The organism is Nocardia sp. NBC_01327 (assembly GCF_035958815.1).
GTDB lineage: Bacteria > Actinomycetota > Actinomycetes > Mycobacteriales > Mycobacteriaceae > Nocardia.
Genome location: NZ_CP108383.1, coordinates 3,795,129 through 3,852,085 on the forward strand (window position 1 = coordinate 3,795,129; position 56,957 = coordinate 3,852,085).

General features: G+C 67.4%; 53 protein-coding genes and 1 pseudogene (1 of these 54 only partly in view). 32 read left to right on the top strand and 22 right to left on the bottom strand.

Features of this window, described 5'->3' with window-relative positions; all coding sequences use genetic code 11:
• Positions 1–78 precede the first annotated feature (78 nt).
• The 4 genes from OG326_RS17075 to OG326_RS17090 all read left to right on the top strand — a co-directional run bounded on the left by OG326_RS17075 (position 79) and on the right by OG326_RS17090 (position 5,279).
• Positions 79–1,068 carry an NAD-dependent epimerase/dehydratase family protein gene (locus OG326_RS17075; protein ID WP_327145627.1) on the top strand — a complete coding sequence of 330 codons (990 nt, stop codon included), beginning with the start codon at positions 79–81 and terminating at the stop codon, positions 1,066–1,068.
• A gap of 31 nt (positions 1,069–1,099) precedes the next feature.
• A complete protein-coding gene (locus OG326_RS17080; protein WP_327145628.1) occupies positions 1,100–2,116 on the top strand; it encodes an Rv2578c family radical SAM protein in 1,017 nt (338 codons plus the stop codon).
• A 131-nt stretch (positions 2,117–2,247) separates the two neighbouring features.
• Positions 2,248–4,200 carry a 2-oxoacid:acceptor oxidoreductase subunit alpha gene (locus OG326_RS17085; RefSeq protein WP_327145629.1) on the top strand — a complete coding sequence of 651 codons (1,953 nt, stop codon included), beginning with the start codon at positions 2,248–2,250 and terminating at the stop codon, positions 4,198–4,200.
• A complete protein-coding gene (locus tag OG326_RS17090; protein ID WP_327145630.1) occupies positions 4,200–5,279 on the top strand; it encodes a 2-oxoacid:ferredoxin oxidoreductase subunit beta in 1,080 nt (359 codons plus the stop codon). Before OG326_RS17085 ends, OG326_RS17090 begins: the two co-directional genes overlap by 1 nt.
• Positions 5,280–5,302: 23 nt before the next feature.
• On the opposite strand, the gene OG326_RS17095 is transcribed toward OG326_RS17090, so the two are convergent.
• A complete protein-coding gene (locus tag OG326_RS17095) occupies positions 5,303–5,974 on the bottom strand; it encodes a hypothetical protein (RefSeq protein WP_327145631.1) in 672 nt (223 codons plus the stop codon).
• Between the two features lie 250 nt (positions 5,975–6,224).
• The gene (gene ypfJ / locus OG326_RS17100; RefSeq protein ID WP_327145632.1) at positions 6,225–7,145 is read right to left on the bottom strand and encodes a KPN_02809 family neutral zinc metallopeptidase; all 921 of its coding nucleotides are present in this window, start codon (positions 7,143–7,145) and stop codon (positions 6,225–6,227) included.
• Positions 7,146–7,264: 119 nt separating this feature from the next.
• On the opposite strand from ypfJ, the gene aspS reads away from it, so the two are divergent.
• A complete protein-coding gene (aspS, locus tag OG326_RS17105; RefSeq protein ID WP_327145633.1) occupies positions 7,265–9,052 on the top strand; it encodes an aspartate--tRNA ligase in 1,788 nt (595 codons plus the stop codon).
• A 64-nt stretch (positions 9,053–9,116) separates the two neighbouring features.
• On the opposite strand, the gene OG326_RS17110 is transcribed toward aspS, so the two are convergent.
• Positions 9,117–10,340 (bottom strand): hypothetical protein, encoded by a 1,224-nt coding sequence (locus tag OG326_RS17110; RefSeq protein ID WP_327145634.1) that lies wholly within the window; start codon positions 10,338–10,340, stop codon positions 9,117–9,119.
• Positions 10,341–10,535: 195 nt separating this feature from the next.
• On the opposite strand from OG326_RS17110, the gene OG326_RS17115 reads away from it, so the two are divergent.
• From OG326_RS17115 to OG326_RS17125, 3 genes are all read left to right on the top strand, one after another.
• The gene (locus OG326_RS17115; protein ID WP_327145635.1) at positions 10,536–11,705 is read left to right on the top strand and encodes a phosphotransferase family protein; all 1,170 of its coding nucleotides are present in this window, start codon (positions 10,536–10,538) and stop codon (positions 11,703–11,705) included.
• 114 nt (positions 11,706–11,819) lie between these two features.
• On the top strand, positions 11,820–13,139 hold the full coding sequence (locus tag OG326_RS17120; RefSeq protein ID WP_327146507.1) for a replication-associated recombination protein A: 1,320 nt from the start codon (positions 11,820–11,822) through the stop codon (positions 13,137–13,139).
• Positions 13,140–13,266: 127 nt separating this feature from the next.
• On the top strand, positions 13,267–13,842 hold the full coding sequence (locus OG326_RS17125; protein WP_327146508.1) for a Uma2 family endonuclease: 576 nt from the start codon (positions 13,267–13,269) through the stop codon (positions 13,840–13,842).
• Between the two features lie 10 nt (positions 13,843–13,852).
• On the opposite strand, the gene OG326_RS17130 is transcribed toward OG326_RS17125, so the two are convergent.
• Positions 13,853–14,632: a VOC family protein gene (locus tag OG326_RS17130; protein WP_327145636.1), complete on the bottom strand. Its 780-nt coding sequence runs from the start codon at positions 14,630–14,632 to the stop codon at positions 13,853–13,855.
• A 127-nt stretch (positions 14,633–14,759) separates the two neighbouring features.
• Positions 14,760–15,422: a CatB-related O-acetyltransferase gene (locus OG326_RS17135; protein WP_327145637.1), complete on the bottom strand. Its 663-nt coding sequence runs from the start codon at positions 15,420–15,422 to the stop codon at positions 14,760–14,762.
• Positions 15,423–15,490: 68 nt separating this feature from the next.
• Here OG326_RS17135 and alaS point away from each other — a divergent pair, with 68 nt between their 5' ends.
• The 4 genes from alaS to OG326_RS17155 are packed head-to-tail and all read left to right on the top strand — an operon-like array spanning position 15,491 to position 20,997.
• Positions 15,491–18,157, top strand: coding sequence for an alanine--tRNA ligase (gene alaS / locus OG326_RS17140; RefSeq protein ID WP_327145638.1), 2,667 nt, complete (start codon positions 15,491–15,493; stop codon positions 18,155–18,157).
• On the top strand, positions 18,157–18,732 hold the full coding sequence (ruvX, locus tag OG326_RS17145) for a Holliday junction resolvase RuvX (RefSeq protein WP_327145639.1): 576 nt from the start codon (positions 18,157–18,159) through the stop codon (positions 18,730–18,732). Before alaS ends, ruvX begins: the two co-directional genes overlap by 1 nt.
• On the top strand, positions 18,729–20,198 hold the full coding sequence (locus OG326_RS17150; protein ID WP_327145640.1) for an endolytic transglycosylase MltG: 1,470 nt from the start codon (positions 18,729–18,731) through the stop codon (positions 20,196–20,198). The genes ruvX and OG326_RS17150 overlap by 4 nt, the downstream gene beginning before the upstream one ends.
• Positions 20,173–20,997 (top strand): shikimate dehydrogenase, encoded by an 825-nt coding sequence (locus OG326_RS17155; protein WP_327145641.1) that lies wholly within the window; start codon positions 20,173–20,175, stop codon positions 20,995–20,997. The genes OG326_RS17150 and OG326_RS17155 overlap by 26 nt, the downstream gene beginning before the upstream one ends.
• A gap of 2 nt (positions 20,998–20,999) precedes the next feature.
• Here the strand turns inward: OG326_RS17155 and OG326_RS17160 are convergent, their stop codons facing one another.
• Together OG326_RS17160 and OG326_RS17165 are read right to left on the bottom strand one after the other, a co-directional pair.
• Positions 21,000–21,452, bottom strand: a complete 453-nt coding sequence (locus OG326_RS17160) for a DUF3291 domain-containing protein (protein ID WP_327145642.1) — start codon at positions 21,450–21,452, stop codon at positions 21,000–21,002.
• 13 nt (positions 21,453–21,465) lie between these two features.
• Positions 21,466–22,104, bottom strand: coding sequence for a helix-turn-helix transcriptional regulator (locus OG326_RS17165; protein WP_327145643.1), 639 nt, complete (start codon positions 22,102–22,104; stop codon positions 21,466–21,468).
• A 136-nt stretch (positions 22,105–22,240) separates the two neighbouring features.
• Here OG326_RS17165 and OG326_RS17170 point away from each other — a divergent pair, with 136 nt between their 5' ends.
• Positions 22,241–22,726: a B-4DMT family transporter gene (locus OG326_RS17170; protein WP_327145644.1), complete on the top strand. Its 486-nt coding sequence runs from the start codon at positions 22,241–22,243 to the stop codon at positions 22,724–22,726.
• Between the two features lie 97 nt (positions 22,727–22,823).
• On the opposite strand, the gene aroB is transcribed toward OG326_RS17170, so the two are convergent.
• The 4 genes and pseudogenes from aroB to OG326_RS17190 form a co-directional block, all read right to left on the bottom strand.
• On the bottom strand, positions 22,824–23,939 hold the full coding sequence (gene aroB / locus OG326_RS17175; RefSeq protein WP_327145645.1) for a 3-dehydroquinate synthase: 1,116 nt from the start codon (positions 23,937–23,939) through the stop codon (positions 22,824–22,826).
• A 740-nt stretch (positions 23,940–24,679) separates the two neighbouring features.
• Positions 24,680–25,198: pseudogene (locus OG326_RS17180) on the bottom strand (shikimate kinase); the annotation flags it as partial.
• Entirely contained in the window at positions 25,195–26,403 is a 1,209-nt protein-coding gene (gene aroC, locus OG326_RS17185) for a chorismate synthase (RefSeq protein ID WP_327145646.1), read from the bottom strand. The gene aroC and the pseudogene OG326_RS17180, both read right to left, overlap by 4 nt.
• Before the next feature lie 82 nt (positions 26,404–26,485).
• Positions 26,486–26,947 carry an A24 family peptidase gene (locus OG326_RS17190; protein ID WP_327145647.1) on the bottom strand — a complete coding sequence of 154 codons (462 nt, stop codon included), beginning with the start codon at positions 26,945–26,947 and terminating at the stop codon, positions 26,486–26,488.
• A 152-nt stretch (positions 26,948–27,099) separates the two neighbouring features.
• On the opposite strand from OG326_RS17190, the gene OG326_RS17195 reads away from it, so the two are divergent.
• From OG326_RS17195 to OG326_RS17210, 4 genes are read left to right on the top strand one after another with little or no spacing between them, the layout of a single operon-like run.
• The gene (locus OG326_RS17195; RefSeq protein WP_327145648.1) at positions 27,100–28,224 is read left to right on the top strand and encodes a M24 family metallopeptidase; all 1,125 of its coding nucleotides are present in this window, start codon (positions 27,100–27,102) and stop codon (positions 28,222–28,224) included.
• 58 nt (positions 28,225–28,282) lie between these two features.
• Positions 28,283–28,846, top strand: coding sequence for an elongation factor P (gene efp / locus OG326_RS17200; protein ID WP_327145649.1), 564 nt, complete (start codon positions 28,283–28,285; stop codon positions 28,844–28,846).
• 19 nt (positions 28,847–28,865) lie between these two features.
• Positions 28,866–29,384, top strand: a complete 519-nt coding sequence (nusB, locus tag OG326_RS17205) for a transcription antitermination factor NusB (RefSeq protein ID WP_297628906.1) — start codon at positions 28,866–28,868, stop codon at positions 29,382–29,384.
• Between the two features lie 17 nt (positions 29,385–29,401).
• Positions 29,402–29,659: a YciI family protein gene (locus OG326_RS17210; protein ID WP_327145650.1), complete on the top strand. Its 258-nt coding sequence runs from the start codon at positions 29,402–29,404 to the stop codon at positions 29,657–29,659.
• Positions 29,660–29,755: 96 nt separating this feature from the next.
• Here the strand turns inward: OG326_RS17210 and OG326_RS17215 are convergent, their stop codons facing one another.
• Both OG326_RS17215 and OG326_RS17220 read right to left on the bottom strand, forming a co-directional pair.
• Positions 29,756–30,613: an SDR family oxidoreductase gene (locus OG326_RS17215; RefSeq protein ID WP_327145651.1), complete on the bottom strand. Its 858-nt coding sequence runs from the start codon at positions 30,611–30,613 to the stop codon at positions 29,756–29,758.
• Positions 30,614–30,763: 150 nt separating this feature from the next.
• A complete protein-coding gene (locus tag OG326_RS17220) occupies positions 30,764–31,738 on the bottom strand; it encodes a quinone oxidoreductase family protein (protein ID WP_327145652.1) in 975 nt (324 codons plus the stop codon).
• Between the two features lie 87 nt (positions 31,739–31,825).
• On the opposite strand from OG326_RS17220, the gene OG326_RS17225 reads away from it, so the two are divergent.
• The 3 genes from OG326_RS17225 to OG326_RS17235 all read left to right on the top strand — a co-directional run bounded on the left by OG326_RS17225 (position 31,826) and on the right by OG326_RS17235 (position 34,340).
• Positions 31,826–32,410, top strand: a complete 585-nt coding sequence (locus OG326_RS17225) for a TetR/AcrR family transcriptional regulator (RefSeq protein ID WP_327145653.1) — start codon at positions 31,826–31,828, stop codon at positions 32,408–32,410.
• A 231-nt stretch (positions 32,411–32,641) separates the two neighbouring features.
• The gene (locus tag OG326_RS17230; protein ID WP_327145654.1) at positions 32,642–33,538 is read left to right on the top strand and encodes an alpha/beta fold hydrolase; all 897 of its coding nucleotides are present in this window, start codon (positions 32,642–32,644) and stop codon (positions 33,536–33,538) included.
• 40 nt (positions 33,539–33,578) lie between these two features.
• On the top strand, positions 33,579–34,340 hold the full coding sequence (locus OG326_RS17235; RefSeq protein WP_327145655.1) for a MerR family transcriptional regulator: 762 nt from the start codon (positions 33,579–33,581) through the stop codon (positions 34,338–34,340).
• Positions 34,341–34,463: 123 nt separating this feature from the next.
• On the opposite strand, the gene OG326_RS17240 is transcribed toward OG326_RS17235, so the two are convergent.
• The 5 genes from OG326_RS17240 to OG326_RS17260 all read right to left on the bottom strand — a co-directional run bounded on the left by OG326_RS17240 (position 34,464) and on the right by OG326_RS17260 (position 38,713).
• The gene (locus tag OG326_RS17240; protein ID WP_327145656.1) at positions 34,464–35,093 is read right to left on the bottom strand and encodes an NUDIX domain-containing protein; all 630 of its coding nucleotides are present in this window, start codon (positions 35,091–35,093) and stop codon (positions 34,464–34,466) included.
• 10 nt (positions 35,094–35,103) lie between these two features.
• The gene (locus tag OG326_RS17245; RefSeq protein ID WP_327145657.1) at positions 35,104–36,402 is read right to left on the bottom strand and encodes an adenylosuccinate synthetase; all 1,299 of its coding nucleotides are present in this window, start codon (positions 36,400–36,402) and stop codon (positions 35,104–35,106) included.
• 13 nt (positions 36,403–36,415) lie between these two features.
• Positions 36,416–37,402: a hypothetical protein gene (locus OG326_RS17250; protein WP_327145658.1), complete on the bottom strand. Its 987-nt coding sequence runs from the start codon at positions 37,400–37,402 to the stop codon at positions 36,416–36,418.
• Positions 37,403–37,407: 5 nt separating this feature from the next.
• On the bottom strand, positions 37,408–38,421 hold the full coding sequence (locus tag OG326_RS17255; RefSeq protein ID WP_327145659.1) for a hypothetical protein: 1,014 nt from the start codon (positions 38,419–38,421) through the stop codon (positions 37,408–37,410).
• Between the two features lie 100 nt (positions 38,422–38,521).
• Complete coding sequence (locus OG326_RS17260; protein ID WP_327145660.1) at positions 38,522–38,713, bottom strand: hypothetical protein; 192 nt, start codon at positions 38,711–38,713, stop codon at positions 38,522–38,524.
• Positions 38,714–38,800: 87 nt separating this feature from the next.
• Here OG326_RS17260 and OG326_RS17265 point away from each other — a divergent pair, with 87 nt between their 5' ends.
• A complete protein-coding gene (locus OG326_RS17265; protein WP_327145661.1) occupies positions 38,801–39,364 on the top strand; it encodes a DUF4334 domain-containing protein in 564 nt (187 codons plus the stop codon).
• Positions 39,365–39,448: 84 nt separating this feature from the next.
• Positions 39,449–40,690: an FAD-dependent oxidoreductase gene (locus OG326_RS17270; protein ID WP_327145662.1), complete on the top strand. Its 1,242-nt coding sequence runs from the start codon at positions 39,449–39,451 to the stop codon at positions 40,688–40,690.
• 211 nt (positions 40,691–40,901) lie between these two features.
• Here the strand turns inward: OG326_RS17270 and OG326_RS17275 are convergent, their stop codons facing one another.
• From OG326_RS17275 to OG326_RS17290, 4 genes are read right to left on the bottom strand one after another with little or no spacing between them, the layout of a single operon-like run.
• Positions 40,902–41,528, bottom strand: coding sequence for an alpha-ketoglutarate-dependent dioxygenase AlkB (locus OG326_RS17275; RefSeq protein ID WP_327145663.1), 627 nt, complete (start codon positions 41,526–41,528; stop codon positions 40,902–40,904).
• 32 nt (positions 41,529–41,560) lie between these two features.
• Positions 41,561–42,967: an MFS transporter gene (locus OG326_RS17280; protein WP_327145664.1), complete on the bottom strand. Its 1,407-nt coding sequence runs from the start codon at positions 42,965–42,967 to the stop codon at positions 41,561–41,563.
• On the bottom strand, positions 42,964–43,410 hold the full coding sequence (locus OG326_RS17285; RefSeq protein ID WP_327145665.1) for a MarR family winged helix-turn-helix transcriptional regulator: 447 nt from the start codon (positions 43,408–43,410) through the stop codon (positions 42,964–42,966). Before OG326_RS17285 ends, OG326_RS17280 begins: the two co-directional genes overlap by 4 nt.
• Before the next feature lie 59 nt (positions 43,411–43,469).
• Positions 43,470–44,342 carry an alpha/beta fold hydrolase gene (locus OG326_RS17290; RefSeq protein ID WP_327145666.1) on the bottom strand — a complete coding sequence of 291 codons (873 nt, stop codon included), beginning with the start codon at positions 44,340–44,342 and terminating at the stop codon, positions 43,470–43,472.
• Positions 44,343–44,496: 154 nt separating this feature from the next.
• Here OG326_RS17290 and OG326_RS17295 point away from each other — a divergent pair, with 154 nt between their 5' ends.
• From OG326_RS17295 to OG326_RS17340, 10 genes are all read left to right on the top strand, one after another.
• Positions 44,497–46,293, top strand: coding sequence for an ABC transporter substrate-binding protein/permease (locus tag OG326_RS17295; RefSeq protein ID WP_442790968.1), 1,797 nt, complete (start codon positions 44,497–44,499; stop codon positions 46,291–46,293).
• On the top strand, positions 46,290–47,069 hold the full coding sequence (locus OG326_RS17300) for an amino acid ABC transporter ATP-binding protein (protein WP_327145668.1): 780 nt from the start codon (positions 46,290–46,292) through the stop codon (positions 47,067–47,069). The genes OG326_RS17295 and OG326_RS17300 overlap by 4 nt, the downstream gene beginning before the upstream one ends.
• Positions 47,070–47,409: 340 nt before the next feature.
• Positions 47,410–48,045, top strand: coding sequence for a bifunctional pyr operon transcriptional regulator/uracil phosphoribosyltransferase PyrR (pyrR, locus tag OG326_RS17305; RefSeq protein WP_297628930.1), 636 nt, complete (start codon positions 47,410–47,412; stop codon positions 48,043–48,045).
• The gene (locus OG326_RS17310; RefSeq protein WP_327145669.1) at positions 48,042–49,007 is read left to right on the top strand and encodes an aspartate carbamoyltransferase catalytic subunit; all 966 of its coding nucleotides are present in this window, start codon (positions 48,042–48,044) and stop codon (positions 49,005–49,007) included. Before pyrR ends, OG326_RS17310 begins: the two co-directional genes overlap by 4 nt.
• Positions 49,004–50,359: a dihydroorotase gene (locus OG326_RS17315; RefSeq protein WP_327145670.1), complete on the top strand. Its 1,356-nt coding sequence runs from the start codon at positions 49,004–49,006 to the stop codon at positions 50,357–50,359. The genes OG326_RS17310 and OG326_RS17315 overlap by 4 nt, the downstream gene beginning before the upstream one ends.
• Entirely contained in the window at positions 50,359–50,874 is a 516-nt protein-coding gene (locus OG326_RS17320; protein ID WP_327145671.1) for a PH-like domain-containing protein, read from the top strand. Before OG326_RS17315 ends, OG326_RS17320 begins: the two co-directional genes overlap by 1 nt.
• Complete coding sequence (gene carA, locus OG326_RS17325) at positions 50,871–51,986, top strand: glutamine-hydrolyzing carbamoyl-phosphate synthase small subunit (RefSeq protein ID WP_327145672.1); 1,116 nt, start codon at positions 50,871–50,873, stop codon at positions 51,984–51,986. The genes OG326_RS17320 and carA overlap by 4 nt, the downstream gene beginning before the upstream one ends.
• Entirely contained in the window at positions 51,986–55,291 is a 3,306-nt protein-coding gene (gene carB, locus OG326_RS17330; RefSeq protein ID WP_327145673.1) for a carbamoyl-phosphate synthase large subunit, read from the top strand. The genes carA and carB overlap by 1 nt, the downstream gene beginning before the upstream one ends.
• 4 nt (positions 55,292–55,295) lie before the next feature.
• Positions 55,296–56,120, top strand: a complete 825-nt coding sequence (gene pyrF, locus OG326_RS17335) for an orotidine-5'-phosphate decarboxylase (protein WP_327145674.1) — start codon at positions 55,296–55,298, stop codon at positions 56,118–56,120.
• A gap of 71 nt (positions 56,121–56,191) precedes the next feature.
• On the top strand, positions 56,192–56,957 hold the 5' portion of the coding sequence (locus OG326_RS17340) for a patatin-like phospholipase family protein (RefSeq protein WP_327145675.1). It continues 77 nt past the right edge of the window; only the first 766 of its 843 coding nucleotides appear in the window; the start codon lies at positions 56,192–56,194; its stop codon lies off the right edge, out of view.

Here is a 56,957-nt window from a genome sequence, read left to right on the forward strand (position 1 = left end):
ACGCCGCAGGTGGGAGCGCTCCCGGTTCGCGGCCCGGCCGTTCTTGCAAATTAGAACAAGTTCTATATTCTTCAACTCATGAAGGTCGCAGTCACCGGCGCTGCCGGGTTCCTTGGCACCAACTTGCTTCGCCAGCTTACGGATCGCGGTCACGAGGTGACTGCCATCGATCGCGTCCGGCCCACCACGGACACCCCCGGTGTCACCTGGGTCAGCGGCGATGTGCTCGATCCCGCCTCGATGCGCAGCACGCTCGACGGCGCCGAGGTCGTGTATCACCTGGTCGCACTCATCACCCTCGCGCACAAGAACGATGTGGCGTGGCGGATCAACACCGAGGGTGTGCGCACCGTCGCCGAGGCCGCGCTCGCGGTCGGCGCGCGCCGCATGGTGCACACCAGTTCGATTCACGCGTTCAACCAGTACACCTGTGGCGGTCACATCAACGAGCGTTCGCCGCGCTCCATCGATCCCGAGCTGCCCGTCTACGACCGGTCCAAGTGGCAGGGCGAGATCGAGCTGCGCAAGGTCATCGACAAGGGCCTGGATGCCGTGGTGTGCAACCCGACCGGTGTGTACGGTCCGGTCGACAACACCGGCTCCCGTATCAACGTCACCCTGTGGGACGCCGCGCGCGGGCGGGTGCCCGTCATGATCAGCGGCGGTTTCGACCTCGTCGACGTGCGCGATGTCGCCAGCGGCCTGATCCTGGCCGGCGAGCGCGGCAAGACCGGTGAGAACTACCTGCTCGGCGGCCACTTCACCAATATGCTCCACGCCACCCGGCTCGCCGCGGAGATCAATGGGCGGATGAAGCCTGCCTTCGCCATTCCGGCCAAGTTCATCAACTCGCTCATGCCGGTCATGGAACCGGTCGCGAAGGCGCTCGGCAGCGACCGCATCTCGAAGGCTTCCATGGGCGCGCTGCTGGCGGCGCCGATCGTCGAACACGACAAGGCCACAGCCGAACTCGGCTACCGGCCGCGGCCCGCCGCGGAGACCGTGCGCGACCTGATCGCCTTCTACAACGGGCAGAGCATCAAGGTCGACACGCAGAAGATCGCTTGACACCTGGTAGAACAAGTGTTCGACTTGGGTGGTGCGGTGGCAAAGCCAGACCCTCGGTGCCGATGACGGCGCGCTGCCCGGACTCGAACGCGCGGGATTCGTACGGAGCGTACAGACTCCGGAGTTCGAGGGCATCACGTTCCACGAGGTGCTCTGCAAGAGCGCTCTGAACAAGGTGCCCGACGGCGGCGCCCTGCCGTTCGGCTGGACCATCAACCCGATGCGCGGATGCTCGCATGCGTGCCGCTACTGCTTCGCGCGCGGCACGCACGAGTATCTGGATCTGGACGCCGGCGACGACTTCGACAATCAGATCGTGGTTAAGACCAATGTCGCCGCGGTGCTGCGCCGTGAGGTGCACAAACGCTCCTGGCATCGGGAACCCGTTGCGCTGGGCACGAATACGGACCCGTATCAGCGCGCCGAGGGTCGCTACCGGCTCATGCCGGGCATCATCGGCGCGCTCACCGAATCGGGCACCGGGTTCTCCATTCTCACCAAAGGCACTCTCATGCGCCGGGATCTGCCGCTGCTGACTCAGGCAGCGCGGCAGGTGCCGGTGCATCTTGCCGTCTCCATCGCCATTCTGGATCCGGAGCTGCATCGCAGTCTCGAGCCCGGCACACCGTCGCCGCGGGCGCGGCTGGAATTGGTGCGCGCCTTCACCGATGCCGGCTTCGACGTGAATGTCATGGTGGCGCCGATCATTCCGTATCTCACCGACAGTCGCGCCCACCTCGAAGAGATCTTCCAGGCCATTGCCGACGCCGGAGCGGCGAGCGCCGTCGCTTTCCCGATGCATCTGCGCGGCAGCACCCGTGGCTGGTTCCTGACCTGGCTCGCCGAACAGCACCCGGCGCTGCTGCGGCGCTATCGCACGCTGTATGGTCGCGGAACCTCGGTGACTCCGGAGTACTCCGCGTGGCTACGCGGCCGGATCGATCCGCTGTTGGAAAAACATGGTTTGAATCGCGAACAGCCGGCCGAGCCCGAGGCGCCTGCCGTGCTGTCGCAGACGCCCGACCCGCAGCTGGCACTGTTCGCCTGACGCTCGCTGCGACTCTCTCCGATCTCTGCAATCTCCGCATATCTCACTGCTCACTTCGCGGGCGTGCCGCGAATAGAGCGGAGTACTTTGGCGTTGGTACCTCTCACGGGACGAGGAAGTGATGCAGGCGCATGGTTTCGCAGCGTGATGAATCGGTGGCGACAACCGGAAACGGTGGCGCCGCAGAGAAATTGGAAAAGGTTGTAATTCGCTTCGCGGGTGACTCCGGTGATGGTATGCAACTCACCGGTGATCGATTCACGCACGAGGCCGCCGCATTCGGCAATGACCTCGCCACCCAGCCCAACTTTCCCGCCGAGATCCGCGCACCACAGGGCACGCTGCCCGGTGTCTCCTCGTTCCAGATCCAGATCGCCGACTACGATATCCTCACCGCCGGTGACCAGCCCGATGTGCTGGTGGCGATGAATCCCGCGGCCCTGAAGGCGAATCTGGAGGATCTGGCGCGCGGTGCGACCCTGATCCTCAATACCGACGAATTCACCAAACGCAATCTCGCCAAGGTCGGGTACGCCGCCGATCCGCTCGGCGATGAGAGTTTGTCCGATTTTGTGGTGCACCGGGTGCCCATGACTTCGCTGACGCTGGCCGCCACCGAACCGACCGGTGTGGGCAAAAAGGATGGGCAGCGCGCGAAGAATATGTTCGCGCTGGGATTGCTGTCCTGGATGTACGGGCGGCCGCTGGGCGGCACCGAAACGTTCATGCGGGAGAAATTCGCGTCCACGCCGGATGTCGCCGAAGCGAATATCCTCGCATTCCGGGCAGGTTGGAATTATGGCGAGACGACCGAATCCTTCGCCACCACCTACGAGATTGCGCCCGCGACGCTGCCCGCCGGCACCTACCGGCAGATCACCGGCAATACCGCGCTCGCCTACGGCCTGGTCACCGCCGGACAACTCGCCGGAATGCCGGTCTTCCTGGGCACCTACCCGATCACCCCGGCCTCGGACATCCTGCACGAACTGAGCAAACACAAGAACTTCGGCGTCACCACCTTCCAGGCCGAGGACGAGATCGCTGGAATCGGTGCGGCACTGGGTGCTTCACTCGGCGGGGCGCTCGGCGTCACCAGCACCTCCGGGCCCGGACTCGCACTCAAGAGCGAGACCATCGGACTCGCGGTCATGACCGAATTGCCGCTGCTGATCATCGATGTGCAGCGCGGTGGGCCCTCGACCGGTCTGCCGACCAAGACCGAGCAGGCCGATCTGCTGCAGGCGCTGTTCGGGCGCAATGGCGAATCGCCGGTGGCCGTGCTGGCCCCGCGCTCGCCCGCCGACTGTTTCGACACCACGGTCGAGGCGGCGCGCATCGCGCTCACCTACCGCACCCCGGTGCTGGTGCTCTCCGACGGCGCCATTGCCAATGGGTCCGAGCCCTGGTCGATTCCGCAGGTTTCCGACCTGCCGCCCATCGATCCCGGCTTCGAACCCGCTGGTGCGGAGGACGATTCGTTCGAGCCCTACGCTCGCGATCCGGAGACCCTGGCCCGGCCGCTCGCGGTACCGGGCACGGTCGGCCGCGCACATCGCATCGGTGGGCTCGAAAAGGCCGATGGCAGTGGCAATATCTCCTATGAGCCGGCCAATCACGAACTCATGGTCCGGCTGCGGCAGGCCAAGATCGACGGCATCACCGTGCCCGACCTCGAGGTCGACGATCCGGACGGCAAGGCCGAACTGCTGCTGCTGGGCTGGGGCAGCTCCTACGGGCCGATCGGCGAGGCGTGCCGGCGGGCCCGCCGCCGCGGCGTACCGGTGGCGCAGGCGCATCTGCGGCATCTGAATCCGTTCCCCGCCAACCTCGGTGACGTACTGAAGCGCTATCGCACCGTGGTCGCGCCGGAGATGAACGGCGGTCAGCTGGCCATGCTGCTGCGCGCCCGCTACCTGGTGGACGTCCAGCCGTGGACCAAGATCGCCGGTCTCGCCTTCTCGGCCCAGGAGCTCGTCGGCGTCATCGACGCGGCCCTGGACGGCTCCATTACCGAGATGGAGCAGAACAAGGCCTTCACCGCCCGGGCACGGGCGACCTACCGCACAACTGGGGGTAAGTGATGACCATCCTTGAAAACCCGCTTGTCGGCGCCGATCTCGGGCTCACCGGACTGTCGGGTGTGCCCCGCGCCGACGGGCCGCAGAAGGCCAAGGAGTACACCACCGATCAGGAGGTGCGCTGGTGCCCCGGGTGTGGTGACTACGTCATTCTCGCCACGGTGCGCGGATTCCTCGCCGATCTGGGGCTCAAGCGCGAGAACCTGATGTTCGTCTCCGGCATCGGCTGCTCCAGCCGGTTCCCGTATTACCTGGAGGCGTACGGGATTCACTCGATCCACGGTCGTGCGCCCGCGATCGCCACCGGACTGGCCGTGACCCGGCCGGATCTGTCGGTGTGGGTGGTGACCGGTGACGGTGATGCGCTGTCCATCGGCGGCAATCACCTCATTCACGCGCTGCGGCGCAATGTGAATATGACGATCCTATTGTTCAACAACCGGATCTACGGCCTCACCAAGGGGCAGTACTCGCCGACCTCCGAGACCGGGAAGGTCACCAAGTCGACGCCGATGGGGTCGGTGGACCACCCGTTCAATACGCTTTCGATCGCGCTCGGCGCCGAAGCCACCTTCGCCGCACGGGCTTTGGACTCCGACCGGACCGGTCTCAACGAGGTGCTGCGCGCCGCCGCCGCGCATCGCGGGACCTCGTTCGTGGAGATCCTGCAGGACTGCCCGATCTTCAATGACGGCTCCTTCGACGCCCTGCGCCGTGACAATGCCGAATCGCATCTCATCCGGCTGCGGCACGGTGAGCCCATCCGCTTCGGGGCCGAGAGTGAATTCGCGGTGGTGCGCAATGGTTTCGGACTGCGAGTCGCGCCCACCGCCACCGTCGCCGAGGCCGACATCGTGGTGCACGACGCCTACACCGACAATCCCGAATACGCCTACGCCCTCTCCCGGCTCTCGGATCAGGACCTGTCACACGTGGTGACCGGCGTCTTCCGCAGCGTGAATCGATCCACCTACGACGACGGCGTTCGCGCCCAGCTCGCGACAGCGGTGGAACATAAACCAGTGCACGAGAATTCGCTGCAGCAGCTGCTCACCGGTCGTGAAACCTGGACGGTCGGCTGACCTTTCGCATCGGACCATCGCGATCAGGAGGCGACGAAGGCATTCAGCAGGCGCTGGAACACCTCGGTGAAGCGCTGGCGGCACGCCTTCTGATCGTCGGTGAGCCCGTCGACCGCCCCCGGGCTGTACACGACCAGATGCACATCCTCATCAGGCGGCGCCGGCATGAAATCGATGATCGCCGCCCCCTGATCGGTCAGATTCGCCGTGCCCATATCCGCCAGCGCCAAGGACCGCACCTCGGTCGCGGCCGCCGTCGTCGCCTCCGCCGCCACCCTGCCGTAGATCTCCTGGCCATTGCGCCGCTCGATCGCCCGGCCATCGGCCCAGATCTCCAGCGCCGGTTGCGGATTGCCGATGTTCTCCCAGCTGTTCGGCATGGACGTCAGCAGGAAGACCGTGGACCAGGGCTTCTGGGTGTTGGGCGCGGTAGACGGTGCGGGCGAAACCGGCGCCGGCGGAGCGGGTTCGGCGCCGGGCGTAGTGGTCACGGGCGCGGGCTGGTCCGGGGCCACCGGCGTGACGGGCGCAACGGGCGGTGCGGACGAAGGCGCCGCCGGGGCCGGGCCGGGCGCGCCGGTGAGCGGCGGCGCGGCGACAGCGGGTTCGGCGGGTGGCGGGGGAGCGGGATCGTCGGCCTGCGCGAAACCTATGGTGCCGGTGAGTAATACGGCTGTCGCCAACGCGGTCACCATGCCACGCAGTCCTGTGCCGAACGCTGTTCGACCGAATCTGCGTGTCTCGCCGAGTCTTTGCATCAGCACCCCTCCGAGCTCCCGCGCGGGGCGAACGCCCGCCGTCCGTGATTCTGCCCTGTGCGGGCATCGGTCACCGACAGCATGTCAAGAGCGGGGCCGATGTGTCACGGCGGAGGCGGGCCGAAACGTGTTGGGGTGCTTCGGGTGTGGATCCCGGCCGAAAACATGCCGGGATGACGAGGATCGATCAGCGGAGGCCGGGCGGGTTGCCGAGGTCGCGGGCGGAGTAGGTGTCGCACATATTGACCTGTCCGGTCTTGTAGCCGGAGAGGAACCACTTCTGCCGCTCGTCGGAGGAGCCGTGGGTCCAGGCTTCGGGGTTGACCTTACCGGTCGACGCCTTCTGGATGCGGTCGTCACCGACAGCCGAGGCCGCCGAGAGGCCGTCACGGATATCATTGTCCGTCAACGGATTCAGGAACGTCTGGTTGGTGCCGGGCATGGGTAGCTTATCGGCGTAGTACGCCCAGACGCCCGCGTAGCAGTCGGCCTGCAGTTCGGTGCGGACCGCGCCGGACTCCGGACCTCGCGGATCACGCTGCGCGCGGCCGATATCGCCGAGCAGGTTCTGAATGTGGTGCCCGAACTCGTGTGCCACCACGTACTCCTGCGCCAGCGGGCCGCCGCTCGCGCCGAAGCGATCCTTCAGCTCCTGGAAGAAGCTGACATCGAAGTAGGCGGTCTGGTCGGCGGGGCAGTAGAACGGGCCGACCGCCGAGGACGCCTGCCCGCAGCCGGTGTTCACCGCGCCGGAGAACAGTCGCACCCTCGGTTCGGTGTACTGCTTATTGGTCTGCTTGGCCAGCTCGGTGCCCCACACCGCGTCCAGACTCTGGACCGTCGCGATCACGCGGCAGTCCGCGTACTTGTTCGCGTCCGCGCCGGTCTTGCAGTGCTCGGGCGTTTGCGCCGCGCCCTGCGATTGACTCTGGGCGCCGGTGAACTGTCCGAGGACACTGCCGGGATCGCCCCCCAGCAGCAGTGTGGCGATGAGCACCACGATGCCCAGGGCGCCGCCCCCGAGGGCTATTCCGCCGCCCATACCCGGTCCGCCGCTGCCGCCCGAGACCCGGTTCGGGTCGATCTGCAGGCCCTCGTTGAAGGTCATGGGCACTAGCTTGGCACGGCCGCGCGGATATCGGTTTCCTCTCGGAATACGTGTCTCACTACGATGGGAGCGCACCCGGCCCACCCCGCCGGTGCTTCGAGCCCGTCGAAAGGAATCCAGTGCTGCGCACCCACTTGGCTGGTTCGCTGCGAAGCGAGCACGCCGGTCAGACTGTCACCCTCACCGGATGGGTGGCCCGACGGCGAGACCACGGTGGCGTGATCTTCATCGATCTGCGTGATGCTTCGGGCGTGTCGCAGGCCGTCTTCCGTGAGGGCGTCCCCGCCGAACAGGCCCATAAGCTGCGCAACGAGTTCTGCGTGAAGGTCACCGGTGTGGTCGAGAATCGACCGGCCGGCAGCGAGAACCCGAATCTGCCGACCGGCGCCATCGAGGTCAATGTCACCGAACTCGAGGTCCTCAACGAGGCCGCGCCGCTGCCGTTCCAGCTCGATGACGAGCCCGGCGAAGAGGCCCGCCTCAAGTACCGCTACCTGGATCTGCGCCGCGAAGGCCCGGCGCATGCGCTGCGGCTGCGGTCCAAGGTCAGTGCCGCCGCCCGCGAGGTGCTCGGCAATCACGCCTTCGTCGAGGTCGAGACCCCGACCATGACCCGGTCCACCCCGGAGGGCGCACGCGACTTCCTGGTTCCGGCGCGCCTGCAGCCCGGTAAGTTCTACGCGCTGCCGCAGTCCCCGCAGCTGTTCAAGCAGCTGCTCATGGTCGCCGGCATCGAGCGGTACTACCAGATCGCGCGCTGCTACCGCGATGAGGACTTCCGCGCCGACCGCCAGCCGGAGTTCACCCAGCTCGATATCGAGATGAGCTTCGTGACCCAGGAGGATGTCATCCTCCTGGCCGAGGACATCCTGGTCGCGCTGTGGAAGCTCATCGGCCACGAGATCACCACGCCGATTCCGCACATGACCTACGCGGAAGCCATGCGCCGCTACGGTTCCGACAAGCCCGATCTGCGCTTCGGCATCGAGATCACCGAGATGGCGGAGTACTTCAAGGACACCCCGTTCCGGGTGTTCCAGGCGCCCTACGTCGGTGCGGTCGTCATGCCGGGCGGTGCGTCGCAGCCGCGGCGTCAGCTCGATGCCTGGCAGGAGTGGGCCAAGCAGCGCGGCGCCAAGGGTCTGGCGTACATCCTCATTCAGGAGGACGGCACCCTCGGTGGTCCGGTCGCCAAGAACCTGACCGACGCCGAGCGTGAGGGTCTGGCCAAGTACGTCGGCGCCAACCCCGGTGACTGCGTGTTCTTCGGTGCCGGTGACGCCAAGTCGCAGCGCGCCCTGCTCGGTGCCGCGCGCGGTGAGATCGCCCGCAAGTGCGAGCTCATCGACGAGAACGAGTGGGCCTTCGTCTGGATCGTCGACGCCCCCATGTTCGAGCCCGCCGCCGACGCCACCGCGAGTGGCGATGTGGCACTCGGCCATTCGGCCTGGACCGCGGTGCACCACGCGTTCACCTCGCCCAAGCCCGATTCGCTCGCCACCTTCGACACCGATCCGGGTTCGGCGCTGGCCTACGCCTACGACATCGTCTGCAACGGCAATGAGATCGGCGGCGGTTCCATCCGTATCCATCGCCGCGATGTGCAGGAGCGGGTGTTCAAGGTGATGGGCATCAGCGAGGAGGAGGCGCAGGACAAGTTCGGCTTCCTGCTCGACGCCTTCTCCTACGGCGCGCCCCCGCACGGCGGCATCGCCTTCGGCTGGGACCGCATCACCGCGCTGCTGGCCGGTGTGGACTCCATCCGCGACGTCATCGCCTTCCCGAAGTCGGGCGGCGGCGTGGATCCGCTCACCGACGCGCCCACCCCGATCACGCCCGTGCAGCGCCGCGACGCGGGACTGGACGTGAAGCTGGACGCCGACGGTAACCCGGTGAAGGACAAGTAGTCTCGGCGCCAACCAGAAGCACCGGCCGGTATCTCGATACCGGCCGGTGCTTTTCTGTCGGTACCTAGTACTGCACGACCAGGCGGCCGGTGAGCGTGCGGTAGGCGTAGGTGATCGCGATGGCCGTGACCGGGCCGGCGACGAGCAGGCCCAGGCCGCACAGCAGCGCGCCGACGAAGGTGATCACCAGTACGGCCAGGGCCAGCAGGATCACCTGCAGGGCATTCGAGATCACCAGCTGGGCACTGGATTTGATGGCGGTGAGCGGATCCATCTCCTGATCGATCACGAAATGCAGTGCGAACATGCACAGCACGCCGACGATGACCACCGGGAACACGCACAGCATCGAGGCGATCAGACAGGCCACGAAGACGATGAGCGCCGTGATCAGCACACTGCCGGCATTCACGAATCCGAAGAAGCCCGAGAAATCCGGTGGGGTGCCGTCGGTTTCGTAGAGTGCACCGCGGATCATCGCCGCCTGCAGCAGCCACATCACCAGGGCCGCCACGATGAACAGCAGCAGCACGCCCGTGAGCGATTGCACGTCAACGATATTCACCAGCAGGGTGACCACCAGCCAGGCGATCAATCCGACCAGCACCATGCCGATCCACGGAACCGGATTGGCGCGGAAGCGATCCCAGCCGTAGGAGATGGCGCGACCCACATTGAGACTGATCGGGGGATGCTCGTAGTTCGAGGACTGCGGCTCGGAAGGCTGCTGTCCACCTGGCGGCACCGCGCCCGGCGCCTGTCCGTAACCACTCGGCGGCTGGCCGTAATCGCCTTGCTGCGCACCCTGTTGCGGTGCGTAACCACCTTGCTGCGGTGCGTAACCGCCCTGCTGGGGTCCGCCCTGGGGTGCGTAACCACCCTGTTGAGGTCCGCCCTGCCCAGGTGCGTAAGCGCCCTGCTGAGGTGAACCCTGTTGCGGCGCGTACCCGCCGGGCTGCGGTGTGTACCCGCCCTGCTGCGGTATACCGCCGGACGGGGCGTATCCCGATTGCGATCCCGGCGCGCCCGACTGCGGGGGCAGCGGAGGCGGTGGTTCCACGGCCTCGCTGCCGTACTGCGCGGCGCCCGGCCCGCTGAATTGCGGATATCCGGCGAGCCCGGGCAACTCGTGGCGACCGTGTCCCGGACCCTGTTCGGGCGCACCGGAATGCGGTGGTGGCTCGGGGTTTTGATGGGCTCCGGGCCGGGCCGTGTACTGCCCGCCGCCCTCCTCGCCCGGATTATCGCCGGAGGGTGCGTTCGGTGCGGAGGGCGGCGTGCCGGTCATGGTCGCGAGCCTTTCACATTTCCCGGTTTACGGTGTGACACACAGCAGTTGAACATGAGACAACTCGACGGTCCTGGTTGTGTCAAGCAACCAGCGCCGTGTGGGCAAACCCGGCACCCAGACACGCCGGACGACGCGCGAAAGGTTGCGCAACCGCTCGCTGAAAGTGACCTGGTGCGAGTAACTTGGGAACCGATGACCGCACTATTGGCCGAACGCGCCGCCGAAGTCGTGTACGCGGCACAACAGTTGCTCACAAAGCGAATGGGTGCTGCGGTAAAGCTGAGCGATCCCATTGAACTCAGCGGCAGTGGTAGAACGACGGTGCTACGCGTGCGTGTAGCGGAGAACGCTTTCTCACTTCCGCGCACTCTCATAGTGAAGCAGGTACGCGGCAGCGCGCAGGAACGACGCACCGGGGGTATGGCGCCCGGTGTGGCCAGCATCGACTCCGCATTCTTGCGTGAGGCGGTTTCCTACCAATTCACCACGGCGCTCGGGCGCGACCACAGACCCGGGGCCTACCTACTCGGCTACAGCCTGCCCGATCGGCTGCTCATCCTCAGCGACCTCGGGGAGAACACCTCGCTCACGGCCGTCTTGCAGGCCGGAGCCGAGCCGGCCGGGCGCAATTCGCTCATGGCATTCGCGCAGGCATTGGGTCGCATGCACGCTGCCACCGTCGGTCGCGAGGCCGATTTTGTCGCCCTGCTACGCCGCGTCGACGTGGTGCATCGGGTGGACGGCATTGCCCAGCAGGCCGAATCCTCGGTCTCCGATGTCCCCGTCATGCTGCAGCACGAGCTCGGCATAGAGGTCCCCGGCGAGATCGCCGAGCGCATCGTTCGTGGTAACCGCTTGTTCTCCGCCGGGCGCTATCGCGCCTTCAGCCCGTCCGATCTGTGTCCGGACAATGTCATCCTCAATGACGAGGGTGCGCGTTTCCTGGACTACGAGTGGGGTGGTTTCCGTGATGCCACCCTCGATATCGCCTACGCCCTGGTCTCTTTCCCCGGCTGTCTCTGCGACTTCGAACTCTCCCGGGAACGTGCCCGGCAGATGGTCGAGGCCTGGCGCTCGGAAGTGGTCGCGGTCTGGCCGGCTCTCGCCGACGACGATGTGCTCGCCGAGCGCATTCTCGAGGCGCGGCTGATCTGGGTCTGGCTCTCCACCTACTGGTTCCTGCCCGCGGACCACACCCGCATCGCGGCGGCTCGCGAGCACGGACTGTCGATTCCGCGGTCGGCGGCGCTGATCAACCGCTGGGCCGCACTCGCCGAGGATGCCCGCTGCACGGGTGACGATTCGCTCGGTGATTTCGCCGAGCACGTCTCGGCGACGCTCGAAGAGCACTGGGAAGAATAGATTCGATTCGACGGTGAAGGCCGGGATCCCACGTGGACCCCGGCCTTCACCGTTCCTGTCGTGGGCGGGCGGTACGGTCGCGTGGTGAGTGACGGGTTGTTCGAAGCGCCAGGGATGGAGGACGTGTCCGACGAGTTCGAGGCGACACCGCCGGCGGGCCGCGAGGGATTCGCGCCGCTGGCCGTGCGCATGCGCCCGAGAAATCTGGACGAGGTGGTGGGCCAGGAGCATCTGCTCGGCCCCGGCTCGCCGCTGCGCCGGCTCATCGAGGGTTCCGGTGCGGCTTCGGTGCTGCTCTACGGGCCGCCGGGGACCGGTAAGACGACGCTCGCCTCGCTCATCTCGCAATCCACCGGCCGCCGCTTCGAGGCGCTCTCGGCGCTGTCCGCCGGAGTGAAAGAGGTGCGCGGGGTCATCGATCTCGCACGCCGCCGGCTCACCGTGGGGGAGCAGACCGTGCTCTTCATCGATGAGGTGCACCGCTTTTCGAAGACCCAGCAGGACGCGCTGCTGGCCGCGGTCGAGAACCGCATTGTGCTGCTGGTCGGCGCGACCACCGAGAACCCGTCCTTCTCAGTGGTGTCGCCGCTGCTGTCCCGTTCACTCGTCCTGCAGCTGACGTCGCTGTCCGAGGACGATATTCGCACCGTGCTCACCCGCGCCATCGAAGATCCGCGTGGTCTCGCGGGCGAATACACGGTGACCGATGCGGCCCTCGACCACATCGTGCGCATTGCGGGCGGTGACGCCCGGCGCTCGCTCACGGCCCTGGAGGCGTCGGCCGAATCCTCCCTCGACGGCAAGGTAGGGGTCGAGCTGGTCGAGGCCAGCGTCGACAAGGCCGCGGTCCGCTACGACCGCGCCGGTGATCAGCACTACGACGTCATCAGCGCCTTCATCAAATCCCTGCGCGGTTCTGATGTCGATGCCGCCCTGCACTACCTCGCCCGCATGATCAGCGCGGGTGAAGATCCGCGATTCATCGCCCGCCGCTTGATGATTCAGGCCAGCGAGGAGGTCGGCATGGCCGACCCCACCGCCCTGCAAACCGCGGTGGCCGCCGCCCAGGTCGTGCAACTGGTCGGTATGCCCGAGGCCCAACTGGCCCTCGCCCACGCCACCATCCACATCGCGACCGCTCCCAAATCCGGTGCGGTCGTGAAGGGCATCGGCGCGGCCATGGCCGACATCCGCGCAGGCAAAGCCGGAGCGGTACCCCCGCACCTGCGCGACGGCCACTACCCGGGCGCCGCCGCCCTGGGCAGCGCCCAGGGCTACAAATACCCCCACGACCACCCGGATGGTGTTCTCGCACAACAGTATCCACCCGACGAACTGGTCGGCACCGACTACTACAACCCCACCGACCACGGCTACGAACGCGAAGTGGGCCCCCGCGTCACCAAACTCCGCCGCATAGTCCGCGGCCGGTAGCAGAGTTCCTGCGTGTCGCGGTGCGAGTCGATCTGAAACGATGGCTACACGTCACACTGGGGAAATAGGGTAGTCCGTGTCGGTGAATCCACGGCCCCCAGTAGAACGGAGGGATTCGGTGACAGCTATGGCGGATCGACCACAGATGCTTGTCGAGGATTTCGAAGAACTCGCGCGTCTAGCGCGTCGCGCCGGCGAGGGGATCAAGCTCGAGTTCATCTACGGCAAGTTGGGGGCGAAGCCGGTGCCGGACGGCGATCACGTCGAGATCATCCAGTGGTTGATCAGGCACTTCATTCTGAGCAGACCGGATCTGTCCATGTACCCGGGCACCGAGCTGAAGGTGGAGGCATATCGAGGTGGTCGTGCGATTCCCGACGGGATTCTCGCGCCCATCCGCTCCTTCACCGGTCAGCCGGTGTGGAAGAACCCTGACCCGGTCCTGATGGTGGTAGAGGTGACATCCTTCGATTCCGATACGGATCGACGCGATCGGGTGGAGAAGCCACGTGCATACGCCGAAACCGGCATCCCTGTCTATCTTTTGATCGACAGGGATGCCTGCGAGGTGCTCGTCTACAGCCGACCAGTTCATGGCGTGTACTCGTCGATCAGCCGGCTGCCGTTCGGCGAGCAGGTCGAATTGCCGGCTCCCGTCGATTTCACGTTGGATACCGAGCCGTTGAAGGAATGGGTTCGCTGACTGCGAGTGCTCAGCCGGCGAGGCGAATGATGGCGAAGTTCGCGCCCTGCGGATCGCTGAGGATGGCGAAGCGGCCGATGGTCATATCGGTGGGCGGGACGGCGACGGTGCCACCGAGTTCGGCGGTTTTCGCCGCGATCGCGTCGGCATCGCTCACCGCGAAGTAGTTGATCCAGTGTGACGGCACGTCGGGTGGCCAGTTCTCGTCCATCTGCATCATGCCCGCGATGGAGTTTCCGCCGACCTTGAACTCGGTGTAGGTGGTGCTGCCGAAGGCGGCGGTCGAGCTCTCCCAGCCGAAGACTTCGGCGTAGAAAGCCTTGGCGGGCTCGATATTCCGGCAGTTGAGCTCGCTCCAGCACCAGCTGTTCGGCTCGTTGACGACGCCCGCGCCCTTGAATCCGTACGGTTGCCAGCCGGCGATGACCGCGCCCTGCGTATCGGCGAAGACGACCATCCGGCCCTGCTCGGGCACATCCATGGGTTCCATGAACAGCTGGCCGCCGGCGGCTTGTACGGCTTTGGCCGTGGCATCGGCGTCGAGGACATTGACGTAGGCGGTCCAGGCGGGCGGTTGGGCCGGATTCATGATCGTCATGGCGGCGGCCACCTCGCCGCCCGCCTCGCCGGGGAGGGTGAACATGGTGTAGCCGCCGTACTGCGGATCCGGCGAGACATTGGGCTGCCAGCCGAACAGGTCGCCGTAGAAATTCTTGGCTGCGTCGATATCGGTGGTGGCCAGGTCTACCCAATTGGGCACGCCCGGTGCGTACGAGCTCATGTTCGGCATGGCCGACTCCTCTCGGGGCGGAAGGTGCCGGCTCGCGGCCCACTGAGCCGACACCGCGAGCCTAGAACTCGCCGTCCCGCATGTCCGGATATCTCCCGAAGTCACCTCGCGACCGGGCGGTCTCGATTCAGTCTGCGAGGAGGCCGTTTTCGCGGGCGATCTGTCCGATCTCCTTCGGTGTGCCCGCCATGATGACGCGGACGTGCTCGGTGACCAGTTCGATGGGCCAGTTCCACCAGGCCGCGCGCAGCAGCAGGTCCACCTCGGCATCGTCGAAGCGCTGCTTGACCGGCTTGGCCGGATTACCGCCGACGATCGTGTACGGCGGCACATCGGCCGTGACCACCGAGCCGGTGGCGATGATCGCGCCGTCACCGATGCGCACGCCGGGCATGATCAGCGAGTTGTAGCCGAACCACACGTCATTGCCGACCACGGTGTCGCCCTTGCTCGGGATCGACGTGATGATGTCCATGGTCTGCTCGGCCCAGGTCCCGCCGAAGATGGTGAACGGGAACGTCGAGACGCCCGCGGTGGCGTGATTGGCGCCGGCCATGATGAAGCGGGTGCCGGTGGCCAGGGCGCAGAACTTGCCGATGATCAGCTTTTCCGGGCCGAAGGCGTAGAGGACGTTATTGGCCTCGAACTCCGTCGCCGCGACGGGATCGTCGAAATAGCTGTAGTCGCCGACCTCGATACTGGCCGAGGTGATGTGCGGTTTCAGATAGACCGTCCGATCCGTGTGCGGCAGCGGGAACGGGGTCGATGGGTCCGGGATCACAGTCACCATCGCGATGGTATCTATCGCCCGGTGGTCGGCGGAAACCCGCTGGACCGGGACCGGTAGGCTTGATATCTGTGCAGACCCACGAGATTCGCCGACGCTTCCTGGAGCATTTCGTCCGTGCCGGACACACCGAGGTTCCCAGTGCCTCGCTGATCCTGGCCGACCCCAACCTGCTGTTCGTCAATGCAGGCATGGTCCAGTTCGTCCCGTATTTCCTCGGTCAGCAGACTCCGCCCTGGGCGCGAGCTACCAGCGTGCAGAAGTGCGTGCGCACCGGCGATATCGAGAATGTCGGCGTCACCACCCGCCACAACACCTTCTTCCAGATGGCCGGCAATTTCAGCTTCGGCGACTACTTCAAGCGTGAGGCCATCGCCTTCGCCTGGTCGCTGCTGACCGACAGCGTCGAGGACGGCGGCTACGGCTTCGACCCCGAAAAGCTGTGGGCCACCGTCTACCTCGATGACGACGAGGCCGAGCAGATCTGGCTCGAGCTCGGTATGCCGTCCGAGCGCATCCAGCGCCGCGGTATGGCCGACAACTACTGGTCCATGGGCATCCCCGGCCCGTGCGGCCCGTGCTCGGAGATCTATTTCGACCGCGGCCCCGAATTCGGTATCGAGGGCGGCCCGGAGGCCGACGAGGATCGCTACCTCGAAATCTGGAACCTCGTGTTCATGCAGAACGAGCGTGGCGAGGGCCGGAGCAAGGACGACTTCGAGATCCTGGGCCCGCTGCCCAAGCAGAACATCGACACCGGCATGGGCGTCGAGCGTGTCGCATTCCTGCTGCAGGGTGTCGACAATGTCTACGAGACCGATCTGCTGCGCCCGATCATCACCAAGGCCGAGGAGCTGACCGGCCGCAACTACGGTGTCGAGCACGCCGACGATGTGCGCTTCCGCGTCATCGCCGACCACGCCCGCACCGGCGCCATGCTCATTGCCGACGGCGTGAACCCGGGCAATGACGGCCGCGGCTACGTGCTGCGCCGGCTGCTGCGGCGCATCGTCCGCTCGGCCCGCCTGCTCGGCGCGGACCAGCCGGTCATGGGCGAGTTCATGAAGGTCGTCAGCGACCTCATGGCCCCGTCGTACCCGGAGCTGGCCACCGACTTCAAGCGCATCGAAACCGTGGCCGTCGGCGAGGAGAGCGCGTTCCTGCGCACGCTCACCACCGGTTCCAAACTGTTCGACGACGCCGTCAGCGAGGTACAGGCTCAGGGCGGCAAGACGATCAGCGGCACCGAGGCGTTCCTGCTGCACGACACCTTCGGCTTCCCGATCGACCTGACCCTGGAAATGGCTTCCGAGGCCGGGCTTTCGGTGGACGAGGAGGGTTTCCGCTCCCTCATGGCCGAGCAGCGCAAGCTCGCCAAGGAGGACGCGCAGTCCCGCAAGCACGCGCACGCGGATCTGACGATCTACAAGGAGTTCGTCGATCGCGGCGCCACCGAGTTCACCGGTTTCGATGAACTGTCCACCGAGGCAACGGTTCTCGCCATCATCAAGGATGGTGTGCGGGTGCCGGTCGCGGAGATCGGGCAGGACGTCGAGGTCATTCTGAACCGCTCGCCGCTGTACGCCGAATCCGGTGGTCAGATCGCCGATCGCGGCAGCCTGACCTCTTCGCATGCGATGAAGGCGCGCATCAACGATGTGCAGAAGATCGCCAAGAAGGTGTGGGTGCACAAGACCACCCTCGAGGCAGGTCAGCTCGCCGAGGGCGATACCGTGCTCGCCGCCGTCGATCCGTCCTGGCGGCGCGGTGCGACCCAGGGTCACTCCGGCACGCATATGGTGCATGCCGCGCTGCGACAGGTGCTGGGCCCCAACGCCGTTCAGGCCGGTTCGCTCAACAAGCCGGGCTACCTGCGTTTCGACTTCAATTGGCAGGGCGCGCTTTCCGAAGGCCAGAAGGCCGATATCGAGGCCATCTCCAATGATGCTGTGGCCGACGACTTCACGGTGAACACGTTCGTCACCGATCTGCCGTCGGCGAAGAAGATGGGCGCCATGGCGCTGTTCGGCGAGAACTACGGCGACGAGGTGCGCGTGGTGGAGATCGGCGGCCCGTTCTCCATGGAGCTGTGCGGTGGCACCCATGTACAGCACTCCTCGCAGATCGGCCCGATCACCCTGCTGGGCGAGTCGTCGGTCGGTTCGGGTGTGCGCCGCGTGGAAGCTTTTGTGGGCCTGGACTCCTACAAGTACCTCGCCAAGGAGCGGGCGCTGCTGGCCGGTGTGGCCTCCGCGCTGAAGGTGCCCTCGGAAGAGGTCCCGGGGCGGGTCGAGCAGCTGGTGGAGCGCCTGAAGGTTGCCGAGAAGGAACTCGAGCGCACCAAGGTCGCGGCCGTGCTGTCTCAGGCGGGCACATTCGTGGAGCAGGCGCAGCGCATCGGCAAGGTGCTGCTGGTGGCCGCCGCCGCGCCGAAGGGCGTCGGTGCCGGTGATCTGCGCACGCTGGTCGTGGATATCAAGGGCCGCTTCGGTTCCGAGCCCGCCATCGTGGTGCTGCTGGGCAATGACGAGGGCAAGGTGCCGTTCGTGGTCGCGGTGACCAAGGCCGCGCAGGATGTCGGCGTCAAGGCCGGTGACCTGGTCGCCGGCTTCGGGCCGAAGATCAATGGCCGCGGTGGCGGTAAGGCGGAGATGGCGCAGGGCGCGGGTTCGGATCCGTCCGGTATCGAGGCCGGGCTGGCGGCCGTGCGGGCGCAGGTGGCCGAGCTCGCCGGCTGATGTCCCATTCCGAAACCTCGGACGGTCCGGGCGGCGACGCCCGGACCCCTGCCGACAGCGCGGGGTATCCCGTGGACCGGCCCACCCGCGCGGACGATCCGGGTCGTGGCCGGCGTATCAGCCTCGATGTCGGCACCGTCCGCATCGGCGTCGCCTCCAGTGACCCGGACGGTATTCTCGCCACCCCGGTGGAGACGGTGCCGAAGGCCAAAAAGGTCGCGCCCGGCGCCCTCTCGCCCGATCTCGCGCGGATTGCCGAGATTGTGCGGGAGTACGAGGCCGTCGAAGTGATCGTCGGCCTGCCGCGCACCTTGCGCGGGGAGAGCGGCTCTTCGGCTAAGCTGGCGGCCACCTTCGCGGGGCGTTTGCGGACCCTGGTCGCTCCGATCCCGGTGCGACTTTCCGACGAACGTTTGACTACGGTGTCTGCTGCACGCGCGTTGCGGGACAGTGGAGTTCGCGCGCGCGGGCAGCGGCAGGTCATCGATCAGGCGGCCGCCGTGTCGATCCTGCAGGGTTGGTTGGACGAACGGAGTGCAGCATTGAAGCCGCGCGGTGATGGTGATCTTGCATGACCGACCGCTGGACGCGAGCCGAGGAACGCTACCGGCAGAGCGCTGAACACCGCTACCGTCGTGACGATCTGGAATGGTCGGAAGCCGACGATTACGAGGACGACACCACCGTCATCCCGCGCTACGAGGATGAGGACGAGGAGCCCCCGCTCGAGCCGGAGCCGCCGCGCCGCCCGGCGCAGCGAGCCGATCGCGGGCGCCCCGCCAAACCACGCGGATCCCGGGCAACGAGCGGGCGCAGTGGTGGGCGCGGCGGCGGCCGCTCGGGCGGGCAGCGCCCCAAGCGCTCGCGTGTCGCCTCCCGCAAGGCCGCCGAACGCAAGCGCCGCCGTCGCAATATGTGGGTCATCGGCGCGGTGCTCGCCGTATTGTTCGTCGGCGCAGCCGGTTTCGCGTCGTGGAAGTTCATGAACCGCTTCAGCCCGGCCGAGGACTACGCCTCCGGCGCGCCGGGGCCACTGGCGGTGGTGCAGGTGAAGCCCGGCGATACCGCCACCCAGATCGCCGAAACCATGCACACCAAGGGCGTTGTCGCCAGCAGTGCGGCCTTCTACGAGGCCGCCGTGCGCAATGACAATATGAATTCGGTGCAGCCCGGCTACTACGCCATCCCGAGCCACAGCAAGGGCTCCGATGCCGTGGTCGCGCTGGTGACCAAGAGCTCCCGGGTCGGCAATGTGGTGATCTCCGAAGGCCGCCAGCTGCACGACTCCACCGATGTGACGACCAATGCGCGCAAGGACGGCATCTACCGCAAGATCGCCGACGCCAGCTGCGTCGGCGACGGCAGCACCGCCAAATGCGTGACCTACGACCAGCTCGAGGCAGCGGGCACCACGACCGATCCGGCGGCGCTGGGTGTGCCGGCGTGGGCCCTGGACCGGGTGCGCGCGGTGCCCGATCGCTCGCGCCAGCTGGAGGGCCTGATCGCCGCGGGCACCTGGGATTTCGATCCCAGCGCCGCGCCCGATCAGATTCTCAAGCAGCTGGTGACCGCGAGCGCCGCCAGCTACGAATCGACCGGCCTGCTGCAGTCCAATGCCGCCAACGGTCTCTCGCCCTACGACACGCTGATCGGCGCGTCCCTGGTGGAGCGCGAAGCCCTGCCACAGGACATGTCCAAGGTCGCGCGCGTCATCCTGAACCGGCTCAAGGCCGAGCAGCCGCTGCAGTTCGACTCCACCGTCAACTACACGCTGCCCAGCACCGAGGTCGCCACCACCGACGCCGACCGCAATCGCAAGACGCCGTGGAATACGTACGCCATGTCGGGCCTGCCGGTCAGCCCCATCTCCGCGCCGTCGCTGGATGCGTTGCGCGCCATGGAGAATCCGGCCCCGGGCACCTGGCTGTACTTCGTGACCGTCGACAAGCAGGGCACCACCCTGTTCACCGACAACTACAACGAGCATCTGCGCAATATCGAAAAGGCCAGGCAGAGTGGAATTCTCGACAGTGGACGGTAACCGCCGGGCCGCCGTTCTGGGCAGCCCGATCGCGCATTCGCGCTCGCCGCAGCTGCATCTGGCGGCCTATCGCGCACTGGGCCTGGACTGGACCTACGAGCGGGTCGAGTGCACCGCCGAACAGCTGCCGGGCTTCGTCGACGGCCTCGGCCCGGAATGGGTCGGGCTGTCGGTGACCATGCCCGGCAAGGTCGCCGCCCTCGCCTACGCCGATGAGCGCACCGAGCGAGCCGAACTCGTCGGATCGGCGAATACGCTGGTGCGCACCGATACCGGGTGGCGGGCCGACTGCACCGATGTGGACGGGGTGCGCGGTGCGCTGGAAGGCGCAGGCGTCGAAGAGATTTCGAAGGCCGTGGTGCTCGGGGCGGGCGGCACCGCGCGTCCGGCGCTGCTGGCCCTGGCCGAACTCGGCGCGCATACGGTCACCATTGTCGCCCGTGATGCGGGCCGCGCGGCCGACACTCTGGAGCTGGCCGAGCGCCTGGGCCTCTCGGCCGAAGTGATCGGATTCGACCCGGACAGCCTGGGTTTCGTGTGTTCGGATGTCGATGTCGTGGTGAGCACGGTCCCGGCGACCGCGGCCGCCGTCGTCGCGGACGCGGTGGCCCAGGCCCCGGTTGTCCTCGACGCCATCTACAACCCGTGGCCCACTCCGCTGGCGGAGGCGGTCACCCGCGCGGGGCACACCGTGATCAGTGGCCTCGACATGTTGCTGAATCAGGCTTACGACCAGGTTGAACAGTTCACGGGCAAGCCCGCTCCGCGCGCCGAAATGGCTGCGGCACTGCAGGACTGAGGCTAACCGGCCGGTTGCGGTTCGAACGCGCTGCGGAATGTGAAGGCATGCGGCGTCGGCCCGTTCGCCTCGAGGTGTTCGAGGCGCGCCATGGCCTCCTCGACGGTCGGGGTGTGGCCGATCGGAACCCACCACAGCACGGTGACGGCCTTGCCGAGCGGGACGAACCATTCGCGGCGGCGGCGCAGGAATTCCATGTGCGCACTGCGGTACACGTAGTCGAAGAGCGCCTGGCGCGACTCCCACATGCTGATATTGATGAGCATGTCCGGATCGGCAGCGTAGGGGCGCAGCGAGGTCGCATTGTTCGACTCGCCGTCCACCAGGCGCCAGACGAAACCGGGGGAGGCCTCGGCGACGGCATTGATCCGGTCCAGTTCGGCATAGAACTCCGCGACCTGCGGGTCGCCTTCGGGTGCGACGAGGCGCCCGATATTGAGCTGAGCGAGAGGCATATCTCTACTATAACTAGTCAGTATTTGTTTTAGAAAGGCTCACGCAGCATCTGCCCGGCGCCGGATCCATCCGAGCCGTCCACCCGGCCTCGGTGGCCGGGCCCTCGAGCAGTGCGAGGTTCATGCCGCAGACCAGCGGCGGGAAATCCACGGCCAGCCGGTGAAAAGGGCAGTTGCGCAGGCGAATCACCGCACCGTCGAGGTACGGCTCATAACCGCGCTCGCGCAGCGCCTCCATCAGATCGCGACCCGCGACCGCCGGACCGTGCTGTGCGGCGGCCGCCGCGACGGCGTCCTCGAGTCCGGCATGTTCGATCACCTCGGCGAGAACCGTTGCGAGCGTGCGATAGTCGCGGGCGGGCAGGCTGATCGCGAACTCGGCATCCGCACGGCGGTAGAACTTCGCCGGACGTCCCGAACCCGGGCCGGTCTTGCCCTCCGGTCGCCGGAACACCGCGTCGAGCAATCCGGCCTCGGCGAGTTTGTCGAGGTGGAAAGCGGCGAGCGGCCGCTTGATCTCGGCGGCGGCCGCGGCCTCATCGCGGCTCACATCGTGGTCCGCGGCGGCGACATGCTCATAGAGCCGCCTGCGGATCGGATCCTGCAGCAGGGCGACGGCCTCGATGCTCGCGGAGCTTTCGTCGGTGCTCACCCTGCCTTTGTAGCAGCGTGTCGGAAGGTGTCGCGGTGGCGTGGGTGCCCGTCCGGGCCGTGTCGGAGCGAACGGGATACAGTTCTAGAACGAGTTTCAGTTCGGACGAGCCGGTTCGCAGGTTAAGGTGATCATCATGAATGCGTGGGTGTTGCGCGCCGTTGTACTGGGAGCGCTGACCGTTGTGCTGCGTGCCCTGCTCGGCTTCGCGATGGTGGACTGGCCGACCAATGGTGCGTGGATGCGAATGTTGTGCCTGGTGGTCATGGTGGTCGCGGTGGTCGCCTGGGGCGTTCTCGACGGTCGCGCCGATCGGCGGGCGAATGTCGAACCCGAGGACGGCGCGGATCTCACCATGCGCTGGCTGAAGGCCGGCCTGGCCGGTGGGCTCGGCAGCGGCCTGGTGGCCTGGATCCTGGGCTTCGTGCCCAAGTTCGATCTCGGTTCCAATGGTCTGCTCTTCGAGATGACCTCGGGTGCGTCCTTCATCATCCTGCTGATCTTCATCCCGGCCATGATCGGTGTGGCCATCGGCCGCTACCTGGTCGGCCGCGATCACAAGAAGAGCTCGGGCGCCTCGGATGACACCGTCTCCCTGAACAAGCAGCCGGCGAGCGTCTGACACGCCCGGACCCGGACATAATGCAGAACGCCCGCAGTCGAATCGACTGCGGGCGTTGCTGTGTGAAATCCGTTGTGAGCGGACGTCTTCGCGCTGACTACAGCAGGATCGCGCCGCCGGTGCTGCCCTCGCGGGCGACCGCCGAATAGGCCGCGGCCAGCAGCGACGGGTCGGGGCCTTCGAGGCGGCCCGGCTTGGCCAGACCGTCCAGGACCACGAAGCGCAGGACGCCGGAGCGGGTCTTCTTATCGGTCTGCATGGTGTCCAGCAGCTGGGGGAGCGCATCGGCGTCGTAGCTGGTGGGCAGGCCGACACTGGCCAGCACGCTGCGGTGGCGTTCGGCGGTGGCATCGTCGAGACGGCCCGCGAGGCGGCCGAGTTCGGCGGCGAAGACCAGGCCGACCGAGACGGCCGCGCCGTGACGCCAGCGGTAGCGCTCGCGGCGCTCGATGGCATGGCCGAGGGTGTGGCCGTAATTGAGGATCTCGCGCAGATCCGATTCCTTGAGGTCGGCGGCGACCACATCGGCCTTGACCTGCACCGCGCGGCGAATGAGCTCGGGCAGCACCTCGCCGGTCGGGTCGAGCGCGGCCTGCGGATCGCGTTCGATCAGCTCCAGGATGACCGGGTCGGCAATGAAACCGGCCTTGATGATCTCGGCCATGCCCGCGACGATCTCATTGCGCGGCACCGTTTCCAGCGTCGCGAGGTCGACCAGTACCGCGGCCGGCTCGTGGAAGGAACCGACGAGGTTCTTGCCCGCCTCGGTATTGATGCCGGTCTTACCGCCGACGGCCGCATCCACCATGGCCAGCAGGGTGGTCGGCACGTGCACGATATTCACACCGCGCATCCAGGTGGCGGCGACGAAGCCGGACAGGTCGGTGGCCGCGCCACCGCCGAGGCTGATGATCACGTCCTTGCGGGTGAGACCGATGCGGCCGAGCACCTCCCAGCAGAAGCCCGCGACGGCCAGATCCTTACCGTCCTCGGCATCCGGAATCTCGATGCGGTGCGCGTCGATGCCCTTGTCCGCCAGCGCCTTCCGCACCACCTCGGCGGTCTCGGCCAGCGGCGGCTGATGGAAGATCGCGACCGTGCGCACGGCGGAACTGCGGGTCACCTCGTCCACCAGATCGCCCAGCAGGCCACGCCCGATGATCACCGGGTACGGGTCGGCGGTGCGGACCTCGATGCGGGTCGGCTCGCTCATAGAGACTGCTCCGATTCTTCTCGTGCGGATTGTTCTGGTCCGTATTCGGGTCCGGTCCGAGCCCGCGCCCGCGCCCGGCGGGCCCGAGCCCGCCGCGACCGCCCGGCCCCCGGCGCACTCTGCGTCCCCGAATCCTGTTGTTCAGCAGCCGGATTCGCAATAGCGCCCCCGGTCGTGGCTTGCGTTCCTTCCGTCGTTGCGCTTCGGGCTGCGGATCGCCGATTGGCGGCAGCCCTGCGACGACCGCCACGCGTCGAGGCCCGTGGGGAAGCGTCGGAGTCGGTTGGCTGGGCTGCTGCGGCGGGGTTGGCATCCGAGCCCGCGGAACCTCTTGTGGCGGAGCCGGAATCCGGCCGCGGTTCGCCCGCTCCCGAGGCGCCGCCTTCCGCGATCGTTGCGGCGCTGCTGCCGCCCGTGGCATCGGCCGTCGTGGCGCCGGTGGCGGGACCCGCCGGGCGGCGGCTGCGGCGGCGAGACCGGCGGCTGCGGCGGGCGGGTTTGGTCGCGGGGTCGTCGGGGCCGGTTCCGGAGTCCGGGTCGGCGGGGGTCGGCTGCGCGGAGGCGGACGGGACTGCCTCGGGTGCTGCGGGATTCGGCTGGGTGGGGGCTGCGCTGTCGGCGCGGCTGCGGCCGCGACGCCGGCGACGACGCGAGCGGGAGCGACTGGAGTCGTTCGGTTCCAGGGGGACGGGTGGCAGGTCGGGGGTCGTATCCTCTTGCGGCAGGGTCGATTCCAGGCCGAGCTTGCCGAGGATCATTTTGACGACGCGGCCGGGGCTGCGGCCGTCGGTGCGCACGCGCACGCTCGCCACCTCGCGGTAGAGCGGGCGGCGGATCTTCATGAGCTCGCGGTATTTGGCGGCCGGATCGGCGCCGTTGAGCAGCGGGCGGTTGGTACTGGCCCCGGTGCGCCGAAGTCCTTCGCCCACACTGATTTCCAAGTACACCACGGTGCGGCCGCGCAGCAGTTCCCGGGTGGTGACCGAGAGCACCGAGCCGCCGCCGAGGGAGATGATGCCGTGTCCGGCCAGGACGGCGTCGCGCACCACCTGTTCCTCGATGCGCCGGAACTCCGGTTCCCCGTCCTCGGCGAAGATCTCCGGAATGGTGCGCCCGGTCTGCTCCTCGATCCCGGCATCGGTGTCGTAGAGGTCCACGCCGAGTTCGCGTGCGAGTTTGCGGCCGATCGTCGACTTACCCGCACCGGGCGGACCGACCAGCACCACGCTCGGCGGCTGCTGATCGGTTTCGCCGGTCACTGTGGCGCGTTGCCCGAGGGTACGTGCGGGCGCGCGTTGATTCGCTTCAAGTAGCCGTTGATGTTGTCGACGGTTTCCGGCAGCGAGTCGCCACCGAACTTCTCCAGCACCGCCTGCGCCACGACCAGGGCGACCATGGCCTCGGCGACCACACCGGCCGCGGGCACCGCGCACACATCGGAGCGCTGGTGAATGGCGACAGCCTCGTCACCGGTGGACATATCGACCGTCGACAGTGCGCGCGGCACGGTGGAGATGGGCTTCATGGCGGCGCGCACTCGCAGCGGCTCGCCGTTGGTCATACCGCCCTCGAGCCCGCCCGCGCGATTGGTGGAGCGCAGCACACCGTCGGGGCCGGGCTTCATCTCGTCGTGGGCCTGGCTGCCGCGGCGGCGCGCGGTCTCGAAACCGTCACCCACCTCGACACCCTTGATGGCCTGAATTCCCATGAGCGCGCCCGCGAGTCGCGAATCCAGCCGCGCCTCACCGCTGGTGAACGAACCCAGTCCGACGGGCAGCCCCTCGATCACGACCTCGACCACACCGCCGAGCGTGTCGCCGTCCTTCTTGGCGGCCTCGATCTCGACGATCATGGCGGCTTCGGCGTCCTTGTCGAAAGCACGCACCGGGCTCTCGTCGATGGCGTCCAGATCCGCGGCGGTCGGCACGAAGCCGGTGGTATCGGCCGCGGTGCCGATGGACACCACGTGCGAGATCACCTCGACCCCGAGCGCCTGTCGCAGGAAGTTCTTGGCCACGGTCCCGGCCGCGACGCGCGCGGCGGTCTCGCGGGCGCTGGCGCGCTCGAGCACATTGCGGGCGTCGTCGAAGCCGTACTTGAGCATGCCCGAGTAATCGGCGTGCCCGGGCCGGGGCCGGGTGAGCGGCGCATTGCGCGCCAGCTCGGCGAGCTCGGCCTCGTCCACCGGATCGGCGGACATGACCTGGGTCCACTTGGGCCATTCGGAATTGGCGACCTCGATGGCGACCGGCCCGCCCATGGTGCGGCCGTGGCGCACGCCGCCGACCAGGGTGACCACATCGGCCTCGAACTTCATCCGAGCGCCACGGCCGTAGCCCAGCCGCCGTCGGGCCAGCTGTGCACCGACATCGGCAGAGCTCACCTCGACACCGGCCACCATCCCCTCGAGGATGGTGACGAGAGCAGGGCCATGGGATTCTCCGGCAGTTATCCAGCGCAACACGGGTTACATCTTTCCACGTGAATACGGTTACCCGGACACGCGGTCCGGCGTGACCCGGGTCATGGTGCGGCCGGCAGCGCGGTCACGGCGTGGCAAGGAGCGCAAGCACACTGGCGGCGCACATGGCGGGACCGTGCGCGAGGGTACCGATCGGCGGGTCCGGTCCCGCCGAATCCCCGGGTTCCACCGCCTGTGTGAGCAGCGTGCCGACCCCGGCCAGCGCGGTGATCGCGGGTGCGGCCAGCGCCGCCCACACCCAGGCGTGCGCACCGCCCAGTGCGGTCGCGGCGCCGAGCCCGAGTGCGAGTTTCACATCACCGGCCCCGAGTGCGGCCGGGGCACACAGATGTACGAGTAGATAGGGCACGGCGAGCAGAAGCGCACCGAGCACGGCGGCCGCCGGACGACCGATAGCCGAGCCGTAGCAGAGCACCGCGACCGCACCGGGCAGCGTCAGCGAATTCGGCAGTCGCCGCATGCGCAGATCGACACAGCTGAGCGCCGCGCACCAGGCGGCGAGGACGAGCAGTGGCAGCAATCGCATACCTCGAGCCTGCCGCCCCGAAGGCCGCCGTGGGCGGTGCAATCACGAATTGTGGAGAACCACTTGGCATGTGAACAACCAGGCTTTCGCCCAATTCGGGCAGATACGTGTTGGGTGTCGGTGTTGCGGCGTGTCGGCGGTAGCTTGGACGCATGTCTGCTGACCACGATCCGGGCGGGCGCCCCAATTACGCGGCGCGCCGGGCCAACCTGCGGAACCTGCTCGTCGAGAACCGCGTCGACGCGCTATTGGTCACGGACCTGATCAATATCCGCTATCTGACCGGTTTCACCGGATCGAATGCCGCACTGCTGGTGGACTCCTGGGACAGCTCCGAGGACCGCACCGTCATCTGCACCGACGGCCGCTACATCACTCAGGTCGGCGAGCAGGTCCCCGATCTGCGGGCCGAGATCAACCGGGCCAGCGCCCGCCGCGTGGTGGAGATCGCGGGGGAGTGGCAGACCGGCAGAGTCGGTTTCGAGAGCCATGTGCTCACCGTCGAACAGCATCGCGGTTTCGAGGGCCTGGTCACCGGCCTCGAGCTGGTCGCGGTCTCGGGCCTGGTGGAGCAGCTGCGCATGGTGAAGGACGCGCACGAGGTCGCCCTGCTCACCGCCGCCTGCGCCGCCGCGGACACCGCCCTCGCCACCCTGCTCGAGCGCGGTGGCCTGCGCCCCGGTCGCACCGAGCGGCAGGTCGCCCGCGAGCTGGAGTGGCTGATGTTCGAGCACGGCGCCGATGCCATCGCCTTCGAGACGATTGTGGCCGCCGGCCCGAATTCGGCCGTCCCGCACCATCGTCCGACCGAGGCGGTGCTGGCCACGGGTGATTTCGTGAAGCTGGACTTCGGCGCGATGCTCGGCGGCTACCACTCGGATATGACGCGCACCTTCGTCCTGGGTCAGCCCTCGGACTGGCAGCGCGAGATCTACGACCTGGTCAATACGGCGCAGCGGGCGGGACGCGAGGCACTGGCCCCGGGTGTGTCGACCCGCGCGGTGGACGCCGCCGCCCGCTCGGTCATCGAGGCGGCGGGCTACGGCGAGCTGTTCGTCCACGGCCTCGGACACGGTGTCGGCCTGCAGATCCATGAAGCGCCCGGAATCGCCAAAACGGGCACGGGTACACTTCTCGATGGCGTGGCGGTGACCGTCGAGCCAGGTGTGTATTTCCCCGGCCGCGGCGGAGTCCGGATCGAGGATACGCTCGTGGTTCGCCAAGGGGGCCCGGAGCTGCTCACCCGCACCAGCAAAGACCTGACCGTCGTCGAATGACGCCGGTCTGCCAGCGCGGCCAGCCGCGAATGGAACTAGAACAGGAGATCCGAGGACAGTGGCGGATACCAGCGACTTCAAGAACGGCCTCGTGCTGAAGATCGACAACAATCTGCAGCAGATTGTCGAGTTCCAGCACGTCAAGCCGGGTAAGGGTCCCGCCTTCGTGCGTACCAAGCTGAAGAACGTGGTCTCGGGCAAGGTGGTCGACAAGACCTTCAACGCCGGTGTGAAGGTGGAGACCGCGACGGTCGATCGTCGCGATATGACCTACCTGTACCACGACGGCTCGGACTTCATCTTCATGGATGGCGAGACGTACGACCAGATTCACCTGCAGGAGGGGACCCTCGGCAAGAACGCGGGCTTCCTGCTGGAGAACATGCAGGTGCAGATCGCCATGCACGAGGGTGAGGCGCTCTTCGTCGAGCTCCCCGTCGCCATCGACGTCGTGGTCACCCACACCGAGCCGGGTCTGCAGGGCGACCGCTCCAGCGCGGGCACCAAGCCCGCCACCGTGGAGACCGGCGCGGAAATCCAGGTGCCGCTGTTCATCAATCAGGGTGACAAGCTGCGCGTCGATACCCGTGACGGCTCCTACATCAGCCGCGTCAACTCCTGACGCGCGGATACTGGTGACCGTGGCCAATCAGCCCCAGGACAAGAAGTCCGCGAGTTTCAAGAAGCTGGGTGCGCGACACAAGGCGCGCCGACGTGCGGTCGATCTGCTCTTCGAGGCAGAAGCCCGTGACATCGACCCTGCGGAACTGCTGTCCGAACGCGTCTCGCTCTCCGTGCGGGACGATTCGGTGGCCCCGGTGAACCCCTACACCCGCGTGCTGGTCGAAGGCGTCGCCGACGATCTGGACCGGGTGGACGGCACCATCGAGTCCTATCTGCAGGATTGGGCCCTGTCCCGGCTGCCCGCCGTGGATCGTGCCATCCTGCGGGTCGCGGTGTGGGAGTTGTTCCACGCCAATGACGTTCCGCCCGTGGTGGCGGTGGATGAAGCGGTGGAGCTGGCCAAGGAGCTCTCCACCGACGATTCGCCCTCGTTCATCAATGGTGTGCTCGGTCAGGTGGTGCAGGTCGCGCCGCAGGTCCGGGCCGCGGCGGCCGCCACCCGCGCCACGCCGCGCACCGACGACGAACAGAATTAACTAGGGAGAGGCGCAGGGTGCGCAAGTACTTGGTGCTGGCAATGCGCACCCCGCGCTTCGATCCGGCTGTGGCACAGCCCCATCGGGACTGGCTCGACGCCATCCGCTCGCGCGGGCACCTGGTCGAGACGGGCAAGTTCACCGATAACAGCGGTGGCGCCTATGTCATTCTCGCCGAAAACCTCGATGCCGCCCGGGATCTGGTCTTCACCGATCCCATTCACACCAGCGGCGCCTCGGAACTCACCGTGTACGAGTGGGAAATCACCGGCTGAGTGCCAGCTTTCGAGCGGTGATCCCGCAGGGCTGAGCGCATTTCGCGGTGGCCGGTCGCGAGCAGGTTGTGCCCGGATCGGCCCACACGATCGTGGTCAGTGGACGGGTTGGGCTACCCAGCTCGCGGTGACCATCTGGACTGCGGAACCGTCCAGGTCGGCGAGCTTGGTGGAGCTGAATCCGCGTGCCCAGGAGGAGGTCTGGACCCGGAAGGGCGGCTCCTCCGCCGTGAGCGCCTCGATGATCGAGGCCGCCGCGCCCTCGGAGGTCTGGGCATTGCGGAACGCGCCCTGGGTGCGTTCGATATAGGACTTCAGGGCGGGGGCGTAGGGTCCGGCGGCGGCGAGCAGTCCGGCGATGTCGATCTGCTGGCTGGCCACGAATTCGCTTGCCACCGCACCGGGTTCGACCACCGTGACGTGCACGCCGACGGTGGCGGCGACCGGTGCGAGCGACTCCATGAAGCCCTCGACCGCGAATTTGGCCGCACAGTACGCCTCATTGAAGGGCTGGCCGATGACGCCGCCGACGCTGGTGACGGTAATGAGCCGCCCGCCCGAGGCGCGCAGATGCGGCATGGCGGCATGGGTGACCTCGACAACGCCGAAGTAGTTGACCTCCATGACATTTCGCACCGGCTCCAGCCCGGTCTGCTCGATGGTGCCGACGTATCCCGCGCCCGCGTTATTGATCACGGCATCGAGCCGGCCGTAGTCGGCGACGACCTGCTGCACGCAGGCGGAGATCGAGCCGGGATCGGTGACGTCCAGGGCCTCCACGCGGATGAGCCCGGCGACGCCCGCCTCGTTCGCGGCGTCCAGCAGCGCGCCCGCTCTGCCGACATCTCGCATGGTGGCAATGGTCTGCCAGCCCGCCTTCGCCGAGGCCACCGCGGTGGCCAGGCCGATGCCGGAGGAGGTGCCGGTGATCAGAACGGTGTTCGAGGAGCTCATGGAGCCTCGCTTCCGGGCTTGTCATTCACCACATCGCTGTCGATTACCGACTCTATCCGTCCGGCCGTTTCCTGCCTGGATTCTCCCGTTTTGCGTTGTCGAGGTCGGTCGGGTCAGCGGCGACCGCGGTGGGCCGCCGCTTTCCGCGACCTATCGACCGGGGCGCAGCACGATGGTGCCCTTGGCTGCCCGGTCTTCCAGAAGTCGATGCGCATGGGCCGCCTGAGCGAGGGGGAGTACCCGATCGACCAGCGGGGTGAGCGAGCCGTCGGCGGCGCGGTCCAGTGCGGCAGCGCGCGATCCCGCGACCCAGGCCAGCCAATCCGGCCCCGAGCAGCCGACCAGCGTGAGTCCGCGCATGATCAGATCCATGGACGTCACCTGTGCCGGTGTGCCGGAGAGGAAGCCGTAGCTGAGCATCCGGCCGCGCAGCGGGGTCATGAGATCCAGCAGGGCGAGCGCGGATTCGCCGCCGATGGAGTCGAAGACGACGTCGATCGTTGCGCCGCCGAGAGTTTCGCGCAGGTGCTGCGGCCACTGCGGATCGAGGTGGTCGATCACCACGTCGGCGCCGAATTTCCGGGCCTGCTCGGCCTTCTCCGGGCCACCCGCGGTGGCGATGACCCGGGCCGCGCCGTATTCCTTGGCCAGCTGCGTGAGATAGCCGCCGATTCCCGTTGCGGCCGCCTCGATAAGGACGGTCTCGGTACCGGTCAGCTTGGCGGTCTCCAGTAGCGGAATGGCCACCGATCCGCTCATGGAGAGCGCGGCGGCATCGACGGACGATACGGCGTCCGGAATCCGGACCGCGGATTCCGCAGGTGCGCTGACGAATTCGGCATAGGTGCCGAAGGCGTTGCCGGCCACCAGGACCCGCTGCCCGATCAATCCCGCATCCGCCCCCGAGCCCACCTCGACGACCACGCCGACCGCCTGCGTGCCGAAAACGAACGGCTTCTCCAGCGGGATCGGAAACGCCCCCGAGCGCAGCATGGCCTCCGGGTACAGCACCGGAATCGCCTCGCTGCGCACGAGTACCTCACCCGGCTGCGGACGCGGCGCGGGCACCTCACTCGGCACCAGGACGTCGGGTCCACCGGTCGCGGTCAATAGGATTGCCTGCATTGAAATACCCCATAACTTGACTTACGGTCCACTTATGCTTCACGACGATATGGACCGACGGTCAACTTGTCAACGAAAGTCGAGGAAATGCCTGCTGAGCAGCCCCGGGAACGCGCCGACGCCGCCCGCAATCGCCGTGCGATCCTGGCCGCCACCCGCACGCTGCTGGCCGACCACGGCGCCGACGCCATCACCATGGACAAGGTCGCCGCCGCGGCCGGGGTCGGCAAGGGCACCATCTTCCACCGCTTCGGCAGTCGCTCAGGCCTGCTCTACGCCCTGGTTGCCGAGCCCGCCGAAGCCCTGATGGCCGCCATTTCCGAGGACCCGCCCCCCTTGGGCCCCGGCGCCCCCGCCGGCGACCGACTACTGGCCTTCTTCGACGCGATGACCGTCATGATGGCCGACAATGTCGAGCTGATGGCCGCCTACACCGGCGCTTCCATGCCCCCGCACCCCCGCACCGCCGAATTCCACGGCACCTGGGACCGCCACATCACCACCCTGCTCCACGAGGCTCGCCCCGACCTCGACGCCGAAGCCGCCGGTCGATTGCTGTTCAGCGCAGTGGGTTCCGACGTGGCTCGCGCCATGGCCCGCGCGGGCGAAACCGACCGCCTCCGCAGCGCCATCCGCACCCTCGTGGAATCCGTACTCCGCCAACCGGATTAACCGCGGTTCTGCCGACTGGAACTGGCGGCGGAACCTTGTGCCGCGCTGGCTGACACGGCAAGCGCGCTATTTGTGACGGAGGCAGGTGGTTGCCGGGGCGCTGACGTCCGAGTTCTTCGTGACGACTCCCCGTGTGCCGCTGGGGCATACAGGCAGTACGACGAATGCCACAATTCGGACAAAAGGTGTGGGGTTGACCTTGACCCTGCGTCAGGGTTGGAGGGTGGTCGTATGACGAACAACAGCACTTCTTTTGAGCGGCTTGCGCCGCCGATCGGAGGATTTCAGGAGATCGACGGCCGGCGGATTTTTGTGCACCGGTCGGGTAGTGGGGGACCGGCGGTGGTGTTCCTGCCAGGTGCGAGCGCGGTGGGGTTGGATTATTTCGGTGTCCAGCAGCAGGTTTCACGGTTCACCACCGCCGTGGTGTACGACCGCGGCGGCTCGGGTTACAGCGATCCGTTCCCACTGCCGCGCACCGCTGCTGCGGTAGCTACGGAACTGCACGATTTGCTGCGCGCCGAGAACATCCCTGCCCCATACGTTCTCGCGGCACACTCGCTCGGTGGGTTCTTCGCGCACCGGTTCGCGCAGCTGTACCCGCAGGATGTCGCGGGCCTGGTCTGGCTCGACGCCCTGCATCGTGATTGGGACGACTTCATGCCGCCCGCAGCGAGTCTGGCGGCGACCGAGCAGATGGCGCCTGATCCGGACGGAGCGCTCGAGGAGATACGCCCGGCTCAGCTCGAGATGTACGGCGAGCTGTACGCGGACTATCCGGAGCACGTGCGGCGAGCACTGATGGATGCCTGCCTGAGTGATGACTGGATGCGCGCCGGCCTTGCCGAGCGCCGTGGATTGACCGCACTCGCCACCGAACTGCGCGCCGGACCCGACATTCCTGACGTGCCCATGGTCGCGCTCTCCGTGGTGGGCGGCGGCCCTGCCCAGACGTTGGCCGCCATGCACGACGGCAGGACGAGAATGGATGCGGCTCTGGTGAACGCTGTTTCGCACGGGGAGCAGCGCATTCTCTCCGATACCTTCCACCACCGGCTCTGTTTCGACCGCCCCGATGCGGTGGTCCAGGCGATCCGCGACGTCGTGGACCGGGTGGCGCGCCCCTAGAATCGGCACCATCACGCATCGCACGGACCAGAGGAGGACAGTGCTCACGATCGGCCGGCTGGCGGCGACCGCCGGCGTGACCGTGCGCACTGTCCGCCACTACCACCACGTCGGTCTGCTGCCCGAGCCCGAGCGCGATGCCTCCGGGTACCGCAGCTACAGCGCGCAGGCGGCGGTGGATCTCATCCGGATCAGGACTCTCGCCGATGCCGGAGTGCCGCTGGCCCGCATCGATACGCTGCTGCATGCGCAGCCGCCCGAGTTCGCCGCGGCGATCACCGATATCGACGCGGCGCTGCGGCGAAAGATCGACCAGCTCAACGAATATCGGAGTCGCATCACCGAATTGGCAAGTGGTGAAAGGCTTGTCCTGCCCGCCGAGGTGGTCGACATCCTGGACCGGATGCGCGGTTTCGGGGTCAGCGAACAGCGGGTACGGCTCGAGCGCGACTCATGGATTCTGCTGCAGGCGTTGGACCCTGGCTCCATGCCGCAGCGGATCCGGGACAAGAACGCCGGCTTCGACGACCCGGAGACGATTCGCCTGTATCTTGCCTGTGACGAATCGGTCGACTGGGATCCGCAGGACCCACGCCTGGACCGGCTCATCGACGATATGGACGCCTGGGAGATCAAGTACGAACGAGACGGCGGCGGCCCGGGCAACCGGCTGATCTCCGCCCGCATCTCCGAGGCCTCACCGGCATGGCAACGCCTCCTCGAGGCCCTCGCCCACCGCGCCGAACGTCGCCGAACCGCAGATACCCCAGCCCACCCCTCCGCGCTCACGCACGACAGCTGAAGCACCGAGCGGGCTCTGGTTGCGGTCCTTCTCGGCGTGTCGCCACAACCAGAGCCCGCTCGGCGACGTTTCGCTGGGGGATGGCCCGAATTCGGTCGGCTGCCGGTGTGAGGGGAGTGGTTGCTACTGCGGTGTGAAGGCCCAGACGGCGGCCGGGCGGCCGGTTGCTTTCACGCGCACGCGCTCGCCGGTGCGGGTCAAGCCGGGAAGGGCTGCGAGGGTGCGGTTGAGGTTGCCGGGGTCGGGGCGGGAGCCTTCGAGCGCGGCGGTGAGTTCGACCGCGCGGGTGGCCGGAAACTGCTCGCCCACCAGCGGGCGCGTGAATTCGAGGTGCTTCCAGAGCATTTCGGCGAAGATCTCGCGTGCGGTGTCGACGATCCGGTTGTGATCGAAGGCCAGGGCCGGAATGCGTTCGAACGGAAGCCATTCGGCGGCGTCGGCGTTGTGGTCGGCGATGACGGACCACATGGCGATGGACAGCGTCGGCCCGCGTGGATCGCGATTGGGCTCGTCGAAGGTGGCGAGCTGACCCACGGCCAGGATGGCCTGTTCGGGGACACCGAGTTTGGTGTGCACGGCCCGGCGGGCGGCGGCCTCGAGCCGTTCGCCACGGTGGAGCAGGACGCCGGGCAGGGCGAGCGCGCCGGCGAACGGCTCCCACTCGCGGGGTGCGATGCCCACGGTGACGGTCGCGTCGTCGCGGCCGTAGCGCAGGGCGATCACATCGATGGATACTGCGGATTGTTGCTCCACAAGGGGTCAATCATGCCGTAGTGGGGGGAGCGATCGTGTGATCGGCCCGCGCGGGCCGGGTGAGCTGCACGGATCGGGCGCGGCGGTCGGCGCGATCGGGGCCGTGTGCGGTCAGCGCCACGGGCACCCCGAGTTCGGCTTCGAGGTAGCCGGGCACGTCGGCGGGCAGGTCCGCGAGCACCGGTGTCGCGTCGTTCAGCAGGTCCGTCAGCCGCTGCTGGTGGTCGAGGTCCTGCCAGGTGCCGCAGTCGAGCCGGTCGGCATAGCCGTCGGTGGTGAGATATCCGGTGGCGGTGCGGATATCGCCGACCGCGTCCATATGGTTGACGACCAGACCGTCGATGCCCCCGCAGGCATCGACCGCGTAGCGCAGCAGGATCGGATCGAGGTGCCCGGTGCGGAATTCACCCTGGTAGGCGCCGGTCCCATTGTGCCGCTCGGGAATCCGCAGCTCCGCATCCTCGGTCGGGAACGGTCCCGCCCCGTGCCGGGTGAAGTAGCTGCGGGTGATGCCCAGGACATATCCGGGCGCATCGATCCGGGCGAGCATGGCGCGCGCATGACGAGGTTCCACCGTCGACCAGGTGGTGTACGGGTGCAGCCCCCGCCATTCGTCGAGCAGCGCCCCCTGCGCGCCCTCGAACACCAGCCGCCCGCTCTCGGCGAAGACGGCCAGCTGATCGCCGGGCAGAATCGCCACGGCCCGAGCGAATTCGGTGTACACATCGACGAGATCATCGATCGAGTCGTACCGGTGCCCACTGCCCGCCAGGAGCGGCCGATAGTGCTCCTGAAGCGCGATCAGCTTGCGCCGCAGCACTTCCGGCCGCCGGCAATCGCCCACCCGCGGGGCGTCGTGCTCGAGCGCGTAACTCGCCGTCTCCCCGATGCCGATACCGCACGAACCGTGCCGGGACGCACCCCGCGCATCCTCCCCGCAACGGTTGGCGGCCCCGTGGATCGGGGTGGTGAGCAGCGCCCGCTCGTCCACGGACATCAGCGCGAGCGGATCGGCGATGCCGAGCAGTGCCAGCGCGCGGGCCTCGGCGGCCAGCGCGATGGGCTCCACGAGCATGTGCCGGGACAGCAGGGTCGGCACCCGGGAAAAAGTGCCGGACCCGAACTGCCGGAAGGTGTGGTGGCGTCCGCCGGCGACCACATTGTGGGCCGCCTGCGCACCGCCGTTGAACCGCACCACGGCGGACACGTCCAGTCCCGTCTCCGGTGCGCAGAGCCAGTCCACGGTGGCCCCCTTGCCGGCGTCGCCGAACCCGAGGTCCACCACGATCAGGTGGCGATCACCGAACATTGCTCTCTCCCTTCTAGTTTCCGAAATCGACGTCGTCGTCACCGGTGCCGGCGGGCAGGGCGCCGGCACTGCGGGTGCGCCGCCCCGCGCCGAGGGGTGCGAGCGCCTTGCCGACCGCATCCGCCTCGTCGAGCGAGCCGATATCGCGCAGATCCGCCAGTCCCGCACCGAGATCGATGCGGTCCTCGCCGATGCCGATGGTCAGCGCGATGAGCTCGCACACCGCCGCCGGATCGTCCAGGCGCAGGAACCGCTCGCCGAGCAGTCCCCGCCAGTGCTCGGCGATCTCCGGATCCCCGTAGTAGCTGGACTGATTGGGCAGGATGTAGTGCACGTGCCAGCGATCGGCGAGCTCGCGGTAGATGGACTCGACCGAGACATCCTGGGATACCTTGTCGCCGATGACATTCCGAATGTGTCGCGAGGCCAGGCGATCTTTGTTCAGCTCGTCGCCGACGATGAACAGGTAACCCTTCTGTCCACGCTTGTCCCACGCGTCGGTGGCGGTGTGCCGGGCCATGAAATAGGCGGCCAGTTCATAACTTTCGGACTTCTGCCCGCCACCGCCGCCCTCCAGCAGGATGAGTCGCAACTGCTCGTCCATCCGATTGTCGGACTCGAACTGCCCGACCTGCAGCGGCACCCGATCGGTATCGGCATCGCCGATCCCGCCGAACATGATCTGCGGATCGTCCGCATATCCCTTGCGCTGCAACAGCCCGTGCAGTTTGCCGAGCTTCTCCTGCATGATCCGCGGCACCGCGCCCATGGACCCGGTTACATCGAACAGCACCGCGATGGGCAGCGAGTTCCCGTGATCAGCCGAATCGCGGGACTCCCGCATCCCCACATTCTTCGGATCGAGCGATGTGTGCGCCGTCCATTTGTCCCAGGGCACCGACCGCATATCGGCGGTGTAGCCGAAATCGTCGAGGCCGCGGGCGGCGCGGAAGGTGCGGGCGGCGTCGTAGGCGCTGTCGTCCCAATTTCCGTAACCCATTGTTATCACTGTCCTTTCGTGAGCTCGAACGGCCGGAAGAGGCGCTGTCCGTAGAGCCGGTCGAGCAGATCGTCGAATTCGCCGAGCAGATCGGCGGCGTCGGGGCGCAGCCGCGCATCGGGCTGCATACAGCCCGCCGCGAAGGTGCGCATGGCGGTGGGCGCGCGAGTGCCGAGCATGGTGAGCATCAGCTGGTGCGCGAGGTGGACATCGGTGGCGGGGGAGACCGCATCGTGGATCTCCGGCGGATAGTCGAGCGAGCCGAGGGTCGCGGCGGCGGGCGTGCCCGGCCGGGTCGCGAACGACCAGCCCACCAGCACCACACCGTGCAGCCGTGGATGAATGAGCACATTCGCCGGAGTGATGGCCGTATGCACCCATCCGGCGAGCGCCGCCCCGGACAGGCAGCGCAGCAGCCGCCGATGCATCCAGGCGTAGTCGCGCGCATCGAGCCCGTCCGGATAGGCGGCGCGCACCTGTTCCAGCGTCACGAATCCTTCGGTGAGCGCACCGAGTACGTTCACGGTCCGGTGTTCGCCCGCGTCCAGATGATCGACGGTGTCCACGAGCTCGGGAAAATACGGTCGCAACCAGTTGTGCTCCTCGGCCGTGATCGCGAGGTCGCGCAGCGCATTTCGCTCACCGGCGAGCAGCTTGTTGGCGGCGGAGCGCCGGGGAATCTTCACGACCCGATCGCTGCCGCTGCGATAGAGATCGGTCACCGACCCGCGCGCCAGCAGCCTGCCGACCGGGTACGTCCCGTGCGCCCCGGTCACGTGCATGCTCGCGTCATCGAGGTTCAGCCACTGCTTGTACAGCTCGCCCAGTCGCACGAATGCCGCCCCGGCCATCTCCGATTCGTCGGCTGCCACCCGATCGGGGTGAACCGCCGCGGCCAGCCGGCGATACCGGCGCTGCCCGTCCCTGCGGGCAGCGGAATCGGTTGTGGCGCTGCCGAAGAGGTCCTCGGGCCGCCTTGCCGCCTGAATGTCCTGCACCGTGTCTCGCACCGTCGTCATGCGTTTTAGACTAGGCGACTAAAACTAGAAGCGCCAGCGATTCGGGAAACTAATTGTCGAGACGACTAGAACGGTGCGGCCGTGCGCTCGCCGCGCCGATTCAGTTGTCCCGCACCGGCTGTGCCACCCAGCCCGCGCCCACGGCCGTACCGATGGTCCGATGGACGGCCAGGGCCGAGAGCGGCCACACCCCGCATCCGGAGACGACGAAGTCGTCCGCATCTGCGGCGGTGCACCAGTGTGCGGTGAGTCGACTGGCTGCGGACACGTGCGGCGACAGTTCGATCGGCATGGTTCGGGCCTCTGTGCGCGAACCGATTTCCCGCCGCTGAGATAATGTGACATGGAATCTTTCATCCACTCGGCGAGGAGGCCTGGGATGGTTGTCGGTGAATCGGTATCGGACGCCGGGGCGCGATTGGCCGCGCTGCGGGCCGACGGCTGCAGCCCGGAGCAGGCGTGGGCGCTGTTCGACGCGCTGCCTGCGGTGCGGGTGGAGGAGATCACCACCGGCCGCTGGGGCGGGGACGAACTCGACACCGGGCATCCGTGGCAGGGCGTGCTGGTCGAATCCGGGTGGTGCGGAAAGCAGTTCGATGACGCGGACTCCGTGCAACCGCTGCTGTTCGCCGGACCCGATGGTGAGGTGTTCCCCGTCGACCCGCGCCGGGTGCCGCTCTTCCTGGCCGGAAAGGTGCCGGTCGCAGCCCTGCGCCCGGTCCGCCGCTCGCTCGGTGTCCTGCGGCCGCTACTGTGCACCCGCATCCCGCGCGCCCGCCTGCGCAATCTGGAATTCCGCGGAAAGTCCAGTGCCGCAATGATCTACGACCACCTGCCGATCATCGACGTCTTCCGCAAAGTCGACGAGGACACCCTGCTGGGCGTCATGGATATGCGCGGAATGCGAGATCCGTACTTCTTCATCCTCTTCCGCAACCGGTAGCCGTTCGCGGTAAGCGGGCGGCCGGGGTGCGCCTGCGGCCTACCATCGGGAGTATCGATGGTTGTCGCTCGGGAGGGGTACCCGATGGAACGCACGACCTGTCTTGTTGCCGGTGGTGGTCCGGCGGGCATGATCCTGGGATTGCTGCTGGCGCGCGCCGGGGTCGAAGTGACGGTGCTGGAGAAGCACGGTGATTTCCTGCGCGATTTCCGCGGGGACACCGTGCATCCGACCACCCTCGACCTGCTCGACGAGCTCGGGCTGGGCCAGGAATTCGCGAAATTGCCGCAGCGGCGGATGAATTCGGTGCAATTGCCGATCGGCGGCCGAATGGTGACCGTGGCGAGCTTCGGGAACATTCCGGGGCGGCACAAGTACATCGCCATGGTTCCGCAGTGGGATCTGCTGGATCTGCTGGCGCGCGCCGCCGACACCGAACCCACCTTCCGGCTGCGAATGAACACCGAGGTGACGGAGCCGGTGCGGGAGGCGGGCCGGGTCGTCGGTGTGCGCTATCGCACGAAAGACGGTGCCACCGGCACGATTCGGGCGGATCTCACGGTGGCGTGCGACGGTCGCGGCTCCATCCTGCGCGCCGCGGCGGGTCTCGGTTCGCATTCGTGGGCCACCCCGTTCGATGTCTGGTGGTTCCGCATCCCGCGTCATGACACCGATCCGGCGGGTGCGGTTCCCGTGCTGACGCAGAACCGCTTCGCCGTCATGCTCGATCGCGGCGACTACTGGCAGTGCGCGACCCTCCTCGCGAAGGGCAATGATCCCGCGCTGCGGCAGCGGCAATCGGTCGAGGTGATCATGCGGAGCCTGGCGGATGCCGTCCCGTGGCTCGCGGATCGGGCTGACGTTCTGCACGACTGGGATCAGGTGCAGCTGCTCGATGTGCAGCTCGACCGCCTCGACCGCTGGTACACCGACGGACTGCTGTGCCTGGGTGATGCCGCGCACGCCATGTCCCCGGTCGGCGGCGTCGGCATCAATCTGGCGGTGCAGGACGCGGTAGCGGCCGCGAGAATTCTTGCGCCCGAACTGCTCTCACGCACCGTGACCACAGCGGATCTGGCACGTGTCCAGCGCCGCCGCACCCTGCCCACCGTCGTCACCCAGACCGTGCAGCGCATCATTCATGCGCTCGTCGTCGGCCCCGCGGTGGAGGGCCGGCGAAATCTGTCCAATGCCCAGCGCGCACCGCTCGCACTGCGCCTGTTCCGCCGCATCCCCCTCGTGCGGGACCTGCCACCGCTGTTCGTCGGCCGCGGCGTCCTGCCCGAGCACGCACCAGATTTCGCCCGCCGCCCACCGGTTCGGTAGCTTCGTCGGCTCACGCGCCTGTTCGGTAGCTTCGTCGGCTCACGCGTCCGTTCGGTAGCTTCGATGGCTCAGGCGTCTGTTCGGTAGCTTCGATGGCTCGTCCGCCAGCGGTTCTTCGACGGCTTGTCCGCGAGCGATTCGGCGAGTTCAACCTTCGTCGGCCGGTCCTGCTGCTCAGGCTGCCAACGAGCCTGCCGCTGTGGGTCGGTTGCTAGCGCACGCCGCGGGTGCGGAACTGAATGCTGATGCGGGGGCCGACCGGTCGCCGCGTCTTCGGAATCGCGTGTTCCCAGGTGCGCTGGCAGGAGCCACCCATGACGATGAGGTCGCCGTGGCCGAGCGGATATCGCAGGCTCTCGCCACCACCGCGCGGTCGCAGCATGAGCGCTCGCGCGGCGCCGACCGAGACGATGGCCACCATGGTGTCGTGCGTGGCTCCCCGGCCGGACGTATCCCCGTGCCACGCAACGCTGTCCATACCGTCGCGGTAGTAGCACAGGCCCGCCGAGGCGAACGGCTCGCCCAGCTCCTGCCGGTAGTGCCGGCTCAGGGCATCGCGCGCGTCGTTCAGCACCGGATCCGGTAGTAGCTGCCCCTCGTCGTAGAAGCATTGCAGGCGGGGCACATCCACCACCCGGTCGTACATGGGCCGGCGATCCGCCCGCCACGGCACATCCGCCGCGAGCCGCTCGAACAGCAGGTCCGCCCCACTCAACCAGCCGGGCAGGACATCCACCCACGCGCCGTTGCTCAAGACCGTGCGCTGAATTCCGTCCAGCGCACCGACCTCGAGCTCCCCGAATCCATCGAGCAGCGATCCCTGCAATGGCGTCGACATGAGATCGAACATACGTTCTATCCGGCAGATGATCAAGCCGACACGGCGTCCCGGGCGGGTCGGCCCGTCAGCCGCAGTGAGCGGTCCGCCAGTGTGAGGGCCAGGAACAATCCGGAGGCGACGAGCATGAAGAGCGCGAGATGGTGCAGCCCCGCCGCGCCGCTGCCGGCGGAGAGGAAGGCGCCGCCCGCGGCGGCGGCGCCCATCGCGCCGGCGTAGGTGAACGTTCGCAGTAGTCCGGCCGAGGAGGCGATGCGCTCCGGATCGGCCTGGTAGTAGACGGCGTTCTGATTGGCCAGGCTGTTGAGGCCCTGCGGGATGCCCATGATGACGGCGACGCCCAGCAGCAGCCAGATCGCCGCGGCGCCCGGCATCAGGAAAAGTGCTGTGCAGCCCAGGATTTGGGCGATGCCGCCGACGATGAGCTTGCCGCGGATCACGGCTCGGCGTCCGGTGATCGCGGATACGGCGATACCGGTGATCGACAGCGGCAGCAGGATGAGTCCCGCGCCGGTGGCATTCAGTCCGCGACCGCTCTCGAGCCATTGGGTGAAGCCGTACAGGAAGCAGTAGCCGACCATGCTGGTCAGCAGGACACGCCCGTAGGTGGCGAGCAGCGGCACATTCCCGCCCAGCACCCGCACATCGAGAAACGGCTCCGGCGTGCGCAATTCGCGGATGATCAGCGCCGCTCCGGCGGCGATCGCCAGCACCGGCAGATACCAGTACGCCACTTGCGGTTTCATCAGGAACAGCAGCAGCGAGACCAGCAGTGCGGCGAACAATGCGATACCGGGCAGATCCAGTCCGGAACCCTTGCCGCGCTGCGGCGCAGGGGTTTTCGGCATCCGCAGTGCGCCCACGATCAGGCAGGCGATGGCGAGGGGGATATTGATCGCGAAGGTGGTACGCCACCCGCCGAGGTGAATCAGCAACCCGCCCAGGGTCGGCCCGATCACCACAATGGTCTGCCCCGCCACGGCGAGCGCGGTCAGGACCCCGGCGGGACTGTTCTTGCCGGTGCGCTCGGACTCGCTGCGGATCAGATACATCGACGCGGGATAGCCTGCGCAGGTGCCGAATCCGAGCACGATGCGGGCGAGTACCAGCACCAGCAGATTGGGTGCGAGCACGCCCATGATCCCGGCGATCCCGGTGAGCGTTGCACCGGCGAGATAGAGCCGCCGCGGCCCGTACAGATCGACCAGGCGGCCCACCACCGGCTGCCCGATGGCGGTGGCCAGATACAGCGCCGACACCAGCCATGCGGTGGATGACGCGGGTGCGCCGAACGCCACGCCGATCGGCACCAGCGAGACCGCGATGATCGAGGAATTGATCGGATTGAGAATCGTCCCGAGCAGCATCGGGGCCAGTAGCTTGCGATCGAACCCGCTGTCGGACTCCGCCCGGAACCGGCGGGTGAGTACCGAACTCATTCCTGCCCGAGTCTTTCCAGCAGCGCCAGGGCATCGAGCAGCACCTGCCTCTCGGCCTCGGTGTACCTCTCCTGCAGCGAAGTGGTGAGCCATTCCTCCCCGGCCCGGCGCCGGCCGTCGAAGAATTCGCGGCCCTCGCCGCTGAGCGATACCACCTGCCGTCGCCGATCGGCGGGATCGGGCCGTCGTTCGATCAGCCCGCGTTCCTCGAGAATATTCAGCGTCGCGGCGATGGCCTGTGGTCGCACCCGCTCGGCGGTGGCGATATCGCTCGCGGTCGTATCGCCCTTGCTCAGCCGGCTCAGCACCGACAGCTGCGACGGCGTGAGCTCCCGGCTGTCGGACTGCTCCTGGAACCTCCGGCGCAGGCGGCTGACCAGCACTCGCAGCTCACGGGCGGCGAGTGCGGCCGAGGCGGAGATGGTCATGGCGGATTCGGTCATACATCCACCATAGATAGCCAATCCAGATTGTTCAATCTGGATTGGCTAATTGGTGAGGGTCATTCGGTGCGCACGTGAGCGCGCACGAAGTCGACGACCGCATCGGTGAATTCGTCATTGGCATCGCTGGCGGCGGTATGCGCGGCCGTACCGATCTCGGCGTAGTCGGCATGCGGGACCAGGTCCCGGAAGGCGCGTACACCCTCCTCGCTCACCACATCGGAGAGCGCGCCGCGCACCAGCAGGACCGGCATGGTCAGCTGACGCGCCGCGTCCTCCAGCGGATCGGTATGGAAATCGATCTCCTCACCGCGACCGGACAGCATGGCCGGATCCCAGTGCCAGTACCAGCGGCCGTCGGCACGCTGCCGCAGATTGCGCTGCAGCCCTTCGGGATTGCGCGGCTTGCGGCGGTGCGGGAGATAGGCGGACACCACATCGGCGGCTTCCTCGAGGCTCGCGAAGCCCTCCCGATTGCTGTCCAGGAAATTGATCACGCGCTCCACGCCGGCGCGTTCGGGGCGCGGCACCACATCCACCAGGACCAGCCCGGTCATGCGATCGCGCTGCGGGTGCGCGCTGGCAATGAGACCGGTGAGGCCGCCCATGCTGGCGCCGACCACGAACGCGGGCTTGCCGAGCTGCTCGAGCACGCCTATGAGGTCCTCGACCATGGCATTGCGGGAGTAGTTGCCGTCCGGCGCCCACTCGCTGTCACCGTGCCCGCGCGCATCGAGCAGGACCGCATGCATGCCCGCCTTGGCCAGCGCCAGCCCGGAATCCTTCCAGGAGTGCCGGGTCTGCCCGCCGCCGTGTAGGAACACCACCAGCGGTCCGTCCTGGGGTCCCCAGCTGTCCGCGGCGAGTGCGATACCGCCCTGGCCGCGGAAGGTGACGCGGGCAGGTTCGGTGAAGTCGGCTTCATTGCTCACACACCGAGCATCGCACACGGCGGTTTACGGTGTATGAAGACCTGCCGCGGAGGCCGCGATTCGCCTGGTTCAGGTGTGCGGGTTCGTCGGGTTCCGCAGCCGAGGTGCGCAGATCTGCGTCGGCAAGGGCGCAGTGCCGCTATGGTTTTCGGGTATGGCTCGAATGGCCGGATCACGATCGCGCGCGATGTTCGCGATATTGTCGATCGTCTTGATCCTGTGTACCACCGCCTGCTCGTCCGGCGGCAATTCCGCGGGGCAGCGCGATCTGTGTTCCCCGCCCGGGGTGAACTTCGCCTCGGCCGCGCCGCCGAACCTGGCGGCGGGTCCGACCGCGGGCGTCGACCTGTACACGACCCCGACCACGGTTCCGCTCTCCCAGATCGATGTGGGCAAGCTCGGATTGATCAACCCCGGAACGCTGAGCGTCGGCACGATCTCCGATGCGCCGCCCAGCGTCTGCGTGAATTCCCACGGCGTCTTCACCGGTATCGACAATGAGCTACTGAAGGCGATCGCGGCGAAACTCGGGCTGCGAGTGCAATTCTCGGGGACCGAGTTCGCGGGCCTGCTGGCGCAGGTGGCCAACCGGCGCTTCGACGTCGGCGCCGCGAGCATCACCGCCACGCAGGCGCGCAGGCAACTCGTCGACTTCACCAATGGCTACGACTTCGGCTATTTCTCGCTCGTCGTGCCCACCGGCAGTGCCCTCAAAGGCTTTTCGGATCTCCGGAAGGGGCTGCGAATCGGTGTTGTGCAGGGCACCGTGCAGAACGAGTACGTGGTCAACACGCTGCATCTGGATCCGGTGACATTCCCGGACTTCACCACCGCATACGCGAATTTGAGATCCGGACAGCTCGACGCCTGGGTGGCGCCGTCCGGGCAGGCGGCCGGTGCGATCAAACCCGGCGATCCGGCCGCTGTCGTACAGAACACCTTCAGCCTGCAGAACTACGTCGGCTTCGCGGTGCGCAAAGGCGATCAGCCGCTGACCGAGGCGCTCAATGCCGGACTGGACGCGATCATCGCCGACGGCACCTACGCCCGCATCTACTCCCAGTGGGAGCCGCGGCAGTTCCCGCCGGGCTGGAAGCCCGGCTCGAAGGCCGCGCCCATGCCGACCCTGCCGGACTTCGCCGAGATCGCGGCCGAACATCAGGGCGCCAAAACCGCGCAGGCCGCGCCGAAATCGACTCTGGCGCAATTGAAGGACACGTTCCTCGACTGGTCGCTCTATCGTCAGGCGTTCCCCACGCTGTTCAAGACCGGCCTGCCCAACACCCTTATCCTGGCGCTCGTCTCGGGTGTGCTCGGCACCATTCTCGGGATGCTGCTCGCGGTCGCGGGAATCTCCCGCACACGCTGGTTGCGCTGGCCCGCAAGGGTTTACACCGATATCTTCCGGGGTCTGCCCGCCGTGGTCACGATCCTGATCATCGGTCTCGGATTCGGCCCCGTGTTCAAGGGCATCACCGGGAACAATCCCTACTGGCTGGGCGCGGTCGCGCTCGCGCTGCTGGCCTCGGCGTATATCGGTGAGATCTTCCGGTCGGGCATCCAGTCGGTCGAATCCGGGCAGCTGGAGGCCGCGCGGGCGATCGGTTTCGGCTATCGGCAGTCGATGACGCTGGTGGTGATTCCGCAGGGTGTGCGCCGGGTACTGCCCGCGCTGATGAACCAGTTCATCGCGCTCATCAAGGACTCCTCCCTGATCTACTTCCTGGGCCTGCTCTCGACCCAGCGTGAATTGTTCGCGGTCGGCCGAGATCTCAACGCGGAGACCGGCAATCTGTCCCCACTGGTCGCGGCCGGTCTGGTCTATCTGCTCCTGACCGTTCCGCTCACGCACCTGGTGAACTACATCGACCAGCGGTTGCGGACCGGGCGGGCCGAAGCTCCCGCGGCACCGGTCGAGGAGGCCGCCATCACGGAAGGTCGCGGCGCATGAGCGAGCCGACCAAGGACCCGAAGGACGCGGGGGACACCCCCGACCGGCCGCACAGCGCATCCCTCACCGGGACCGGCCTGAATCTGACGCTCGGCCACACTCACATCCTGCGCGGCATCGACATTCATGTGGATGCGGGCAAGACCACCACCGTGATCGGACCTTCCGGTTCCGGTAAATCGACTCTGCTGCGCGTGCTGAACCGGTTGTACGAGCCGGATTCCGGTGATGTGCTGATCGACGGGCAGTCGGTGCTGCGCGAGGATCCGGATCGGCTGCGGCAGCGCATCGGCATGGTGTTCCAGCAGTTCAACCTGTTCCCCCATATGACCATCGCCGACAATGTGGCCCTGGGACCGCGGAAGCTGCGGGGACTGTCGAAGGACGAAGCCCGCGCGGTGGCCGCGGAGCAATTGGAGATCGTGGGCCTGGCGGGCCGGGCCGACGCGCGTCCGGCGAATCTGTCCGGCGGTCAGCAGCAACGCGTCGCGATCGCGCGGGCGCTGGCAATGAAGCCGACCCTGATGCTGCTCGACGAGGTCACCTCCGCCTTGGATCCGGAGCTGGTCAAGGGCGTACTGTCGCTGATGGCCGATCTGGCCTCCGGCGGCATGACGATGATCGTGGTGACCCACGAGATGGGCTTCGCCCGTTCGGTTTCCGATCGCCTGGTCTTTATGGATCGGGGGCAGGTCGTGGAGTCGGGTGCGCCGGATCAGCTTTTCGACACCGCGGAAACCCCGCGCTTGCGGCAGTTCCTGTCCCAGGTGTTGTGAGCACCACGCGCGACATGTGAGATTCCTCCCAGCAGCGCGTGCCGGTGGTGGATTCATCGCAGACCAATCGGTCTGAATCTTAACTACCCGATTGCTATTGCGCTGTCCCGGCTGCGAGGATTCGCACGTGAAAACCCGCTGGTGCGAGCCGTATAGCGGGGTGATCACGGCAAATCGGCCAGTCCGCGACGGGTGTATCCCGGACAGCGCGCGAACCGGCCGCGAACACTCGGTTGCCACAGGGGTGCGGTGACGGCCGGACCCCGCGCCGCTGCTAGGCTGCGTACCCGAAAAGACATCCTTTAACGGACCGTCCGGTGAGGCGGGGAAGGAGGTCGGCATGGCTGTGCCCGAAGATCGGGCGGCCAAGTCGAGCGCTGGCGAATACTCGCAGCGGCACGATCCCGCACAGGTGGAAGCCGGACGCGAATTGCTCTCGGATTCGGACGTCGGCCGGACCATCGCACGTATGGCGCACCAGATCATCGAGAAGACCGCTCTCGATTCCGGCGACCCGACCGCACCCCGCGTGGTGCTCATCGGAATTCCCACGCGCGGAACGACTCTCGCCACTCGACTGGCAAGCCGCATCGAAGAGTTCTCCGGCGTGCGCCCCGCCGTCGGCTCCCTCGACATCACCCTCTACCGCGACGACCTGCGCAGCAAGCCGCATCGCCCGCTCGAGCGCACCTCCGTGCCCGAGGGCGGTATCGAAGACGTGCTGGTGGTCCTCGTCGACGATGTGCTCTTCTCCGGTCGCACCGTGCGCTCGGCGCTGGACGGACTGCGCGATCTGGGCCGCCCCCGCGCGGTGCAGCTGGCCGTGCTCATCGACCGCGGCCACCGCGAACTGCCCATTCGCGCCGATTACGTCGGCAAGAACGTGCCCACCTCCCGCACCGAGGACATCTCGGTGCTGCTGCGTGAGCACGACGGTCGCGACGGTGTGCACCTGCGTCAGGAGAGGGAGAAGTGAAGCATCTGCTTTCGGTCACCGATCTGGATCGCGCCAATGCCACCGCACTGCTCGACGATGCCGAGCGGTTCGAACAGGCACTGCTCGGCCGTGAGGTGAAGAAGCTGCCGACCCTGCGCGGCCGCACCGTCATGACGGTGTTCTTCGAGAACTCCACGCGCACCCGGGTGTCCTTCGAGGTCGCGGGCAAGTGGATGAGCGCCGACGTCATCAATGTCAGCTCCTCGAGCTCCTCGGCCTCCAAGGGCGAATCGCTGCGCGATACCGCGCTCACGCTGCATGCGGCGGGCGCGGACGCGCTCATCGTGCGGCATCCGGCCTCGGGTGCGGCGCATCAGATCGCGCGCTGGTTCTCCCAGATGCAGGAATCCAGCGGCGGATTCGTCGGTCCCGGACCGGCCATCATCAATGCCGGTGACGGCACGCACGAGCACCCCACCCAGGCGCTGCTGGACGCGCTGACCCTGCGTCAGCGCCTCGGCGATCTGGAAGGTAAGCGGGTGGTGCTGGTCGGCGACATCCTGCACAGCCGGGTCGCCCGCTCGAATGCCTTCCTGCTCAGCATTCTCGGCGCGGAGGTGGTGCTGGTCGCACCGCAGACGCTGCTGCCGGTCGGCGTCGAGGCCTGGCCGGTCCGGGTGGCGAGCTCGCTCGATGCGGAGCTGCCCGGCGCGGACGCGGTCATGATGCTGCGAGTGCAGGCCGAGCGCATGAACGGCGGCTTCTTCCCGTCGGCGCGCGAGTACTCGATCAACTACGGCTTGAACGAGCGCCGCCTGGGCATGCTCGCCGAGCATGCGGTGGTCCTGCACCCCGGGCCCATGCTGCGTGGCATGGAAATCGCCTCGGCTGTGGCCGATTCCCCGAAAGCGGCTGTGCTGCAACAGGTCAACAACGGAGTCCATATGCGCATGGCGGTGCTCTTCCGCCTGCTGGTCGGAACCGACGAGGTGGTGGCATGAGCAGCATCCTGATCAAGAACGTCCTTCTGTACGGCGAAGGCGACCCCGTCGACGTCCTGCTGGCCGACGGCGAGATCCGCGAAATCGGTGCGGGCCTGGACGGCGGCGAAGCCGAAATCATCGACGGCGCCGGGCAATTCCTGCTGCCGGGCTTCATCGACCTGCACACGCATCTGCGTGAACCGGGCCGCGAGGACACCGAGACCATCGAAACCGGTTCCGCCGCCGCGGCGCTCGGCGGCTATACGGCCGTGTTCGCCATGGCGAACACCAGCCCGGTCGCCGACACCTCGGTCATCACCGACCATGTGTGGCGGCGCGGCCAGGAGGTCGGCCTGGTGGATGTGCACCCGGTGGGTGCGGTCACCGTCGGTCTCGAAGGTAAGCAGCTCGCCGAAATGGGCACCATGGCAGCCGGTCTCGCCTCGGTGCGCATGTTCTCCGACGACGGCCACTGCGTCTACGACCCGCTGATCATGCGCCGCGCGCTGGAATACTCGAACTCCCTGGGCGTGCTCATCGCCCAGCACGCGGAGGAGCCGCGCCTGACCAAGGGCGCGGTCGCCCACGAGGGCCCGAACGCCGCCCGTCTGGGCCTGGCCGGGTGGCCGCGCGCCGCCGAGGAGTCCATCGTGGCTCGCGACGCCCTGCTGGCCCGCGATGCCGGTGCGCGCGTGCACATCTGCCACGCCTCCACCGCCGGCACCGTCGAACTGGTGAAATGGGCGAAGAGCCAGGGCATTTCGATCACCGCCGAGGTCACCCCGCACCACCTGCTGCTCGATGATTCGCGGCTGGAGACCTACGACGCGGTGAACCGGGTGAACCCGCCGCTGCGTGAATCCTCCGATGTGGCCGCGCTGCGGCAGGCCCTCGCCGACGGCGTCATCGACTGTGTCGCCACCGATCACGCCCCGCACGCCGAACAGGACAAGTGCTGCGAATTCGCGGCCGCCCGTCCCGGCATGCTGGGCCTGGAAACCGCGCTGTCCATCATCGTGCAGACCATGGTCCGCCCGGGTCTGCTGGATTGGCGCGGCGTCGCGCGGGTGATGAGCGAAAACCCCGCGCGCATTGTGGGTCTGGATGATCAGGGCCGCCCGCTCGCCGTCGGCGAACCGGCCAATCTGGCGCTGATCGATCCGGATACCGAATGGACGGTGCGGGCGAAGGAACTCGCCAGCATCGCCCGGAACACCCCGTTCGAGGAGATGACCCTGCCCGCGAAGGTGACCGCCACCTTCCTGCGCGGCCGGATCACCTCCCGGGACGGGGTCGCCAGCGCCGCGCGCGGTGGCGATGAGGTCTTCGCCGGCGGAGACCGGCGGGTGGGGAACCGAGGAGGACCGTAATGGAGCGAACGCTGACGATTGTCGTGCTGCTCGCACTTTTCGCGCTGTGCCTGTGGGGCATGTACCGGGCCTGGACCGGGCGCGCGAAGAAGCAAGCGGCATCGATCGGTGAGCTGCCGGTGGTGCCCGCCGACTGCGGTGCGCAACTGCTGGAGCCGACCACGGGCATGTATCTCGGCAGCACCCTGGCGCCCAGCTGGATTCAGCGAATCACGGTGGGCGATCTGGGCTTCCGGGCCACAGCGGAGCTGACTCGGTTCGAACGCGGCATCCTGCTCGAACGTGACGGCGCGGGCACGGTCTGGATTCCGGAGGAGTCCATCACCGCGGTGCGCACCGAGCGCGGGCATGCGGGCAAGGTCATGACGGAAGGCGGTGTGCTGGTGATTCGCTGGAAGCTGCCGACCGGAACCGAGGTGGATACCGGATTCCGGGGCGACGACAAAACGGTGTACCCGGCGTGGACCGGGACGGCACCCAAGACACAGACGACGAAGACGGGAGACGAGGCATGAGCGGCGATACCGCAGTGATGGTGCTCGAGGACGGCCGCGTATTCCGCGGAACGACCTTCGGCGCCGTCGGACAGACTTTGGGTGAGGCGGTGTTCTGCACCGCGATGACCGGGTACCAGGAGACCCTCACCGACCCCAGCTACGACCGGCAGATCGTGGTGGCCACGGCCCCGCAGATCGGCAATACCGGCTGGAACGACGAGGACGACGAGTCCGGCAAGATCTGGGTCGCCGGCTACGCCGTGCGCGATCCTTCGCGCCGCGCCTCGAACTGGCGCTCCACGCGCACGCTGCAGCAGGAGCTGGAGAACCAGAACGTCGTCGGCATCGCGGGCATCGATACCCGAGCCCTGGTGCGGCACTTGCGCACTCGCGGTTCCATGAAGGCCGGCGTCTTCTCCGGCGAGGCGCTCGCCGACTACGAAGAGCTCGTCGCACGGGTCAACAACCAGCCCTCCATGCTGGGCGCGGACCTGGCCGGTGAGGTCTCGACCGATGAGATGTACACCATCGAGCCCGACGGTGAGCACCGCTTCACCGTGGTGGCGGTCGATCTCGGCATCAAGTCCAACACCCCGCGCATGTTCGCCCAGCGCGGTATCCGGGTGCACGTGGTGCCCTCCCACGTCACGCTGGACCAGATCAAGGAACTGAGCCCCAACGGGGTGTTCCTGTCGAACGGTCCCGGCGACCCGGCCACCGCCGACGGCGCCGTCGCGCTGACTCAGGCTGTGCTGCAGGAGAATCTGCCGCTCTTCGGCATCTGCTTCGGCAACCAGATCCTGGGCCGCGCCCTGGGCCGCAATACCTACAAGATGAAGTTCGGCCACCGCGGCATCAATGTCCCGGTCATCGAACATCACACCGGCCGCATCTCGATCACCGCGCAGAACCACGGCTTCGCCCTCGAGGGCGAGCGCGGCGAGGTCTTCGACACCCCGTTCGGCAAGGCCGAGGTCAGCCACATCTGCGCCAATGACGGTGTTGTCGAAGGTGTTCAGCTGGTCAGCGGGCGCGCCTTCTCGGTGCAGTACCACCCCGAGGCCGCCGCCGGACCGCACGACGCCGCCTACCTGTTCGATCGCTTTGCCACGCTGCTGGAAGGAGCCTGATGCCTCGCCGCACCGACCTCAATCACATCCTGGTGATCGGCTCGGGCCCGATCGTCATCGGCCAGGCTTGCGAGTTCGACTACTCCGGCACCCAGGCCTGCCGTGTGCTCAAGGCCGAGGGTCTGCGGGTTTCGCTGGTCAACTCGAACCCGGCGACCATCATGACCGACCCGGAGTACGCGGACGCCACCTATGTGGAGCCGATCACCTGGGAGTACGTCGAGAAGGTCATCGCCAAGGAGCGCCCCGACGCCATCCTCGCGACCCTCGGCGGGCAGACCGCGCTCAACTGCGCTGTCGACCTGCACGAGAACGGCATTCTGGAGAAGTACAACGTCGAGCTCATCGGCGCTGACTTCGAAGCCATCCAGCGCGGTGAGGACCGGCAGAAGTTCAAGGACATCGTCGCCAAGGTCGGCGGCGAGAGCGCCCGCTCCAAGGTCTGCTACACCATGGACGAAGTCCGCGAAACCGTTGCGGAACTTGGTTTCCCGGTGGTCGTGCGCCCGTCCTTCACCATGGGCGGCCTGGGCTCGGGTATGGCCTACAACCACGAGGATCTCGATCGCATCGCCGGCGGCGGCCTCGCCGCCTCGCCGACCGCGAACGTGCTCATCGAGGAATCCATCCTGGGCTGGAAGGAATTCGAGCTCGAGCTCATGCGCGACCGCCGCGACAATGTGGTGATCGTCTGCTCGATCGAGAATGTGGACCCGATGGGCGTGCACACCGGTGATTCGGTGACCGTCGCCCCGGCCATGACCCTCACCGACCGCGAGTACCAGAAGATGCGCGATCTCGGCATCGACATTCTGCGCGAGGTCGGCGTGGACACCGGCGGCTGCAATATCCAGTTCGCGGTGGACCCGGCCGACGGGCGTCTCATCGTCATCGAGATGAACCCGCGGGTGTCGCGCTCGTCCGCATTGGCTTCCAAGGCAACGGGTTTCCCCATTGCCAAGATCGCCGCCAAGCTGGCCATCGGCTACACGCTGGACGAGATCGTCAACGACATCACCAAGGAAACCCCGGCCTGCTTCGAGCCGACGCTCGACTACGTCGTGGTGAAGGCGCCGCGCTTCGCCTTCGAGAAGTTCCCGGGCGCCGACCCGACGCTGACCACCACCATGAAGTCGGTCGGCGAGGCAATGTCGCTGGGCCGCAACTTCTCCGAGGCCCTGGGCAAGGTGCTGCGGTCGCTCGAGACCAAGGCCACCGGCTTCTGGACGCTGCCGGACGGCGAGTGGACCGACGCCGAGGCGATTCTCGAGGATCTGCGGACCCCCACCGAGGGGCGCATCTACCAGGTCGAGCGGGCACTGCGCCTGGGCGCGAGCATCGAGGACACCGCCAAGGCCTCGGGCATCGACCCGTGGTTCGTGGCCGAGGTCGCCGCACTGGTGGAGCTGCGCCAGGAGATCATCGACGCCCCCGTGCTGGACGAGGCGCTGCTGCGCCGCGCCAAGCACTACGGTCTGTCCGATCGCCAGATCTCCGCTCTGCGACCGGAACTCGCGGGTGAGGACGGCGTGCGCACCCTGCGCCACCGCCTGCACATTCGCCCGGTGTTCAAGACCGTCGATACCTGCGCCGCCGAGTTCGAGGCCAAGACGCCGTACCACTACTCGGCCTACGAGCTCGATCCCGCCGCCGAGTCCGAGGTCGCGCCGCAGCGTGAGCGCGGCAAGGTGCTCATCCTGGGTTCCGGCCCGAACCGCATCGGCCAGGGCATCGAATTCGACTACAGCTGTGTGCATGCCGCGCAGACGCTGTCGGCCGCCGGGTACGAGACCGTCATGGTCAACTGCAACCCGGAGACTGTCTCCACCGACTACGACACCGCCGACCGCCTGTACTTCGAGCCGCTGACCTTCGAGGATGTGCTCGAGGTCTACCACGCGGAAACCGAATCCGGCACCGTCGTGGGCGTCATCTGCCAGCTCGGCGGCCAGACCCCGCTGGGCCTGGCGCAGAAGCTGACCGATGCGGGCGTGCCCGTGGTCGGCACCTCCGCCGCCGCCATCGACCTGGCCGAGGACCGCGCCGAATTCGGCGATGTCCTTGTCGCGGCGGGACTTCCGGCGCCCAAGTACGGCACCGCCACCACCTTCCCGGCCGCCAAGAAGATCGCCGCCGAGATCGGCTACCCGGTGCTGGTGCGCCCGTCCTACGTGCTGGGCGGCCGCGGCATGGAGATCGTCTACGACGAGCAGACCCTCGAGGGCTACATCTCCCGCGCCACCGATATCAGCCCGGATCGCCCGGTGCTCATCGACCGGTTCCTGGAAGACGCCATCGAAATCGACGTCGACGCCCTGTGCGACGGCGACGAGGTCTACCTCGGCGGCGTCATGGAGCACATCGAGGAGGCCGGTATCCACTCCGGCGACTCGGCGTGCGCCCTGCCCCCGATCACCCTGGGCCGCAGCGATATCGAGGCCGTGCGCCGCTCCACCACCGCGCTCGCGCACGGTATCGGCGTCAAGGGCCTGCTGAACGTGCAGTACGCGCTCAAGGACGATGTGCTCTACGTCCTCGAGGCCAACCCGCGCGCCAGCCGCACCGTGCCGTTCGTCTCCAAGGCCACCGCGGTACCGCTCGCCAAGGCCGCGGCGCGGATCGCACTGGGCGCCACCATCGCCGAACTCCGCAAGGAGGGCCTGCTCCCGGCCGAAGGCGACGGCGGCACCGTGCCGATGGACGCCCCGGTCGCGGTCAAGGAGGCGGTCCTGCCGTTCCACCGCTTCAAGCGGCCCGACGGCAGCGGCATCGATTCGCTGCTCTCGCCGGAGATGAAGTCCACCGGTGAGGTCATGGGCATCGACGCCGACTTCGGCACGGCATTCGCCAAGTCCCAGACCGCCTCCTACGGTTCGCTGCCGACCGAGGGCGCCGCCTTCGTCTCGATCGCCAACCGCGACAAGCGGGCCATGGTGTTCCCGGTCAAGCGCCTGCACGATCTCGGATTCCGCATCCTGGCCACCGAGGGCACCGCGGAAATGCTGCGGCGCAACGGTATTCCGTGCGAACAGGTGCGTAAGCACTCGGACGAGAAGACCGATCAGCCCAGCATTGTGGACATGATCAAGGACGGGGACGTCGATATCGTCTTCAACACCCCGTACGGCAATAACGGTCCGCGCGTGGACGGTTACGAGATCCGCACCGCCGCGGTGAGCGCGAATATCCCGTGCATCACCACGGTGCAGGGTGCGGCCGCGGCAGTGCAGGGCATCGAGGCCACCATCAACGGCGGTATCGGCGTGCGGTCCCTGCAGGAGCTCCACGCCACCCTCCGGGGCTGATCCGATGACGAGTTTCGGTGTGCGGCTGCGGGATGCGATGCACAAGCACGGACCGGTGTGCGTGGGCATCGACCCGCACCCGCCGCTGCTGCGGGCCTGGGGCCTGACCGAGGACACCGACGGCCTGGCGAAGTTCACCGACGCGTGCGTCGAGGCCTTCGCCGGCCGGGTGGCCCTGGTCAAACCGCAGGTGGCGTTCTTCGAAACCTACGGTTCCGGCGGAATCGCGGTGCTGGAGAACGCGATTGCCGCCCTGCGCGCGGCGGGCACCATGGTGCTCGCCGATGCCAAGCGCGGCGATATCGGCTCGACGATGGACGCCTACGCGCACGCCTGGCTCGGGGACGGACCGCTCGGCACCGATGCGGTGACGGTGTCGCCGTACCTCGGATTCGGTTCCCTCGCACCGGCGCTGGAGTTGGCGAAGGCGAACGATCGGGGTGTGTTCGTGCTCGCGGCCACCTCCAATCCGGAGGGGGCGGAGTTGCAGCGCATTACCGGTACCGACGGCCGCACCATCGCCCAGCGCATGGTCGACGATGCGGCCGCCGCCAATGCGGGCGCGGAATTCGGTTCCGTCGGTGTGGTCATCGGTGCGACGCTCACCGAGGCGCCGGACCTGTCCGCCCTCAACGGCCCCATCCTCATGCCGGGTGTGGGCGCGCAGGGCGGGGGAGCGGACTCCATTCGCAATCTGGTCCCCGCGGGCGATCTCGGTGCGGTACTGCCGAACGTCTCCCGCGAGGTCCTCAAGTCCGGACCGTCCGTGACCGCGCTGCAGGCGCGTGTGGCCGAACTGGCCGACGAATTCGCCTTCCTGCAGCACTGATCGACCGGTAGGCCCGCTACGACGCCGATTCTCTCGGTGCCGTAGCGGGCCGTTTCGGTACAGTGGGGACCATGTCTGACGCAGTGTCGCCCAACGGTATTCGCCACGCTCTCGTACTGGGAGGCGGCGGCGCGGTCGGCATCTGCTGGATGGCGGGCCTGGCCCAGGGGCTGCAGGAGGCGGGCATCGACCTGTCCCTCGCCGACCGGGTGGTCGGCACCTCCGCGGGTTCGGTCGTCGGCGCCGTCCTCACCGGCCACGGCGATGTGCAGCGCCTGCTCATCAGGCCGGAACCGGATTCGGCGCGGCCGCCGATCGATCCCTCGGGATTCGGCGAGATCATGACCCTGCTGCTCTCCTCCGGCCTGCCCGCGAACGAGGCCCGCGTGCTGGCCGGTGCCCGCGCACTCGAAATGAATGTGGGCGACCCGGCCGATCACGTCGCCCGGATCGGCGGCCTGGCCGCGGTCACCGACTGGCCCGAGACCGATTTCATCGTCACCGCCGTCGATATCACCACCGGTGAGCGCCACGCCTGGACCCGCGCGGGCGCCGCGACCCTGCCCGAGGCACTGGCCTCCAGCACGGCGGTCCCCGGCATCTTCCCGCCCATCCCCGTCGACGGCCGCTACTACATCGACGGTGGTCTCGGCTCGCCCATCAATGCCGATCTCGCGGCGGGCGCCGAGCTCATCGTGATCATCGAGCCACTGGCCCATATGTTCCCGCACGCGCCCAAGGACAGCGAATTGGGCGGCGCCGCAACACTGTCCATCGTTCCGGATGCGGAGGCCATCGCCGCCATCGGACCGGATGTCTTCAGCCCCGCTGCCCTGG

Coding starts and splice junctions, on each gene's coding strand:
- OG326_RS17255 (WP_327145659.1), bottom strand. CDS start 38,421: ATGACGACGGTGCGAGACACGGTGCAGGACATTCAGGCGGCAAGGCGG.
- OG326_RS17295 (WP_442790968.1), top strand. CDS start 44,497: ATGGCTCGAATGGCCGGATCACGATCGCGCGCGATGTTCGCGATATTG.
- OG326_RS17315 (WP_327145670.1), top strand. CDS start 49,004: ATGAGCAGCATCCTGATCAAGAACGTCCTTCTGTACGGCGAAGGCGAC.
- OG326_RS17160 (WP_327145642.1), bottom strand. CDS start 21,452: ATGCCTCTCGCTCAGCTCAATATCGGGCGCCTCGTCGCACCCGAAGGC.
- OG326_RS17090 (WP_327145630.1), top strand. CDS start 4,200: ATGACCATCCTTGAAAACCCGCTTGTCGGCGCCGATCTCGGGCTCACC.
- ypfJ (WP_327145632.1), bottom strand. CDS start 7,145: ATGACCTTCAACGAGGGCCTGCAGATCGACCCGAACCGGGTCTCGGGC.
- OG326_RS17075 (WP_327145627.1), top strand. CDS start 79: ATGAAGGTCGCAGTCACCGGCGCTGCCGGGTTCCTTGGCACCAACTTG.
- OG326_RS17190 (WP_327145647.1), bottom strand. CDS start 26,947: ATGCGATTGCTGCCACTGCTCGTCCTCGCCGCCTGGTGCGCGGCGCTC.
- OG326_RS17275 (WP_327145663.1), bottom strand. CDS start 41,528: ATGTCGACGCCATTGCAGGGATCGCTGCTCGATGGATTCGGGGAGCTC.
- pyrF (WP_327145674.1), top strand. CDS start 55,296: ATGACGAGTTTCGGTGTGCGGCTGCGGGATGCGATGCACAAGCACGGA.
- aroB (WP_327145645.1), bottom strand. CDS start 23,939: ATGAGCGAGCCGACCCGCATCGAGGTCCGCACCGCCGACCCGTACCCG.
- OG326_RS17280 (WP_327145664.1), bottom strand. CDS start 42,967: ATGAGTTCGGTACTCACCCGCCGGTTCCGGGCGGAGTCCGACAGCGGG.
- carB (WP_327145673.1), top strand. CDS start 51,986: ATGCCTCGCCGCACCGACCTCAATCACATCCTGGTGATCGGCTCGGGC.
- OG326_RS17300 (WP_327145668.1), top strand. CDS start 46,290: ATGAGCGAGCCGACCAAGGACCCGAAGGACGCGGGGGACACCCCCGAC.
- OG326_RS17110 (WP_327145634.1), bottom strand. CDS start 10,340: ATGACCGGCACGCCGCCCTCCGCACCGAACGCACCCTCCGGCGATAAT.
- OG326_RS17320 (WP_327145671.1), top strand. CDS start 50,359: ATGGAGCGAACGCTGACGATTGTCGTGCTGCTCGCACTTTTCGCGCTG.
- OG326_RS17085 (WP_327145629.1), top strand. CDS start 2,248: ATGGTTTCGCAGCGTGATGAATCGGTGGCGACAACCGGAAACGGTGGC.
- OG326_RS17150 (WP_327145640.1), top strand. CDS start 18,729: ATGACCGACCGCTGGACGCGAGCCGAGGAACGCTACCGGCAGAGCGCT.
- OG326_RS17120 (WP_327146507.1), top strand. CDS start 11,820: ATGGAGGACGTGTCCGACGAGTTCGAGGCGACACCGCCGGCGGGCCGC.
- ruvX (WP_327145639.1), top strand. CDS start 18,157: ATGTCCCATTCCGAAACCTCGGACGGTCCGGGCGGCGACGCCCGGACC.
- OG326_RS17220 (WP_327145652.1), bottom strand. CDS start 31,738: ATGCAGGCAATCCTATTGACCGCGACCGGTGGACCCGACGTCCTGGTG.
- OG326_RS17245 (WP_327145657.1), bottom strand. CDS start 36,402: ATGTTCGGTGATCGCCACCTGATCGTGGTGGACCTCGGGTTCGGCGAC.
- OG326_RS17285 (WP_327145665.1), bottom strand. CDS start 43,410: ATGACCGAATCCGCCATGACCATCTCCGCCTCGGCCGCACTCGCCGCC.
- OG326_RS17130 (WP_327145636.1), bottom strand. CDS start 14,632: ATGCCGAACATGAGCTCGTACGCACCGGGCGTGCCCAATTGGGTAGAC.
- OG326_RS17135 (WP_327145637.1), bottom strand. CDS start 15,422: ATGGTGACTGTGATCCCGGACCCATCGACCCCGTTCCCGCTGCCGCAC.
- OG326_RS17250 (WP_327145658.1), bottom strand. CDS start 37,402: ATGGGTTACGGAAATTGGGACGACAGCGCCTACGACGCCGCCCGCACC.
- pyrR (WP_297628930.1), top strand. CDS start 47,410: ATGGCTGTGCCCGAAGATCGGGCGGCCAAGTCGAGCGCTGGCGAATAC.
- OG326_RS17115 (WP_327145635.1), top strand. CDS start 10,536: ATGACCGCACTATTGGCCGAACGCGCCGCCGAAGTCGTGTACGCGGCA.
- OG326_RS17225 (WP_327145653.1), top strand. CDS start 31,826: ATGCCTGCTGAGCAGCCCCGGGAACGCGCCGACGCCGCCCGCAATCGC.
- OG326_RS17270 (WP_327145662.1), top strand. CDS start 39,449: ATGGAACGCACGACCTGTCTTGTTGCCGGTGGTGGTCCGGCGGGCATG.
- OG326_RS17230 (WP_327145654.1), top strand. CDS start 32,642: ATGACGAACAACAGCACTTCTTTTGAGCGGCTTGCGCCGCCGATCGGA.
- OG326_RS17125 (WP_327146508.1), top strand. CDS start 13,267: ATGGCGGATCGACCACAGATGCTTGTCGAGGATTTCGAAGAACTCGCG.
- OG326_RS17260 (WP_327145660.1), bottom strand. CDS start 38,713: ATGCCGATCGAACTGTCGCCGCACGTGTCCGCAGCCAGTCGACTCACC.
- OG326_RS17195 (WP_327145648.1), top strand. CDS start 27,100: ATGTCTGCTGACCACGATCCGGGCGGGCGCCCCAATTACGCGGCGCGC.
- carA (WP_327145672.1), top strand. CDS start 50,871: ATGAGCGGCGATACCGCAGTGATGGTGCTCGAGGACGGCCGCGTATTC.
- OG326_RS17170 (WP_327145644.1), top strand. CDS start 22,241: ATGAATGCGTGGGTGTTGCGCGCCGTTGTACTGGGAGCGCTGACCGTT.
- OG326_RS17265 (WP_327145661.1), top strand. CDS start 38,801: ATGGTTGTCGGTGAATCGGTATCGGACGCCGGGGCGCGATTGGCCGCG.
- OG326_RS17215 (WP_327145651.1), bottom strand. CDS start 30,613: ATGAGCTCCTCGAACACCGTTCTGATCACCGGCACCTCCTCCGGCATC.
- OG326_RS17095 (WP_327145631.1), bottom strand. CDS start 5,974: ATGGTGACCGCGTTGGCGACAGCCGTATTACTCACCGGCACCATAGGT.